The sequence below is a fragment of the Stenotrophomonas sp. YJH_SMC_43 genome (genome assembly GCF_059372535.1).
The window spans coordinates 224,152-279,970 of sequence record NZ_JCAFVQ010000002.1 but is presented as its reverse complement, the minus strand read 5'-3'; the positions used below and the strand labels follow the sequence as shown (position 1 = coordinate 279,970).

The 55,819-nt window shown below is 66.4% G+C and carries 55 protein-coding genes (2 of these 55 running past the window's edge); 42 read left to right on the top strand and 13 right to left on the bottom strand.

The window, feature by feature from the left end; genetic code table 11:
- The 4 genes from sufB to AC5QAH_RS07650 form a co-directional block, all read left to right on the top strand.
- Positions 1-1,349 carry the 3' portion of a Fe-S cluster assembly protein SufB gene (gene sufB / locus AC5QAH_RS07665; RefSeq protein WP_043396952.1) on the top strand. The gene continues 127 nt to the left of window position 1, outside the view, so the window shows 1,349 of its 1,476 coding nt (coding positions 128-1,476); its start codon lies off the left edge, out of view; it ends in the stop codon at positions 1,347-1,349.
- Positions 1,350-1,423: 74 nt separating this feature from the next.
- Positions 1,424-2,188 (top strand): Fe-S cluster assembly ATPase SufC, encoded by a 765-nt coding sequence (gene sufC / locus AC5QAH_RS07660; RefSeq protein ID WP_019659403.1) that lies wholly within the window; start codon positions 1,424-1,426, stop codon positions 2,186-2,188.
- Positions 2,188-3,450 (top strand): Fe-S cluster assembly protein SufD, encoded by a 1,263-nt coding sequence (sufD, locus tag AC5QAH_RS07655; RefSeq protein ID WP_495232231.1) that lies wholly within the window; start codon positions 2,188-2,190, stop codon positions 3,448-3,450. The genes sufC and sufD overlap by 1 nt, the downstream gene beginning before the upstream one ends.
- Entirely contained in the window at positions 3,447-4,703 is a 1,257-nt protein-coding gene (locus AC5QAH_RS07650) for a cysteine desulfurase (RefSeq protein WP_495232230.1), read from the top strand. The genes sufD and AC5QAH_RS07650 overlap by 4 nt, the downstream gene beginning before the upstream one ends.
- A 767-nt stretch (positions 4,704-5,470) precedes the next feature.
- Here the strand turns inward: AC5QAH_RS07650 and AC5QAH_RS07645 are convergent.
- The 3 genes from AC5QAH_RS07645 to AC5QAH_RS07635 form a co-directional block, all read right to left on the bottom strand.
- Positions 5,471-5,689 carry a hypothetical protein gene (locus AC5QAH_RS07645; RefSeq protein WP_239682793.1) on the bottom strand — a complete coding sequence of 73 codons (219 nt, stop codon included), beginning with the start codon at positions 5,687-5,689 and terminating at the stop codon, positions 5,471-5,473.
- A 1,120-nt stretch (positions 5,690-6,809) separates the two neighbouring features.
- Entirely contained in the window at positions 6,810-7,763 is a 954-nt protein-coding gene (locus AC5QAH_RS07640) for an RHS repeat-associated core domain-containing protein (RefSeq protein WP_053092152.1), read from the bottom strand.
- 3 nt (positions 7,764-7,766) lie between these two features.
- The gene (locus AC5QAH_RS07635; RefSeq protein WP_495232229.1) at positions 7,767-13,085 is read right to left on the bottom strand and encodes a wall-associated protein; all 5,319 of its coding nucleotides are present in this window, start codon (positions 13,083-13,085) and stop codon (positions 7,767-7,769) included.
- Between the two features lie 241 nt (positions 13,086-13,326).
- On the opposite strand from AC5QAH_RS07635, the gene AC5QAH_RS07630 reads away from it, so the two are divergent.
- From AC5QAH_RS07630 to AC5QAH_RS07570, 13 genes are all read left to right on the top strand, one after another.
- A complete protein-coding gene (locus AC5QAH_RS07630; RefSeq protein ID WP_071305626.1) occupies positions 13,327-13,866 on the top strand; it encodes a GNAT family N-acetyltransferase in 540 nt (179 codons plus the stop codon).
- Positions 13,863-14,195, top strand: a complete 333-nt coding sequence (locus AC5QAH_RS07625; RefSeq protein WP_049455557.1) for a non-heme iron oxygenase ferredoxin subunit — start codon at positions 13,863-13,865, stop codon at positions 14,193-14,195. The genes AC5QAH_RS07630 and AC5QAH_RS07625 overlap by 4 nt, the downstream gene beginning before the upstream one ends.
- Before the next feature lie 226 nt (positions 14,196-14,421).
- A complete protein-coding gene (locus tag AC5QAH_RS07620) occupies positions 14,422-14,826 on the top strand; it encodes a hypothetical protein (protein WP_329831604.1) in 405 nt (134 codons plus the stop codon).
- Between the two features lie 150 nt (positions 14,827-14,976).
- Positions 14,977-17,283, top strand: coding sequence for a TonB-dependent receptor (locus AC5QAH_RS07615; RefSeq protein WP_191850764.1), 2,307 nt, complete (start codon positions 14,977-14,979; stop codon positions 17,281-17,283).
- 68 nt (positions 17,284-17,351) lie between these two features.
- On the top strand, positions 17,352-18,071 hold the full coding sequence (locus AC5QAH_RS07610) for a tetratricopeptide repeat protein (protein ID WP_019336500.1): 720 nt from the start codon (positions 17,352-17,354) through the stop codon (positions 18,069-18,071).
- A 10-nt stretch (positions 18,072-18,081) separates the two neighbouring features.
- On the top strand, positions 18,082-18,759 hold the full coding sequence (locus AC5QAH_RS07605; protein WP_019336499.1) for a Fe2+-dependent dioxygenase: 678 nt from the start codon (positions 18,082-18,084) through the stop codon (positions 18,757-18,759).
- A gap of 164 nt (positions 18,760-18,923) precedes the next feature.
- Positions 18,924-19,334 carry a hypothetical protein gene (locus tag AC5QAH_RS07600; protein WP_049413405.1) on the top strand — a complete coding sequence of 137 codons (411 nt, stop codon included), beginning with the start codon at positions 18,924-18,926 and terminating at the stop codon, positions 19,332-19,334.
- Positions 19,335-19,480: 146 nt separating this feature from the next.
- A complete protein-coding gene (locus tag AC5QAH_RS07595) occupies positions 19,481-21,901 on the top strand; it encodes a TonB-dependent receptor domain-containing protein (RefSeq protein WP_191862958.1) in 2,421 nt (806 codons plus the stop codon).
- A 279-nt stretch (positions 21,902-22,180) separates the two neighbouring features.
- Positions 22,181-22,819 carry a PepSY-associated TM helix domain-containing protein gene (locus AC5QAH_RS07590; protein ID WP_010483588.1) on the top strand — a complete coding sequence of 213 codons (639 nt, stop codon included), beginning with the start codon at positions 22,181-22,183 and terminating at the stop codon, positions 22,817-22,819.
- Positions 22,820-22,845: 26 nt separating this feature from the next.
- A complete protein-coding gene (locus AC5QAH_RS07585) occupies positions 22,846-23,364 on the top strand; it encodes a DUF2271 domain-containing protein (protein ID WP_004147429.1) in 519 nt (172 codons plus the stop codon).
- 73 nt (positions 23,365-23,437) lie between these two features.
- Positions 23,438-24,241, top strand: a complete 804-nt coding sequence (locus tag AC5QAH_RS07580; protein ID WP_010483590.1) for a DUF4198 domain-containing protein — start codon at positions 23,438-23,440, stop codon at positions 24,239-24,241.
- 54 nt (positions 24,242-24,295) lie between these two features.
- Positions 24,296-25,267: an FAD:protein FMN transferase gene (locus AC5QAH_RS07575; RefSeq protein WP_049455555.1), complete on the top strand. Its 972-nt coding sequence runs from the start codon at positions 24,296-24,298 to the stop codon at positions 25,265-25,267.
- Positions 25,264-26,868 (top strand): flavodoxin domain-containing protein, encoded by a 1,605-nt coding sequence (locus tag AC5QAH_RS07570; protein WP_049455554.1) that lies wholly within the window; start codon positions 25,264-25,266, stop codon positions 26,866-26,868. The genes AC5QAH_RS07575 and AC5QAH_RS07570 overlap by 4 nt, the downstream gene beginning before the upstream one ends.
- An 84-nt stretch (positions 26,869-26,952) precedes the next feature.
- On the opposite strand, the gene AC5QAH_RS07565 is transcribed toward AC5QAH_RS07570, so the two are convergent.
- The 4 genes from AC5QAH_RS07565 to AC5QAH_RS07550 all read right to left on the bottom strand — a co-directional run bounded on the left by AC5QAH_RS07565 (position 26,953) and on the right by AC5QAH_RS07550 (position 30,085).
- Complete coding sequence (locus AC5QAH_RS07565) at positions 26,953-27,558, bottom strand: HutD/Ves family protein (RefSeq protein WP_262102694.1); 606 nt, start codon at positions 27,556-27,558, stop codon at positions 26,953-26,955.
- A gap of 34 nt (positions 27,559-27,592) precedes the next feature.
- Positions 27,593-28,318, bottom strand: a complete 726-nt coding sequence (locus tag AC5QAH_RS07560; protein ID WP_010483599.1) for a murein L,D-transpeptidase catalytic domain family protein — start codon at positions 28,316-28,318, stop codon at positions 27,593-27,595.
- A gap of 17 nt (positions 28,319-28,335) precedes the next feature.
- On the bottom strand, positions 28,336-29,421 hold the full coding sequence (locus tag AC5QAH_RS07555; protein WP_191850749.1) for a L,D-transpeptidase: 1,086 nt from the start codon (positions 29,419-29,421) through the stop codon (positions 28,336-28,338).
- A 352-nt stretch (positions 29,422-29,773) separates the two neighbouring features.
- The gene (locus tag AC5QAH_RS07550; protein WP_224329378.1) at positions 29,774-30,085 is read right to left on the bottom strand and encodes a ComEA family DNA-binding protein; all 312 of its coding nucleotides are present in this window, start codon (positions 30,083-30,085) and stop codon (positions 29,774-29,776) included.
- Positions 30,086-30,301: 216 nt separating this feature from the next.
- Here AC5QAH_RS07550 and AC5QAH_RS07545 point away from each other — a divergent pair, with 216 nt between their 5' ends.
- The 4 genes from AC5QAH_RS07545 to murU all read left to right on the top strand — a co-directional run bounded on the left by AC5QAH_RS07545 (position 30,302) and on the right by murU (position 33,932).
- Complete coding sequence (locus AC5QAH_RS07545) at positions 30,302-31,795, top strand: M20 family metallopeptidase (RefSeq protein ID WP_010483606.1); 1,494 nt, start codon at positions 30,302-30,304, stop codon at positions 31,793-31,795.
- Positions 31,796-31,865: 70 nt separating this feature from the next.
- Positions 31,866-32,135 carry a GlsB/YeaQ/YmgE family stress response membrane protein gene (locus AC5QAH_RS07540; RefSeq protein ID WP_495232228.1) on the top strand — a complete coding sequence of 90 codons (270 nt, stop codon included), beginning with the start codon at positions 31,866-31,868 and terminating at the stop codon, positions 32,133-32,135.
- Between the two features lie 64 nt (positions 32,136-32,199).
- Entirely contained in the window at positions 32,200-33,225 is a 1,026-nt protein-coding gene (locus AC5QAH_RS07535) for an aminoglycoside phosphotransferase family protein (RefSeq protein WP_126561017.1), read from the top strand.
- Positions 33,222-33,932 carry an N-acetylmuramate alpha-1-phosphate uridylyltransferase MurU gene (murU, locus tag AC5QAH_RS07530; protein ID WP_126561016.1) on the top strand — a complete coding sequence of 237 codons (711 nt, stop codon included), beginning with the start codon at positions 33,222-33,224 and terminating at the stop codon, positions 33,930-33,932. The genes AC5QAH_RS07535 and murU overlap by 4 nt, the downstream gene beginning before the upstream one ends.
- Before the next feature lie 461 nt (positions 33,933-34,393).
- On the opposite strand, the gene hda is transcribed toward murU, so the two are convergent.
- Genes hda through AC5QAH_RS07515 form a run of 3 tightly spaced genes read right to left on the bottom strand, consistent with a single transcriptional unit; the run spans position 34,394 to position 37,406 of the window.
- Positions 34,394-35,101, bottom strand: a complete 708-nt coding sequence (hda, locus tag AC5QAH_RS07525) for a DnaA regulatory inactivator Hda (RefSeq protein ID WP_241882828.1) — start codon at positions 35,099-35,101, stop codon at positions 34,394-34,396.
- On the bottom strand, positions 35,101-36,270 hold the full coding sequence (locus AC5QAH_RS07520) for an AI-2E family transporter (protein WP_109814065.1): 1,170 nt from the start codon (positions 36,268-36,270) through the stop codon (positions 35,101-35,103). The genes hda and AC5QAH_RS07520 overlap by 1 nt, the downstream gene beginning before the upstream one ends.
- Positions 36,267-37,406: a DUF2066 domain-containing protein gene (locus AC5QAH_RS07515; protein ID WP_241882830.1), complete on the bottom strand. Its 1,140-nt coding sequence runs from the start codon at positions 37,404-37,406 to the stop codon at positions 36,267-36,269. Before AC5QAH_RS07515 ends, AC5QAH_RS07520 begins: the two co-directional genes overlap by 4 nt.
- Before the next feature lie 99 nt (positions 37,407-37,505).
- On the opposite strand from AC5QAH_RS07515, the gene purM reads away from it, so the two are divergent.
- From purM to AC5QAH_RS07480, 7 genes are all read left to right on the top strand, one after another.
- A complete protein-coding gene (gene purM, locus AC5QAH_RS07510) occupies positions 37,506-38,564 on the top strand; it encodes a phosphoribosylformylglycinamidine cyclo-ligase (protein ID WP_010483620.1) in 1,059 nt (352 codons plus the stop codon).
- 22 nt (positions 38,565-38,586) lie between these two features.
- Positions 38,587-39,075: a hypothetical protein gene (locus AC5QAH_RS07505; RefSeq protein WP_049480169.1), complete on the top strand. Its 489-nt coding sequence runs from the start codon at positions 38,587-38,589 to the stop codon at positions 39,073-39,075.
- Positions 39,072-39,494 carry a hypothetical protein gene (locus tag AC5QAH_RS07500; RefSeq protein WP_043398390.1) on the top strand — a complete coding sequence of 141 codons (423 nt, stop codon included), beginning with the start codon at positions 39,072-39,074 and terminating at the stop codon, positions 39,492-39,494. Before AC5QAH_RS07505 ends, AC5QAH_RS07500 begins: the two co-directional genes overlap by 4 nt.
- A gap of 40 nt (positions 39,495-39,534) precedes the next feature.
- Entirely contained in the window at positions 39,535-40,197 is a 663-nt protein-coding gene (locus AC5QAH_RS07495) for a DUF2238 domain-containing protein (protein WP_049410284.1), read from the top strand.
- Positions 40,194-40,853, top strand: a complete 660-nt coding sequence (purN, locus tag AC5QAH_RS07490) for a phosphoribosylglycinamide formyltransferase (protein WP_019336868.1) — start codon at positions 40,194-40,196, stop codon at positions 40,851-40,853. The genes AC5QAH_RS07495 and purN overlap by 4 nt, the downstream gene beginning before the upstream one ends.
- A 68-nt stretch (positions 40,854-40,921) precedes the next feature.
- Positions 40,922-41,746 (top strand): DUF3108 domain-containing protein, encoded by an 825-nt coding sequence (locus tag AC5QAH_RS07485; RefSeq protein WP_010483630.1) that lies wholly within the window; start codon positions 40,922-40,924, stop codon positions 41,744-41,746.
- Between the two features lie 2 nt (positions 41,747-41,748).
- On the top strand, positions 41,749-42,432 hold the full coding sequence (locus AC5QAH_RS07480; protein WP_010483632.1) for a DUF3108 domain-containing protein: 684 nt from the start codon (positions 41,749-41,751) through the stop codon (positions 42,430-42,432).
- A gap of 77 nt (positions 42,433-42,509) precedes the next feature.
- Here AC5QAH_RS07480 and AC5QAH_RS07475 read toward each other — a convergent pair whose 3' ends face one another.
- The 3 genes from AC5QAH_RS07475 to AC5QAH_RS07465 are packed head-to-tail and all read right to left on the bottom strand — an operon-like array spanning position 42,510 to position 44,356.
- Entirely contained in the window at positions 42,510-42,836 is a 327-nt protein-coding gene (locus AC5QAH_RS07475) for a hypothetical protein (protein ID WP_019336869.1), read from the bottom strand.
- Complete coding sequence (gene murA, locus AC5QAH_RS07470) at positions 42,833-44,104, bottom strand: UDP-N-acetylglucosamine 1-carboxyvinyltransferase (RefSeq protein ID WP_010483637.1); 1,272 nt, start codon at positions 44,102-44,104, stop codon at positions 42,833-42,835. The genes AC5QAH_RS07475 and murA overlap by 4 nt, the downstream gene beginning before the upstream one ends.
- A 21-nt stretch (positions 44,105-44,125) precedes the next feature.
- Complete coding sequence (locus tag AC5QAH_RS07465) at positions 44,126-44,356, bottom strand: BolA family protein (protein WP_005408396.1); 231 nt, start codon at positions 44,354-44,356, stop codon at positions 44,126-44,128.
- Between the two features lie 54 nt (positions 44,357-44,410).
- Between AC5QAH_RS07465 and AC5QAH_RS07460 the strand changes: the two genes are divergently transcribed.
- The 14 genes from AC5QAH_RS07460 to mgtE form a co-directional block, all read left to right on the top strand.
- A complete protein-coding gene (locus AC5QAH_RS07460) occupies positions 44,411-45,412 on the top strand; it encodes a KpsF/GutQ family sugar-phosphate isomerase (protein ID WP_049480171.1) in 1,002 nt (333 codons plus the stop codon).
- 66 nt (positions 45,413-45,478) lie between these two features.
- Positions 45,479-46,027 (top strand): KdsC family phosphatase, encoded by a 549-nt coding sequence (locus AC5QAH_RS07455; RefSeq protein WP_010483642.1) that lies wholly within the window; start codon positions 45,479-45,481, stop codon positions 46,025-46,027.
- The gene (lptC, locus tag AC5QAH_RS07450) at positions 46,024-46,599 is read left to right on the top strand and encodes an LPS export ABC transporter periplasmic protein LptC (RefSeq protein ID WP_049410270.1); all 576 of its coding nucleotides are present in this window, start codon (positions 46,024-46,026) and stop codon (positions 46,597-46,599) included. The genes AC5QAH_RS07455 and lptC overlap by 4 nt, the downstream gene beginning before the upstream one ends.
- Positions 46,600-46,703: 104 nt before the next feature.
- Positions 46,704-47,255, top strand: a complete 552-nt coding sequence (lptA, locus tag AC5QAH_RS07445; RefSeq protein ID WP_005408392.1) for a lipopolysaccharide transport periplasmic protein LptA — start codon at positions 46,704-46,706, stop codon at positions 47,253-47,255.
- Positions 47,255-47,974: an LPS export ABC transporter ATP-binding protein gene (gene lptB / locus AC5QAH_RS07440; protein ID WP_010483646.1), complete on the top strand. Its 720-nt coding sequence runs from the start codon at positions 47,255-47,257 to the stop codon at positions 47,972-47,974. The genes lptA and lptB overlap by 1 nt, the downstream gene beginning before the upstream one ends.
- Before the next feature lie 40 nt (positions 47,975-48,014).
- Positions 48,015-49,439 carry an RNA polymerase factor sigma-54 gene (locus AC5QAH_RS07435; protein WP_227199476.1) on the top strand — a complete coding sequence of 475 codons (1,425 nt, stop codon included), beginning with the start codon at positions 48,015-48,017 and terminating at the stop codon, positions 49,437-49,439.
- Positions 49,440-49,497: 58 nt separating this feature from the next.
- Positions 49,498-49,815, top strand: a complete 318-nt coding sequence (gene hpf / locus AC5QAH_RS07430; protein WP_004147311.1) for a ribosome hibernation-promoting factor, HPF/YfiA family — start codon at positions 49,498-49,500, stop codon at positions 49,813-49,815.
- A 21-nt stretch (positions 49,816-49,836) separates the two neighbouring features.
- Positions 49,837-50,289: a PTS sugar transporter subunit IIA gene (locus AC5QAH_RS07425; RefSeq protein WP_010483653.1), complete on the top strand. Its 453-nt coding sequence runs from the start codon at positions 49,837-49,839 to the stop codon at positions 50,287-50,289.
- Complete coding sequence (gene hprK / locus AC5QAH_RS07420) at positions 50,286-51,236, top strand: HPr(Ser) kinase/phosphatase (protein ID WP_005408388.1); 951 nt, start codon at positions 50,286-50,288, stop codon at positions 51,234-51,236. Before AC5QAH_RS07425 ends, hprK begins: the two co-directional genes overlap by 4 nt.
- A gap of 27 nt (positions 51,237-51,263) precedes the next feature.
- Positions 51,264-52,148, top strand: coding sequence for an RNase adapter RapZ (rapZ, locus tag AC5QAH_RS07415; RefSeq protein ID WP_010483655.1), 885 nt, complete (start codon positions 51,264-51,266; stop codon positions 52,146-52,148).
- Positions 52,149-52,565: 417 nt separating this feature from the next.
- Positions 52,566-52,958 (top strand): PTS sugar transporter subunit IIA, encoded by a 393-nt coding sequence (locus AC5QAH_RS07410; RefSeq protein WP_010483657.1) that lies wholly within the window; start codon positions 52,566-52,568, stop codon positions 52,956-52,958.
- Positions 52,951-53,220, top strand: a complete 270-nt coding sequence (locus AC5QAH_RS07405) for an HPr family phosphocarrier protein (RefSeq protein WP_005408385.1) — start codon at positions 52,951-52,953, stop codon at positions 53,218-53,220. The genes AC5QAH_RS07410 and AC5QAH_RS07405 overlap by 8 nt, the downstream gene beginning before the upstream one ends.
- A 2-nt stretch (positions 53,221-53,222) precedes the next feature.
- Entirely contained in the window at positions 53,223-54,992 is a 1,770-nt protein-coding gene (gene ptsP / locus AC5QAH_RS07400) for a phosphoenolpyruvate--protein phosphotransferase (RefSeq protein WP_010483659.1), read from the top strand.
- Positions 54,993-55,195: 203 nt separating this feature from the next.
- Positions 55,196-55,819, top strand: partial view of a magnesium transporter gene (gene mgtE, locus AC5QAH_RS07395; protein WP_010483662.1) — the beginning only. The gene runs 738 nt beyond the window's last position; 624 of the gene's 1,362 nt are visible here — the first part of the coding sequence; the start codon lies at positions 55,196-55,198; the stop codon falls past the right edge of the window.

Genomic DNA, 55,819 nt, shown 5'->3' with positions numbered 1-55,819 from the left:
GCCTGGACGAGGACACCATCCGTGCCCTGTCGGCCAAGAAGGAAGAGCCGGAGTGGATGACGCAGTGGCGCCTGGACGCCTACCGCCACTTCCTGACCATGCCGATGCCGGACTGGGCCAAGCTGGAGATCGCCCCGATCGACCTGCAGGCGCTCAGCTACTACTCCGCGCCGAAGGGCCCGAAGTACGCCTCGCTGGATGACGTGCCCAAGGAGCTTCTGGACACCTACGACAAGCTGGGCGTGCCGCTGCACGAGCGCGCCAAGCTGGCCGGCGTGGCGGTGGATGCGGTGTTCGACTCGGTGTCGGTCGGTACCACCTTCCGCAAGGAACTGGCCGAGAAGGGCATCATCTTCTGCTCGATGTCCGAGGCCATCAAGGAACACCCGGAGCTGGTGCGCCAGTACCTGGGCACCGTGGTGCCGGTCGGCGACAACTACTTCGCCGCGCTCAACTCGGCGGTGTTCTCCGATGGCAGCTTCGTGTTCATCCCCAAGGGCGTGCGCTGCCCGATGGAACTGAGCACCTACTTCCGCATCAACGCCGGCCACACCGGCCAGTTCGAGCGCACCCTGATCGTGTGCGAGGACAAGGCCTACGTGTCCTACCTGGAAGGCTGCACCGCGCCGATGCGCGACGAGAACCAGCTGCACGCCGCCGTGGTCGAGCTGGTCGCGCTGGAAGATGCGGAGATCAAGTATTCCACCGTGCAGAACTGGTACCCGGGCGACGAGAACGGCGTCGGCGGCATCTACAACTTCGTCACCAAGCGTGCCGAATGCCGTGGCGCGCGCAGCAAGGTCACCTGGACCCAGGTCGAAACCGGCTCGGCGATCACCTGGAAGTACCCGTCCTGCGTGCTGCTGGGCGACGACTCGGTGGGCGAGTTCCACTCGGTGGCGCTGACCCATCACCGCCAGCAGGCCGACACCGGCACCAAGATGATCCACGTTGGCAAGCGCACCAAGAGCAAGATCGTCAGCAAGGGCATCAGCGCCGGCCGCGGCCAGAACACCTACCGCGGCCTGGTGCGTGTGGACCGCAATGCCGATGGCGCGCGCAACTACACCCAGTGCGATTCGCTGCTGATCGGCAAGCAGTGCGGCGCGCACACCTTCCCCTACATCGAGGTGAAGAACCCGGGCGCCACCGTCGAGCACGAGGCCACCACCTCCAAGATCTCCGACGACCAGCTGTTCTATTGCCGCGCCCGTGGCATCAGCCAGGAAGACGCGGTGTCGATGATCGTCGACGGCTTCTGCAAGCAGGTGTTCCGCGAACTGCCGATGGAGTTCGCGGTGGAAGCCAAGAAGCTGCTGGAAGTCTCGCTGGAAGGTTCGGTGGGCTGACCGCCCGCCCCTGCCCCTCGCAAACGCATTCTCTTTACCGGCGGGCCGCGGCCCGCCCCACGGAAATCCCCACCATGCTGAAGATCGAAAACCTCCACGCCCGCATCGGCGACAAGGAAATCCTCAAGGGCCTGTCGCTGGACGTCCAGCCGGGCCAGGTGCACGCCATCATGGGCCCGAACGGCGCCGGCAAGTCCACCCTGGGCAATGTCCTGGCCGGCCGCGACGGCTACGAAGTGACCGAAGGCAGCGTGCAGTTCGACGGCGTCGACCTGCTCGACCAGGACCCGGAAGCGCGCGCCGCCGCCGGCCTGTTCCTGGCGTTCCAGTACCCGGTGGAAATCCCGGGCGTGAACAACACCTACTTCCTGCGCGCGGCACTGAACGCCCAGCGCAAGGCACGCGGTGAGGAGGAACTCGATTCCATGCAGTTCCTCAAGCTGGTGCGCCAGAAGCTGGCCGTGCTGCACCTGAAGGACGAACTGCTGCACCGTGGCGTCAACGAAGGCTTCTCCGGTGGCGAGAAGAAGCGCAACGAGATCTTCCAGCTGGCCGTGCTGGAACCGAAGCTGGCGATCCTGGACGAAACCGACTCGGGCCTGGACATCGATGCACTGAAGAGCGTGGCCGATGGTGTCAACGCACTGCGCGCTGCTGATCGCTCGTTCCTGGTCATCACCCACTACCAGCGCCTGCTGGACTACATCAAGCCGGACGTGGTGCACGTGCTGGCCGATGGCCGCATCGTCAAAAGTGGCGGCCCGGAGCTGGCACTGGAGCTGGAAGCGCACGGCTATGATTTCCTGAAGGACCGGGTCGTGCCCGAGGCGGCGGTCTGATGAGCGCCCTGCTTGATTCGATGGCCCAGGCCTTCTGCGGCAGCGATGCGCGCCGCGAAGTGCTGGATGCGGCCCTGCGCGACGGCCTGCCGGCCGCCCGCAACGAAGCCTGGAAGTACACCTCGCTGCGCCAGCTGGAACGCCGTGCGTTCGCGGCTGCACCGCTGTCCCCGCCAGCCCTGGATGCCGCGCTGCTTGAGGACATCCCGGCACCGCGCCTGGTGTTCGTCAACGGCCGCCTGGACGCCGCGCTGAGCGACGTGGAGGCATTGCCTGTGGGCGTGCAGCTGCAGCCGCTGTCGGCCGCACTGGCCGCTGGCGAAGACGCCGTGCGTTTCCTCGGCCGCCGCTACGAGCGCAGCGAAGAGATCTTCGCCCGCCTCAATGCCGCCCTGGCCGATGAAGGCGTAGTGCTGCGCGTGGACGAAGGCGTGCAGGTCGAGGCACCGCTGCAGCTGGTGTTCGCCAGCGTCGCCGGCGATACCGACCTGGCCTGGCATCATCGCCACCTGATCGAACTGCGTGCCGGCGCCAGCCTGGGCGTAGTCGAGCACCGCTTCAGCGTGGGCGACTCCACCCACCTGGACAACACCGTGCTGCATGCCCACGTCGCTCGCGATGCCGTGCTCAAGCACGCCCGCGTCCAGGCCGGCAGCGCGCGCCAGACCAGCTTCCTGCGCACCGACGCCGTGCTGGCCCGCGATGCGCAGTACCACCGCGTGGACCTGGAACTGGGCGCCGCGCTCAGCCGCCATGAACTGAACGTGCGCCTGGAAGGCGACAATGCCCAGCTGACCGCCAACGGCGTGCTGCTTGGCAATGGCCGCCGCCACGTCGAAACCCGCCTGGGTATCGACCACATCGCACGCGATACCGCCTGCGAACTGCTGTGGCGCGGCGTCGCCGCCAACCGCAGCCGCGTGGTGTTCCATGGTGGCATCCAGATCCGCGAAGGCGCCGATGGCACCGACGCGAACCTGTCCAACAAGAACCTGCTGTTGTCGGCCGATGCCGAGATCGACACCCAGCCAACGCTGGTGATCGACGCCGATGAAGTGAAGGCCGCGCATGGCGCGACCGTCGGCCAGCTCGATGCCAACGCGCTGTTCTACCTGCGCTCGCGCGGCCTGCCGCAGGCACAGGCGCAGGCACTGCTGAGCGCCGCGTTCTGCCACGAGCCGTTGAAGATCCTGCCGGACGCACTGCGTGCGCAGCTGGCACACCGTCTGGACAAGGCGCTGGCCGAGGCAGGTGTGGCATGAACCTGTCCACGCCGCGCCCGATCGAAGAACGCACCGGCGCCCCCGACTGGGACCGCGTCCGCCTCGACTTCCCGCTGCTGATGCGTGAAGTGCATGGCAAGCCGCTGGTCTATTTCGACAATGCCAACACCGGCCAGAAGCCGGTGCAGGTGATCGGCGCGGTGGACGAGTTCTACCGCCGCTACAACGCCAACGTCAGCCGCGCGGTGCATGCACTGGGCAGCGAAGCCACCGACGCCTACGAAGGCGCACGCAACACGCTGGCACGCTTCCTCAACGTGCGCCCCAGCGACCTGGTGCTGTGCAGCGGCACCACCTTCGCCATCAACCTGGTGGCCTACTCGTGGGCGCTGCCGCGGCTGAAGGCCGGTGACGTGATCCTGATCACGCGCATGGAGCACCACGCCAACATTGTGCCGTGGCAGCTGGTCGCGCAGCGTACCGGCGCCACCATCCGCGTGGCCGAGATCACGCCTGACGGCGCACTCGATCTGGATGCGCTGCGCGCGGCGATGACCCCGGAGGTCAAGCTGCTGGCCGTCACCCATGTCTCCAACGTGCTAGGCACGGTCAATCCGGTGCGCGAAATCTGCCGTGAAGCGCGCAAGCGCGGCATCATCACCGTGGTCGATGGCTCGCAGGCCGTGCCGCACCGCAAGGTCGATGTCACCGCGATCGGCTGCGACTTCTACGCCATTACCGGCCACAAGATGTGCGGCCCGACCGGCACCGGCGCCTTGTGGGCGCGCCGCGAGCATCTGGATGCGATGCCGCCGTTCCTCGGTGGCGGCGAGATGATCAAGGAAGTCAGCTTCGACGGCACCGTGTTCAACGATGCCCCGCACAAGTTCGAAGCCGGCACCCCGAACATCGCCGGTTTCATCGGCCTGGGTGTGGCTGCCGACTACCTGCAGCAGCTTGGCCAGGAGAACGTGGAAGCCCGCGAAGCCGAACTGCTGGCGCACTTCACCGAAGAGCTGCGCCGCGTTGACGGCCTGCGCATCATCGGCGAAGCGCCGGAGAAGGCCGCCGTAGTCTCGTTCCTGATCGATGGTGCGCATGCGCACGATCTGGCCACCCTTCTGGATCTGGAAGGCGTGGCCGTGCGCTCGGGCCAGCACTGCGCACACCCGCTGCTGCAGTACTTCGGCGTCGCGGCTACCTGCCGCGCCTCGCTGGCGTTCTATAACACGCATGCCGAGATCGAGCGGTTCATGACCGCACTGACCAAGGTGCGGAAGCTGCTGGGCTGAGGATTCGCCAGAATCAGGGAAGTACGAGAACGCCGCAGGGAACTGCGGCGTTTTTTATTGCGCACTGGACGCAAGCAAGCAGAGGCGTGACCGGGAAGCACCGAGTGACACCAGGAACGGGCAATCTCACCGTAATGCCGATCCATCCGCCATCAACGGCCTTGAGGCACCGTCTCCTACATGCCAACAAGCATGGATACCCCGGAGGCAATCAAGAAGACGTACATCATCACGACGCCCCTCAACACCCACCGCTCCCCCTGATGGAGCGCCTGCCCTTTGGAAGTAAGGGCAAGCACTGCAATACCGCGCAAGCACCTAAGCCACCAATCAACCTTGATGATTCCGACTGCAGCAAGTACTTCCGGCCGTTCACGCTCGATTTTCAGCAACATCCTGTGAGCCGCAAATGCGTTTATCCACATGGCACCTAGGATGATGGAAGCCCAAATGGGGAAGCTCTCAACAAACCCTGGCACTCAGCTCCTCCTTTTGAAGCTACTCCATCACATAGCACCTGCACACCCAATCATCTACGCAGCAATCTGCTATGGAGTCGTTGCGTTCAAGGGCGCAAGAAGCCCCTTGACGTATCCACCGAGGCCAACAACGTCCTCAGCTGTACCAATCAGGTCCCGTCGCATCATCTTCTCGACATGCTCTACACCACCAAGTCGCGCGACAACATCCGCAAGGAAAGTGACATCCCCCGCAAATAACGTCACGTCCTGATCCAGCTTTACAACCCAGCGACCATCACGCGAAAACTAGAAATGATCACGCATGAAGTTCCCATCTTCCAGCCAGTAGGAGCGCAGGCCATCCAGACCTCGCTCAATTTCCACGGGGCTTCCCCTGTCGGAGCACTCTGAACATCGAACCGCGCACATCGCGATATCTGCAAAGTGCTCCGAAAGTGCGCTCAGCCACGCCACCCAAACATCGTTCGGAGCAAAATCCTCATACAGGTTGCGATCAAACGCCATCCCTGCCCAGTCCTCCCGGAGGAGAGGGAGATCCGGAGGGTTAGCATCCGAGAGGGATGCCGCAATGAAATCTGGCCAGCAACATGTAATGCTCATGGCTTCTCTGAGTGCACTCAAGCCCACTCATCAATACTCCGCCTAACGGCCAACACTTGTGCTTCGGCATAGCGGGGATCGCGAATACGGATATCAGCATCATCAAGATAGTGCCATATCACGTGAGGAACCCCGATTTCATACGAACTTGACCGAATCACGTTCTTGATAAATTGCGCCCTCTGGTACCAGCCAGACACCTGTTCCTCGGAAGCAGGCTCGGATTCCAACAGCCTCCACAGACAGGCTAAAACGAGATTCTCTTCATCGATAGCGCTCAATGCGATACCTCATATTATTCAACCAAGGGGAAATTCCCCCAAAGCCTATCGGCGTGATCGATCAGTTCGCAATGGAGGCCGTGGCGCTGTCTTTCCCGTGGTTGCCAATGCTGCCTCACTGCACGTCGACCGGCATCTGCAGAGGTATGCAGTGACCTGTCGGCACCCGCCTCGGATACCATCAGAAAAATCCCTGTTAGCACGAACCGCTTCATGGGAGCCGCGATTGATACTTGAAACTCACTTCAGATCTTCGAGATCAACGGACACGTCTCCGAAAGTCGCTCTTGGAATCGGACCTGGGACTCTCAACGACTGAACGTCAAGTGGGGCATGCATTTCGCCGAGAAGAAGATCATCCGTCGACCCGTCCGTCCTCCTAAGCCTGAACTCCCCAGTCACTGATACCCACGAATAAGCATACCGATTAAAAACGTCACGCTGGAGATCTATTGGGCCCCTGATGCGAACTTGGGTCTCATCAGTCACTCCAGCTTCGAACAGCTCCTTGCTGGAGTTCAATACAAAGAGCCCTCGACTAACTCCGAGATAGCCTTCCACGCGTATCGATTTCCCATCGAATAGACGGGGGGTCGCAGCCAGCGCCCGGAAGCTGACTCGGCAAACTGGATTCTGACCGATCCCACAATCCTTTGCGGGCGGCGTCTGCCGTCCTTCTTGATCACCGCAACCGACCACGGAAATCGCCAAGAAGAAGGTCACGAAAAGCTGATAATTTATTCTCATTTCACAACCTCCGACACACCATCCTTGTTCAGCCTATAGACCCCCGACGGATCCGAAACGTAATTGATCGAATTTGTTGTCTTGTACGTTTCAACATCCCAATATGAGAATGGCGAGTAGGCACGATTGTATCCGTCCAATGCTGGATGCGTGTGGATATTGATCCCCCCTACGAGAGGCCTACCGGCAGTCCCACCCAGCCAGTCCACGTCACGAACATGACTGGATATCCCAATATCGGAAAGGTGAAAGGCACCGCTATTCTTCATCACGATTTCCGCACTCACTTCCCATCCGAATCTAACAGAGTACTTCTGATAAACCTTTGAAAAAATCTTGGCAGCGTTGTCTGAATTCGCGTTCGGAATTGACTCCATCTTTTCCTTCGTAGCATCAACAACACCCTTCATAGCATCATATCGAGCCTGTGCATTTTCCTTTGTAAAGCCCGACGGGAGAGCCCCTCCGATTGCGGCCACTCTTACCCCGGCCGCAATGCCATTGTTTTTTATTTTGCTCCCAGTAATAGCCTGCCGAGCATCCTTGGGCTGCCTTCCATCCGGATCAAGGAACCGATACGGGTTCCCCAGCGCATACGCGTAGCGCCCAAAAGCAGCCACTGATGAAGCTATTGGATCGGCGGATAGAAATGCCCCAGTCTCCACATCATAGTACCGCTGCTGCATATAACTCAGCCCGGTCCCCGAGTCCGTCACATGTCCCGTATATCCCGGCCCATCCTTCAACGGCCGATTCACCACCGCCCCATACGGCTCATACACCGTACGCTCGATGACGTTTCCGCTGGCATCGGTGATCGCCACCGGTGAACCCAGTGCATCAGTGTGGATGTACTCGACGACTTCCTGTGCGACCGCCGGAGCCACACAGGCCGCCAGCACCACCAGCGTGAGCACCGCCCGAATCAACAGCGAACAGAGTCCATTCATGGCTTAGTCCCAATTCAATACGCCGCGGGTGACGGGGAAGTCTGCGGACCATGCCGAACAGCCACCGGCGTTGCAGGCCCTGACAATGTAGAGACTGGCGCAGTAGGTCCCGCCGCTCGACTGCACGTAGGTATTGGGGCCGGTGTACAGGCGCCGTCCAGCTCCGGAAGGCTCAAGCTGATACTCCGTTGCCCCCGGAACCGCGCGCCAGCCGACGCTGCATTGCACCTGATAAGGCGCCTTGCGCGTGCTGAGCCACTCGGCCACGTAGATCTGAGTGGCCGCGGGAGGAAGCACCACGGAGACATTGGCGATGCCCGAGTAGGGACTGCACCCCGCGAAATTGCATGCCCTCACGCGATAGGCGTAGCTGCCATTGCCACGGCTGGCACCAAAGCTGTTCCCGCCGCCGTTATGCACCACCGTCCAGCCACCACCGTTGGCACTCTCCTCCAGCACGAAGCTCTCGCTGTTGGCCGGCACCGACCAGCTCAGGCTGTACTGCGGCACGTTCACCAGGCTCGGCGCGCTAATCACCGGCTCGATCGTCGGCGGCCCGATCACCGCTACCGTCACCGTGGCCGACCACGGTCCGCAGCCTGCACCATTGCAGGCGGCAACCCGATAGCCATAGCTGCCCACACCGCGCGCAGCGGTGGCATAGGAACCCGCGTTGCCGTCGAACAGCGTGACCCATCCGCCACCATTGCTGCTTTCCTGCAGGGTGTAGCGCGTGGCACCAGCCACCCCGTTCCAGCCAATGCCGATACTGCCCGGCGCAGCGCGTGCCGGCGCAGAGAGACCTGGCGCAGTAGCAGGCGGATACACCACCGTCACTGCAGCCGTGGCGCTGTATCCCGTGCATCCCACCGGATTGCATGCGCGAACCCGGTAGTTGTAGCTTCCCGCTGCCTTGCCACTGAAGGCCTTGGATTGACTGATGGCGTTGTGCACCTGGGCCCAAGCGCCACCGTTGGCGCTTTCCTCCAACTCATAGCGCTCGGCACCGGAGGACGCAGACCAGCCCACGCTGTAGCTGCCATTGAAGGCCGTGGCAGGCACGTTCAAGGTCGGTACGGTGGATGGCGCCAGTGCCACGGCCACTGACGCGACATTGCTCCATCCGCCGCACACCGCCCGGCAGCCGCGCACCCGGAACTGATAGGTTCCCGTGACCAGGCCGGTGCTGGTGAACGATTGCGCCGCGCCATCAAAGACCGTGCTCCAGGTGCCTGCAAGGGCTCGCTGCAGCTCATAGCGGTTGGCACCACCGGCCGGGCTCCAGGTCAGGTTCACGCTGCCCTGGGTGATGTAGCCCGGCGCACTCAGCGCGGGAACGCTGGGTGCGGCTTCGCCATGCACCTGGGACACCAGGCTGCCTGACAGGTAGAGATAGTCGGTCTGCTTGCCGGTACGTTCGTTGCGCTGGAATCGCAGCACACCGCCGTTGTCGTAGAACGAATAGATCGCCCCTTTGCCACTGGCGCTGGCCTTCACCCGGCGCCCGTGAGCGTCGTACTCGTAGCTCTCTGCTGTACCCGCCGCACGCAGCCGGTTGCCGTAATCAAACGCGAAAGCCTGGCCATTGCGCACCGAAAGATTGCCCTGCACGTCATAGCCAAGACCGGTCACGGTTGCCCCTGTTCCGGTTTCGATCACGTTGACCAGCCGATTGGTCGGATCGAAATAGTGCGTACGATCGCGGCTGCCGACCTTGGCACGGCGCAGGTTGTCCAGCGCGTCATACTCATACAATGCGTTGCCGAAGCCCGGTGCAGTGACCGTCCGCAACCGGTCCAGGCCGTCATAGGTCATGTCCCGGTTGCCGGGCGCCCCGGGCAGACCATCGGAAATGGCCATCACGTTGCCGCCGGCATCGTAATCGTAGCTGTCATCCAGCACTGCGGCCGCTGCGGTGGCATCGCGGCTGCGGTCGGGCAACCCGCGGGCATTCTGGGTCAACGTGTGCACGATCCCGTTGCCATAGACGAAGCGGGCCAACGCGCCGTTGGCGAAGTAACTGGCCTCTTTCGCATAGCCGCCGACCGTCGTCGCCCGACCCAGTGCGTCCGGCGTATAGCTGACGACACGCCCACCCGGATAGGTATTGCTGGCCAGTGTGCCGTTGGCATCGTAGCCATAGGCCAGGCTCAGGCTTCCCAGATCCGGATGCTGCAGGGTTTCGCCGCTGAGCAGGCGGCGGCGGTTGTACTGGTAGCGGTTGACGACCATCGGCCGGGCCGGATCGTTCTGCGTACTGATCTCGGCAGGCAGACCATCAGGCGCGTAGGACCAGTTCTGATTTCCGCGCCCATCCGGGAAGATCAGGGTCGACAAGCGGTTGGCGGCATCGTAACTGCGCTTCACCGCACGTCCGCTGGCCAGGGCGTCACTGCGGTTGCAGTCGGTGGTGCTGGTCAAACCCGTGCCGGCCGCCGACCACAGCACGTTGCCTGCCGCGTCGTAGTCCTGCACGGTCGCACCGGTTTCCGGTTCGATGGTCTTGCACAGCTGCTGGTAGCCGTCATAGACGTAGCGGCGGGTGAGCGACTGGCTGCCGTCTGCACTGCGGCGGGTGATCGCCAGCGGCTTGCCCAGCGTATCTCGCTGGATCTCGGTCACCACGCCTTCCGGGTGCTGCAGCGTCAGCGGCATCTCGTAGCTGGGCTGGTCGTAGGCAAGATGGCGTGTCGTCGTCGCCTGGCCTCGCGGGTTGGTCACCTTCACCGACAGATTGCCCACGTACTCGGTGCGGGTAACCAGTGCCCCCAGCTCGGACGATTGACTGACCACGGTGGGGCGGCCCAACGCGTCGTACTGCGTCGTGGTGCCGGTCAGGGCGGCATTGATATCGGAGAGCTGCCGCGTGGGATACGAGGCAAACACGGTCTTGCCACTGGTGTCGTAGCGTGTCACCACGGCACTGTCGAGCACGTTGTTGGCGTTTTCGGTCACCAGCACCGGGCGGAACATCGCATCCAGGTAGGTATCCGTGCGCCGCCCGCCCTGCGTGCGGGAGTGCTTCCATGCTCCGGCGGGCACCCCCAGCTGCGCGCCACCCAACCGCTGCAGGTCCATGGTTACGCCATTCCAGTTCACGCTGTCGCCGCCAGGGAACTGCTGGCTGCGCAGCCTGCCCATGCTGTCGTAGCTGAAGCTGGTGATTGCGCCGGTTTCGTCGGTCAGCGAGGTGATCCAACCGTTGTCGTCGACGGCAACCGTGCGCACCGCGCCATTGGGCGCTTCGGGCGTGGCTGGCATGCGGAGCTGCTGCGGAACACCACGCTTCCATCCCGACAGATGGCTGGTATTGCCGCGGCCATCGGCCACCGATGCAACCGTGCCGTCGGCTGCATAGGTCACCTGCTGCGCCAGGCGCCCGAATGCGTATGCGCGCAGCGGCAGTGCTCTGCCCGTGTCGAATTCGGTGCGGGACTGTTCGATGCCATTGAGCACACTGCGCGCCGTCTGGCCGTTCACCCACAGCGCGGGATTGTCGTAGTAGCTGGTGCTGCTGGTGCGACTCTGGCCGGCGGAATTCGCTTCGACAACGGTGACTTCGCGCGCAAATGCATCAAAGGCCTGCACGGTGCGGGTGAACTGCACGCCATCCTGTTCCACAACGGTGGATTGGACGGGGCGGTTGTAATGGGCCTTGAGATCGTTGGCACCGTACTTGAAGTCCTTGCCGGCCTCCTTCGGGAAGGGCGCCGCATCCAGCTGGGCATCCGGATAGTAGTTGTTGCGGTCAATGCGCACGACCGCGCCGCCCGATCGCGTTGTCGTCGACAACAACAGGCCATCGTTGTAGGCAACTTCCTTGCCGAACTCATAGACGCGAACGACACCATCGGGCAGCGTTTCGGTGGTGATCTTCGGCTCTGCCTGGCCCACCGGGATTACTGGACCGCCCAGGTCCTGGGCGAAAGCACCGTTGAGATTGGTGTATTGATAAGTCCACTGTGCAGTGGGCATGCCCGGACCGCTGATGGTCTTGGTCACCAGCGACATTGCGTCACGGTAGACCGGCGTGTAGTTCCAGCCATCGGCAAACAGGTGATTGTCGCCAGAGGTCTGGCAATCCAGCTTTACATTCTTGCGCCCGTGGCGGAACGGGCGGAACAGGAACGTTCCCAGCGCACCCGACGGATGCTGGATGCTCAGGGTGATCTCGCTGGGCACGATCTTGTTGACGCGCGAGCATGTGGCCGGGTAGTCCATGTACTCCCAGATGCTCTGCCCGATGTAGTCGGCATACTTGTGGGTGACTGACAGCGGCGGCAGGTTGTAGACCCATTGGGTTCCGTCCGGCAGCGTCACTGTCCGCAGGATATCGGCCTCCGTGTACCCGTAAGTCCAGGTGCGCCCTGCAGCGGTTGCGGACGCGATCAGTCCTTTCGCGTTGTAGGCCAGGCTGATCTCGCGGCCATCGTTGGCAACCATGCGCAACAGCCGGTCGCCACTCCACTCGTAGCGCACCCAGTTGCCGAAGCGATCCACAACCTGCGATGGGTACAGGAACACACGCTTTCGATTCAGCAGTGCATTGCTTTCTGGCCCGTAGGGTTGCAGCGTTGCACCGTTGTGGGGCTTGGCGACCATCCAGTCGAAGTAGTACTTGGTACCGTCGGGCGCATGACCAAGGAAGCCTTGTCCCGGCTGTCCGCTCTTCAGGGCGGTCAGGCAACTGAACGTCCAGCCGCCCTTGGTATTCCAAGGCGCCGGTTCGCCAAACTGTGGCTGCGGCTGGCGCGCATCACCGCTGCCTCCCAGGACCGGCTCACCACCACCGCCTGGCAGGGAAAGGCGCACGCCATCCCAGAATGTAGTGGGACTGAAATTGACGGTCTGGGTTTGGCGACGGTTCCAGACCTCCAGCGCTGGGGGCGCCGCCACCGTACTGCAGCGCGCAGCAGGCGCCCAGTAGCCGACAGCAGCGGTCTCCGGCAGATCACCATAGACGCCGGACATGGACGGAATATCCAGATCCCAATCCGAGAATGGGCTCTCACTACTACCATCGCCATCGCGGTAGCTGCGGCCCAAGGTCATCGCCAGGCTGCCATTGCCCGGAATCGAAACATCCGTGGCCTTGAAGCTGATCGAACCGTCATAGAGGTTGACCTGCTCGCCGAAGATCTCGCCCTTCAGCGGCTCGACAAGGTCCCCGTACTTCAGTCGCTTGTCGTACTCCTGCCGCCAGGTGGGAACGATCTGGGCGGAAACGCCGACCGGTGCCAGCACGCACAGGGCAACGACACCGAGAAGCAGACCCTTGGCAGCCATTGCGGCGCGCGGATGAGAAATGAGGCCAGACTGCATGCAGATCCTCCCTGGATCGACGTCCCTGTGTGCCCCACCTGCGCCGAACGGCAGTTGGCCTTCGACCAGGCGGCACCCACGCCGGCAGACAGCCACGCGTTGCTTCACGGTGGGCGGGTGCTGGTCACAGATATGAACGAATAATGAAGATGGCGTCAAGTCCACGCATTGGCCAAACTCGGCAAAGTCACGTCAACCAGCAGCCTCCCGCGCCCTTCCCCGCCCCACATAGAATGTCCCCATGAGCACCCTGACCTTCCGCGCCGCCACGCCGGCCGACATCCCCGCCCTTATTGCCCTCGTCACCTCGGCCTACCGCGGCGATGCCAGCCGCGTCGGCTGGACCACCGAAGCCGACCTGCTGGACGGCGCCCGCATCGACGCCGAAGGCATCCAGGCCGACCTGGACCGCCCGCGCTCCACCATTCTGCTGGCCGAGCGCGGGGATCAGCTGGTGGCCTGCGCCCATGTCGCCGATGTCGACGGCAAGGGCTACTTCGGCATGTTCTCGGTCGACCCGGCCCAGCAGGGTGGCGGTGTCGGCAAGCAGCTGATGGACGCTGCCGAAGCGCACGCCGCACGCGAATGGAACGTGCCGGTGATGCAGATGACGGTGATCGACGTGCGCGACGAGCTGATCGCCTTCTACGAGCGTCGCGGCTACAGCCGCACCGGCATCAAGAAGCCGTTCCCGTACGGCGACGAACGCTTCGGCATTCCCAAGCGCGACGACCTGCGTTTCGAGATCCTGGAAAAGCCGCTGGCCGGAGCCGTCGCGTGAGCGATACCTGGACCTTCGTCTGTGCCGGCAACGAGCTGTTGCCGGGCGAAATGAAGAGCGTGTTCGACGAGGTGACCGGCACGCCGATCGTGGTGTTCAACCTCGACGGCGAGCTGTACGCCCTTGAAGACCAGTGCACGCATGAAGAGTTCGAGCTGTCCTCGGGCGAGTTCAACACCACCGAGGGCAGTGTGGAGTGCGTACTGCACGGCGCGCGCTTCGACGTGCGTGACGGGCGCGCCCTGTGCGCCCCGGCCTACAGCCCGGTGCCCAAGTTCCCGGTGAAGCGGGAACATGACGCGGTCTGGACGCGCGACGACCGGGATTGAGTCCGCGCGACGACCGGGATTGAGTCTGCGCTCCGCCCGGAGAGATCCCCCAGAGGGCGCCCCGCGGGAGAGCATCCACCCATGGGGTGGATCTACCGGAAGGCCATGAGGGCCTCCCCAGGCCGTTCCGGGGCGGCCCCGGCGGCCCGCCACGCCCCGCATATGCGAATCATTATCGTTGATGTTATTCTACGTAACATCTTCGTAACGACTCCGCCCCCGCGCTATGGCTTCGCCCGCGCCCACCGCCACGCTGTGCCAGCTTGCCCGTCAAGGGTGGCCGCTGCTTGTGGTCGTGCTGCTGACGCTGCTGCTGGGCTGGTCGGCATTGCACGAAGGGCGCGGCAACAACCCGGCTGCCCACGGCTGGCAGGCACACGCTGATGATCTGCAGCAGGTCATGCCGATGCCGGCCCCGCCGGCGGACGCGTGCCCGCACCATGCCGCGCCAGCACCGGAGCCGCCGCTGGATGGCGAGGGCACCACGCCCTGTACCGGACTGGCTCCCCCGCGCGCCGCCCTGGTCGCGCATGTTCCGCTGTGGCGCTCCAACGCCCTGCGCTGGCACCTGCACGATCCCGCACTGCGGTTGAACCCCGGCCACGCACCGCCCGCACCGCACGCCAGCTGAGGCGCCCTGCGGCTGTTGCCGTGCGCCTGATTGCGTTTCCTGCCAGCCGAGCATCGGCTCGGCTCTACAGAAGAAGCCCTCTACGTGTCGTCGCGCTGCCTGCGCTTCGGCCCTCGCCCTTTCCCGATCCAAGCCACCGCCACCCAGACCATGACCCACATCACGTCCCGCAAGCACGCCCCGCGCGTTTCCCTGCTCGCTACCGCCACCCTGGCCGCCGGCTTCGCACCGCTGGTCGCACAGGCCGCCGACAGCGCCGATGCCAGCTCCCGCAACGCCACCGACCTGGACAAGGTGCAGGTGCGCGGCAGCTGGTTCAATCCGTCCTCGCCGAAGTTCACCGCCGAGCTGCTGGACACCCCGAAGTCGGTGTCGATCGTGTCGGAGAAGCTGATCGCCGAAACCGGTGCGACCAACCTGCAGGATGCGCTGCGCATGGTGCCGGGCATCACCTTCGGTGCCGGCGAAGGCGGCAACCCGACCGGTGACCGCCCCTTCATCCGTGGCTTCGATTCGCAGAGCAACGTGTTCGTCGACGGCCTGCGCGACGTCGGCTCGCAGACTCGCGAAATCTTCGACCTGGAGCAGGTGGAAGTGGTCAAGGGCCCGAGCTCGGCCTACGGCGGCCGTGACTCCGGTGGTGGCAGCCTGAACCTGGTGAGCAAGACGCCGAAGCTGAAGAACGAGACCAGCGCCAGCATGGGCATCGGTACCGACAGCTACGCACGCGGCACCGTGGACGCCAACTACGTGCTGGGCGATGGCATCGCCGCCCGCCTGAACCTGATGAAGCACGAATCGGACATCGCCGGCCGCGACGCCGCCAACGTCAGCCGCTGGGGCATCGCGCCGTCGATCGCGTTCGGCCTGAACGGCCCGGCGCAGCTGATCGCCAGCCACTACCACATGCAGAGCGATGACCTGCCGGACGCGGGTGGTTTCCCGTACAACAACCCGTTCACCAGCGGCCCGAACGTGGCCAAGAACGGCGACGGCCGCCCGATGGTGCCGGACCGCAACAACTACTACGGCCTGGTCGACCGTGATTTCCAGCGTACCCGCGCCGATATCAGCACCCTGGACGCCAGCTACGATTTCGGCGGCCACAAGCTGCGCAACATCGCGCGCCTGGGCAACACCAGCAACGACTACCTGTGGACCCAGCCCGACGACAGCAAGGGCAACCCGAACAACTACGGCACCCTGTGGCGCCGCACCAACAGCCGCGCCGTCGACGTCAAGAGCTTCGCGGACCAGCTGGGCCTGACCGGCGCCTTCCAGACCGGCGCGCTCAAGCACAGCTACAGCGCGGGGGTGGAGTACAGCGACGAGAAGATGACCCGTGGCAGCTACCTGATGTCGCCGGGCACCGCCAATCCCCTTGAAAACAGCGCCAACAGCACTCGCTGCCAGGTGTCTGGCGCGGCCACCGGCTACAACTGCACCGACTTCAACAATCCGAACCCGAACGATCCGTGGGCGGCCGGTCAGATCGTCTATCGCAGCGACAAGGCGCTGGACGTCGAGCAGCGCACCAAGACCACCTCGGCCTACGTGTTCGACACCATCGAGCTCAATGAGCAGTGGATGATCAACCTCGGCCTGCGCTACGACGACTTCCGTACCACCCTGACCACTCCGGTGGCGGGCAAGGCACCGACCCGCGTGCGCAACAGCAACGACTTCCTGAACTACCAGGCCGGCGTCGTGTTCAAGCCGGCCGCCAATGGCAGCATCTACCTGTCCTGGGGCACCTCCTCGACTCCGCCGGGCATGGACGGTGGTGACGGTTCGGACGGCCTGAGCGCGGCCGTTGCCGACCTCAAGCCGCAGGACACGAAGAACCTCGAACTGGGCACCAAGTGGGACCTGCTGGACAACCGCCTGAACCTGACTGCTGCGATCTTCCACACCGTGATGAACAACGCGCGCGTGACCGTCGACAACGGCACCAGCCAGAACGCCGGCAAGAAAGAGATCAACGGTTTCGAGCTGGGCTTCAACGGCCAGTTGACCGACGCCTGGAGCCTGTACGGCGGCTACACCTACCTCGATTCCGAGCTGAAGGACAATGGCTTTGTCTGTGGCGCACCGGTGGGCCGCACCTGCCCGTCCAACGTCTACGTGCCGTCGCCGAACAACGGCAACGTGTTCCCGAACACCGCCAAGCACAGCGCCAACCTGTGGACCACCTACCGCTTCCCGATCGGCCTGACCATCGGCGCTGGCGCGTTCTACTCGGACAAGCAGTACGGTGATGTGGCCAACACCAAGTGGATTGCCAGCTACACCCGCTTCGACGCGATGGCCAGCTACGCGATCCAGGACAACATCAGCCTGCAGCTCAACGTGCAGAACCTGACCGACAAGACCTACTTCACCAAGGCCTATGCCTCACACTACGCGAGCATCGCCCCGGGTCGCTCGGCCACCCTGGCACTGAACGTGAAGTTCTGATGTAACTTCGCTCCACCACGGCGGCAGGCTCTCCTGCCGCCGTTTTTGTTTCCGGCGATACTCACCCCATGGCGACCCTTACCCCCATCGACAGCGACGCCCTGGCCGAACTGCTGCAGCACGACCCGGCAGCCGCGTTCGCACGCGTGCGCGACGCTGCGCAGGCCGGCCAGGTCGAGGCACAACTGCTGCTCGCGCAGATGCACATGGAAGGCAAAGGCACCGCGCAGGACGCCTCGGCGGCACTGCTCTGGTACGAAACCGCCGCCAACAACGGCGCGCCGATGGCGATGAACATGCTTGGCCGCTGCCACGAACTGGGCCAGGGCACCACGGCCAATCCGGCACTGGCCGCAGTGTGGTACCGCCGCGCGGCCGACACCGGGCTGGACTGGGGCCTGTACAACCTGGCCAACCTGCTGGCCACCGGCCGCGGCGTGCCGCTGGACCGCGCGCAGGCGCTGGCTCTGTACACGCGCGCCGCGCACCTGGGCCACGCCAAATCGATGAACCTGCTGGCCCGCCACCTCGAAGACGGACTGGAGATCGAGCGCGATCCGCAGGCGGCGCTGGACTGGTACCAGCGCGCGGCCGAGGCCGGTGATTTCCGCGGCCAGGCCAACTACGCCTCGATCCTGCTGCAGGCCGGCCACGTCGAGCAGGCCGTGCACTGGCTGCGGCTTGCACTGGCCCACGGCAGCCCGGCGTTCATGGCGCACCTCGTGCCGGAACTGGCCGCATCGCCGCATCCACAGGTGCGCGCCCTGGTCGCACCGCCGTCCCTCTGAGGAGTCCCGCATGCTGCTGCACATCCCCGACATTCTCAGCGCCGACCAGGTGGCCGACTTCCGCCGCCGGCTGGATGCCGCCGACTGGACCGATGGCCGCGAGACCGTCGGCCATCTGGGCGCACAGGCCAAGCACAACCAGCAGCTGCCCGAGGCCTCACCGCTGCGCCGCGAACTGGGCGAGATCATCCTCGTCGCACTGGCCCGGCACCCGCTGTTCTTCAGCGCCGCGCTGCCACTGAAGTACCTGCCACCGCGCTTCAATCGCTACAGCGGCGGCGGCACCTATGGTTTCCATGTCGATGGCGCGGTGATGAACCTGGCCAACGGCGAACAGCTGCGTTCGGACATCTCCTGCACCCTGTTCCTCTCGGCGCCGGACGAGTACGAGGGCGGCGAACTGATCATCAGCGACACCTACGGCGAGCATGAAGTGAAGCTGCCGGCGGGCGACCTGATCGTCTACCCGTCCAGCAGCCTGCACCAGGTGCGGCCGGTGACCCGAGGTGCGCGCGTGGCCTCGTTCTTCTGGGTGCAGAGCATGGTCCGCGACGATGTGCAGCGCCGCCTGCTGTGGGAAATGGACGGTTCGATCGAGCGCCTGCGGCAGACCGGCGGCGACGCCGAAGCGGTGCTGCAGCTGACCGGCGTGTACCACAACCTGCTGCGGCGCTGGAGCGAAGTCTGAGCCCCATCCGACCAGTCTGCGACATTTTGGCAATCATTCTCATTTGCAACAGCTAACAGCTCTCATTACAATCACGCCCCGTTGATGCCGGCCACTGCCGGCAGACCCCTGGGGACCCCTGCTTGCTGCGCCCGCTTCGCCCTCGCCCACTCATCCATCGCAAGATGGGCACCGCCATGCGCGGCCAGCGTCCTGCGCTGGCCAGCCTGCTGGCGTGGGTGGCGATGCTGGTACTGCTGATGGGTACTCTGCCGCTGCTCCCAGAGGCCCACGCCGGCAACGCCGCGCAGGCAGTGCAGCCGCCGCTGGAAGAGCGTGGCGGCGAAGCCCCGCTGCAGGAAGAAGCCCCGGCCAAGCTGCGTCGCTGTGCTGCCGCGCCGGTGAAATCAGCCGAGAAGGCACACCCGCCGCTGCTGCTGGCCAGCCAGTGGCTGCGTACCGAACGTGAACTCGTACCCGCCACGCCGGCCATGCCCGGTGTGCGCCCGGACTGGCCGCTGGCCGCTCCGGACACGCCCTGGGCCGACGCGCCCGGGCGCCGCCAGCAACGCGGCCAGGCGCCGCCGCTCGCCTGATCCACGGCCCTGCGTGACCGCCCGCGCGGTCGCGTCAGCGCACCGCTGCCTGCTTCATCCCTGCCGCCCCTGACCGGGCCTCCCCGTGCATGCCGCGCCACTCGCGCCTGGCATTGCACCACCCTGCATCCTTCGAGGTTACTGCCATGGCCCAGCGCCATCGTGTCCGTTCGTCCCTGTCCCGTACCCTGCTGACCAGTGCCGTACTGGCGGCCATGACCGCCCCTGCCTTCGCCCACGGTGACGCTTCCGGCGCGCCGCAGACGCTGGACAAGGTGGTGGTCACCGCCTCCGGCTTCGAGCAGAAGGTGGTCGATGCACCGGCCAGCATCAGCGTGGTCAGTCGCGAAGAACTCAGCAAGCGCCCCTACACCAACCTGGTCGACGCGCTGCGCGACGTCGAAGGCATCGATGTCGGCCTGGAGGCCAGCGACAAGAACGGCCGCGCCACCATCTCCATGCGCGGCCTGCCGTCCGAGTACACCCTGGTGCTGATCGACGGCCGCCGCCAGAGCAATGTCGGCCAGCTGTATCCGAACAACTTCGGTGGCGGCCAGTTCGCCTACCTGCCGCCGCTGGACGCGATCGAACGCATCGAAGTGGTGCGCGGCCCGATGTCCACGCTGTATGGCTCGGACGCGATGGGTGGCGTCATCAACATCATCACCCGACGCAACCAGGACAGCTGGCACGGCGCCGTGACCCAGGGCTTCACCGTGCAGCAGGATGACCAGTTCGGTGATGCACGCACCACCGACCTGTACCTCAGCGGCCCGCTGCTGAAGGACCGCCTCAGCCTGGCGGTGCGCGGCAGCTACTACGACGCCAAGGCCTCCAATCCGGAGTGGGATGCACTGACCCTGCCCGACGGCAGCCTGTGGGAGCGCAGCATCGGCTTCGGCGGCGGTGGCAAGTCGGTGGCCAACACCAACTGGAACACTGGCGTACGCCTGGATTTCCGCGTCAACGACGATCACGAACTGTGGCTGGACTACGACGTGTCGCGGCAGAAGTACGACAACAGCGAAGGACAGACCGGCACGCTGGACAGCCTGGCCAGCCTCTGGCGCGTCGGCAACGCGGTCATCCCCAACCCGAACGGCAGCGGCACCGTCACCCGCCGCGTAGTGCAGCCGCGCGTCGGCTACACCGCCTACCAGCGCTACGAGCGCGATCAGTTGTCGTTGACCCACCAGGGCCGTTACAGCTTCGGCACCTGGCAGACCTCGCTGACCCACAGCAAGAGCAGCAACCTCGGCCGCTCGCTGCCGCTGACCCTGGACGAGCGCGCCAACCTGCAGACGCTGTGGAATGACGTCTGCCGCCGCACCGGTGCCGCCAACAACTGTGCGGCCGGCCGCGGCAATGCGCTGACCGCACTCAATCCCAGCGAGATGGCGCGCCTGCAGGCGTTCCTGCCGCGCCCGCTGCGCACCATGGAATTGGAAGGCTACGTGCTCGACACGATGCTCGACCTCGACTTCGGCGCGCACAAGCTGACCGTCGGCGGCCAGTACAACGACACCGACATGATCGATGGCGTGTTCGGCATGGATGGCGCCGGTTACCGCAGCAACACCAAGCAGAAGCACCGCATGTGGGCCCTGTTCGCCGAGGACAACTGGGCGTTGACCGATAGCCTCACCGCCACCTTCGGCCTGCGCTACGACGACCACAACGTGTTCGGCAGCCACGTCAGCCCGCGCGGCTACCTGGTGTGGAACGCCAGCGACGCGTGGACCTTCAAGGGCGGCGTCAGCACCGGCTACAAGACCCCGCGTCCGGACCAGCTGTTCCCGGGCATCACCGGCTTCGGTGGCCAGGGCGTGCTGCCGCTGGTGGGTTCGCCGAACCTGAAGCCTGAAACCAGCACCAACTACGAGTTGGCCGCCTACTACGAGGGCCAGCGCTGGGGCTTCAACGTGACCGGCTTCTTCAACAAATTCGAGGACAAGATCGCCAGCGGCGGCACCTTCCCCAACTGCGAAGTGGCCCGCGCCGGCAGCGGCTACTGCGTGGACATCGGCCCAGGCTGGGCAGCACTGGGCTACAGCACCTTCACCCAGAGCGTGAACATCGACAAGGCCGAGACCCGCGGTGCCGAGCTGGCCGGTCATGTCGACCTGCTCGACACCCTGCAGCTGCGCGGCAACTACACCTGGACGAAGAGTGAGCAGACCAGTGGCGCACAGAAGGGGCTGCCGATCAGCGGCACCATGCCGGCAAAACACATGGCCAACGCCAGCCTCAACTGGCAGATCAATGAAGCGGTCAGCCTGTCGCTGATCGGTGAGGGCCGCTACGACCGCTACCGCGACACGCTGCTGGATGCCAGCGGCGCCAGCCACACCCGCTACTACGAGGACTACACGATCTTCCATCTCGGTGGCAGCTGGAAGGCCACGCCCTGGCTGACGGTGAACGCACGGGTCAACAACCTGCTCGACAAGGATTTCGTCTCGCAGTCGTGCCTGTTGATCAGCCAGAGCGAATTCAACTGCGTGGACGACTATGCGACCAAGGACCAGCGCCGCAGCTACTGGATCTCGCTCAACGCGAAGTTCTGATCGCCGCGCACCGCCTTGGTGGGTGCCAACCTTGGTTGGCACCGCCCTGATCTGGTGAGGGCCGACCTGGGTCGGCACCGCCCTGCTCTGGTGGGTGCCAACCTTGGTCGGCACCGCTTCATCCACGCATGGCGTGGATCTACCGACCCGCGGTAGCGGTAGTGCCTGCCGCCGGCCGGCAGCCGGTAACACCCCCTCCGGGATACAGAACGACACGCAATTGCGAGCTATTCTCATCAATGATGTAATGGGCAGTCCCCGTCCGCCCCGAACCGTGCCGTGAGCCGTCCTGCCTCTTCCACCGTGCAGCAGCAACAGAACCGTGGCTTCTGGCTGCGGACGCTGCACCAGTGGCACTGGATCAGCTCGGCGGTGTGCCTGATCGGCATGCTGCTGTTCGCGGTGACCGGCCTGACCCTCAACCATGCCGCGAAGATCGAGGCCAAGCCCGAGGTGCAGAACCAGCATCTGGAGCTGCCGGCCGAACTGCTGGGCCAACTGGGCACCCGCGAAGACGGCAACGCGCCGATCCCGCGCCCGGCGCGGCAATGGCTGGATACGCAGCTGGGCATCGCCATTGGCGGCCGCCCGGCCGAATGGTCGGCCGAAGAGATCTACCTGTCGCTGCCGCGCCCCGGTGGCGATGCCTGGCTGAGCATCGATCGCCAGACCGGCGCGGTGGAATACGAATCAACCTCGCGCGGCGCGGTGTCCTACCTCAACGACCTGCACAAGGGCCGCAATGCCGGCCCGGCGTGGGGCTGGTTCCTGGACCTGTTCGCCGTGGCCTGCCTGGTGTTCTGCATCACCGGCCTGTTCCTGCTGCACCTGCATGCGCGGCAGCGGCGCATGACCTGGCCGCTGGTCGGCCTCGGCCTGATGATCCCGCTGCTGATCGCCCTGCTGCTGATCCACTGACTTTCCTTCGTTCCTGGAGCCGCCCCATGCGCGTCACCCTGACCATCGCCCTCAGCGGCCTGCTGGCCACTTCGCCGGCCTATGCCACCACGCTCGACATCAACGTCGAAGTGCCCAAGCTCAACGTCGCCGAGTACCACCGCCCGTACGTGGCGGTGTGGCTGGAAGGCGCCGACCAGAAGGTCGCGGCCAACCTGTCGGTCTGGTACCAGCAGACCAGCAACAGCGAAGGCCATGGCACCAAGTGGCTGCCCGACCTGCGCCAGTGGTGGCGCAAGAGCGGCCGCACCCTGCAGGTGCCGGTGGACGGCGTGACCGGCCCGACCCGCCCGGCCGGCAAGCACGCGCTGTCGTTCAACGACAAGCAGCCGGCACTGAAGCAGCTGGCCCCGGGCAACTACACCCTGGTGGTGGAAGCGGTGCGCGAAGTCGGCGGCCGTGAACTGCTGAAGATTCCCTTCACCTGGCCGGCCACCGCCGCACAGAACGGCAAGGCGCAGGGCGCCACCGAACTGGGCCAGGTCACCCTCGCCGTCAAACCCTGAGAGGGGACGGAGGGGATCAAGTCGTAGCCCCCTCTTCCTTGCCGCATCACCCGCATCCACTGGAGTCCTCCGCATGAAGCGCACGCTCGTCCTCGCCGCCGCCCTGGCCGCTGCCCTTCCCTTCTCCGCCCTGGCCCACAAGGCCTGGCTGCTGCCCTCGCAGACCGTGATCGCCGGCAACGCGCCGTGGATCACCGTCGACGGTGCGGTCTCCAACGACCTGTTCTATTTCAACCACGTGCCGCTGCGCCTGGAATCGCTGGTGATCACCGCGCCGGACGGCAGCACCGTGCAGCCGCAGAACGCCTCCACCGGCAAGTACCGCAGCGTGTTCGACATCGAACTGAAGCAGCCGGGCACCTACCGCATCGCGTCGGTCAATGACGGCCTGTTCGCCACCTACGAGCAGAACGGCGAGCGCAAGCGCTGGCGCGGCAGCGTCGCCACCTTCGGCGAACTGCCCAAGGACGCAAAGAAGCTGGAAGTGAGCCAGTCGGTCGGCCGCGTGGAGACCTTCGTCACCAACGGTGCGCCGAACGACACCGCGCTGAAGCCCACCAACCGTGGCATCGAGCTGGTCGCCGTCGGCCACCCGAACGACCTGTTCGCCGGCGAGGAAGCCACCTTCCGCGTGCTGGTCGACGGCAAGCCGGCCACCGGCCTGGAGTTCGAGATCGTGCGTGGCGCCACCCGCTACCGCAACGCGCAGGACGAACTGAAGGTCACCAGCGATGCCAAGGGCGAGATCAAGGTGACCTGGCCGGAAGCTGGCATGTACTGGCTTGAAACCGGCACCGAGGACAACAAGACCTCGGTGAAGCAGGCCGCCAAGCGCCGCCTGAGCTACGTGGCCACGCTGGAAGTGCTGCCGCAGTAATGACGTGGACCGCGATGCCGGGCAGCCCCGGCATCGCATCTGCAGCACACCACCATGACCGATCCCCAGCTCGACATCGCCCGCCTCGGTGGCATCACCATGGGCACCACCTGGAGCGTGTCGCTGGTCGCGCCGCGCCAGCGCGACCTGCACCCGCTGCATGCCGGCATCCAGGCGCGGCTGGACGAGGTGGTCGCGCAGATGAGCACCTGGGAGCCCGGCTCGGACCTGAGCCGCTACAACCGCGCCAACGCTGGCCAATGGTGCGCGCTGCCGGCTGAGACCCGCCAGGTGCTGGCCTGCGCACAGGCCATCGCCGCCGCCAGCGATGGTGCATTCGATCCCACCGTCGGCCCGTTGGTGGCACTGTGGGGTTTCGGTGCACATGCCGGCGAACGCCGCCAACCCGATGCCGCCACCGTGCGGGCCACGCGCGAGCGCTGCGGTTGGCAGCGCCTGCAATGGCGCAGCGATGCGCTGCTGCAACCGGGCGGACTGGAACTGGATCTGTCGGCGATCGCCAAGGGGTTCGGCGTCGATCACGTGGCCGCCTGGCTGCGCGATCAGGGCATCGCCGCTGCACTGATCGAGGTCGGTGGCGAACTGGCCGGCTACGGCCGAAAACCGGACGGCCAGCCGTGGCGCGTGCTGGTGGAGTCCGCACCGGAAGAAGACGCGCACACCGAAACACCACCGCGGGTGCTGGCACTGGAGGACAAGGCGGTGGCCACCTCCGGTGATCGCTGGCACCAGTACCAGGCCGATGGCCAGGCCTTCAGCCATAGTCTCGACCCGCGCACCGGTATGCCGGTACGCCAGGTCGCCGCAGCGGTCACCGTGGTGGCGGACGATGCCATGCACGCCGATGCCTGGGCCACCGCACTGACCGTGCTCGGCCACGAACAGGGCATGGCGCTGGCCGAACGCGAAGGCCTGGCTGCACGCTACCTGCAGCGTGCAGCAGACGGCCCCCGGGAATTTCTCAGCAGCGCCTTCCAGCGCCTGCTCGACGAGCAGGACGCATGAGCGCACGTCCATCGCGCGCGTGGCTCGGCAACGCACTGGCCCTGCTCCTGCTGGCGCTGATCGCCTGGGCGTTGCTGCGACTGCATCTCGGCGAAGCCTGGTGGCAGGGCGCGCCGCCGGCACGGCAAACGCAGATCGCGATCATCGCCACCGCGCTGTATGCGCTGGCCTGCGCCGCACTGTGGTGGCGTGGGCGACCGCGCGACGATGCTGCCTGTGGCGACGTCGCACCGATCCTGATGGTCTGGTCCAGCCAGACCGGTTTTGCCCGCGAACTGGCCGAACGCAGTGCCGAGGCATTGCGCGGTGCCGGCGTGCCGGTGCGTGTGCGCGGCCTGCATGAGGTCGACGCCACGCTGCTGGCCGACAGCCAGCGTGCATTGTTCATCGCCAGCACCACTGGCGAAGGCGACCCACCCGATCATGCGCTGCCGTTCCTGCGCGGCGTGATGACCTCACCGCCTGCGCTGCAGCACCTGCAGTACGGCGTGCTCGCACTGGGCGACCGCAGTTACGGCCACTTCTGCGGATTCGGCCACCAGCTCGACCAGTGGCTGCGCCAGCACGGTGCGCATCCGCTGTTCGATGCGATCGAGGTCGACAACGCCGATCCAGCCGCGCTGCGCCATTGGCAGCAGTTGTTGGGCCAGCTCGGCGGCGGCGCCAGCGAACTGCCCGACTGGAGCCCGGCCGAGTACCAGCCGTGGACGCTGCTGCAACGTGAGCATCTGAACCCGGGCAGCCCCGGCGGCCCCGTGTATTGGTTGCGCCTGCAGCCCCCGGCCGATGCAGATGCGCAGTGGCAGGCCGGTGACATCGCCGAGATCGGCCCGCAGCACGCACCGCACACCGTGCGTGCCTGGCTGGACGCACAACGCTTCGATGCGGATACCGTGCTGGATGACGGGCAGACGTTGCTGGCACGCGTCGCGCGCTCGCACCTGCCCTCATTGGTTCCCCCGGGTGATCTGCCCGCATTGCTGGCGACCCTGCAACCGCTGCCCCATCGCGAGTACTCGATTGCCTCGGTGATGGCCGACGGTTCGGTGGAACTGCTGCTGCGCCGACAGCTGCGCGCGGACGGCACGCCTGGCATCGGCAGCGGCTGGCTGTGCGACCACGCGGCCATCGGCGAACCGGTGCAGCTGCGCCTGCGCCGCAACGACAATTTCCATGGCGTCCCCTTCGATGTACCGCTGCTGCTGATCGGCAACGGCACCGGCATCGCCGGCCTGCGCGCACATCTGCACGAACGTGCCCAGCGTGGCGCACGCCGTACCTGGCTGCTGTTCGGTGAGCGCACCGCCGCCCACGACTTCCACTTCGGTGAAGAACTGCAGGCAATGCTGGCCGACGGCTCACTGGCACGGTTGGATGCCGTGTTCAGCCGCGACGGCGGCGCGCATCGCTATGTGCAGGACCGGCTGCTGGCCGAAGCGGCAACGCTGCGGCAGTGGGTGGATGAAGGCGCCACGATCCTGGTCTGCGGCAGCCTGCAGGGCATGGCCCCGGCGGTGGATGCGGTGATCGAACAGGTGCTGGGTGTTGCGGGCAAGGAAGCGCTGTTGCTGGCCGGTCGCTACCGGCGCGATGTGTATTGAGGTTGCCGCATCCACGCATGGCGTGGATCTACTGTAGAGCCGAGCCATGCTCGGCTGGCCGTGCCCACCGGCGCCAACGAATCATCACCCTGCCGCACTCACCCGTATCGCCAACAACTCGCCACCGCCCTGCAACGCGTGCCGCTGACGTTCGCCGGCCGCCAACCACGCGGTATCGCCGGCCCGTAGCGCGGGCAGGCCGCTGTCGGCACCGAACTCTGCCTGACCGGACAGCAGATGCAGCGCCCAGGCCACGCCCGGTTCGCAGAAGAAGAACATCGTGCCCACCAATGGCCGGTGCAGCAGTTGGGCCTGCAGCAGCTCGCGCTTCCACATCAGGTTGAAGTCGTGGGTGGTGCCATCGACCAGTTCACCGTGCAGGGTTTCCTCGCCGGCAAAGCGCACCCGTCCATGCGGCGGCAGCACCTCGGCAACGCGGCCATCGTCGAAGCGCAGGCGCAGGCCATTGCCCTGCAGCAGTACCAGTTCGCGCTCCACGCCGGGGAAGGCGGAGAACGCGGCGTCCTGCTCGATCTCGGCCACCGACAGACGCAGCGCCCAGTCATCCCCCTGCGCAGGCAGGCGCAGGATCTCGCGGGTCCAGCCAAGTCCATTCCGCCAGCGCTCGCGGCGATAGTCCAGGCTGGAAATGACCTGGCTCGGAGTGTGCAGCAGGGAGTCGATGTTCATCCGCGCATTGCATCATGCCGCGCGCCGTCGTGCATCACCGCGTGGCGAGCGTGCCCTGGCCACCGCACCCGCCGGCCAGCAGCTGCGAGTGCTTCAGCCAATCCTGGTCGGGGTAGTAAGCAAACACCATCGTGCCACCACGCAACGCATCGATCAGCGGCTTGGCCACCGACAGCCGCACCGCCGGGCAACCCAGGCTGCGTCCCAGCCGCCCCTGCAGCTGCGCGGTAGCCGGGTTCACGTACGGCGCACCATGGATGACGATCGCTCGGTCACGCGCGCGGTCATTGAAGCCCGGTTCCAGGCCGGCCAGGCGCAGCGAATATCCATTGCCGCCCATGTAGGTCTCCTGCGCGGTGAACGCGCCGAGACTGGACATGAAACTGCCGTCGCGGTTGGAGAAGTGCTCGGTGCGGTTCTCGCCGCTGTTGCGGCCATGCGCCACCCATTCCTCGAACAACAGGCGCTGATGGGCCAGGTCGAACACCCACAGCCGCGGCTCGGTGGACGGGCGCGAGTAATCGATCACGCTGAGGCGATCACCATTGATGCCCAGTTCCGGCCGCTGCAACGCACAGCGCATGGCGTGCGCCGCCAGCTGCAGCACGTGGCGGTCGGCCTTGGGCGCACTGCGCGACAGCAGGGCAGCCAGATCATCGGCAGAGGTGGCGAGGGCGGGCGTCTGTGCCAGCGCCGGGGCGCTGGCCGAGGTCGCCAGCAGGCCGAACGCGGCCAGCCGGCACAGGCGGGATGCAGTCATGGGCACAACGAGGGGACTCAGTTGCCCTTGAGGGTGGACCCTGGCGGCTCGGATTCCAAGACCGGCTGCATTCCGGATTCAGCCGGGCTTGGGCGGACCGCCGGCAGCGAGGTGACCAGCAGGGTCGTGCCCGGCACCAGCACCTGGTACAGCTGGCGAGCGAAATCGGTCGGCAGCGCCATCGGCAGCGAGGGCGTGGCCAGCAGGTCCGGCGTGGCCTGGGCACGGTCCTGGCCCAGCAACGGATAGGCCGTCCACTGGTGCAGCCGCTGGTTCACGTCCAGCGGGCTGGGGGTGTCGCTGTAACCCTGCCCCATCACGAACAGCGTGGTGCCCTGGAAGGCCGGCAAGGCGTCGGCCTTCAGCGGCGACTCGCCAATCATCACGCCGTCGCGCAGCACGTACAGGCGCTGGTCGTGCAGGCTGACCAGGATGCCGACCTGCCCGGCCGGCGCCGCGGCGTCGTTCCACCAGGCCTGTGCCGGGGCTCCGCCCTCGGTCTCCGGCAGGGCCTGGCCGCGCGCGTTCACCGGCGCCAGCACCGACGGATAGGCCAGGGTCATCGGCGAGCTCTTGGCATCGGCCACGACCACGGTATCGCCGCGCTGGGTTTCACTGAACAGCTTCTGCGCGAAGGCCTGCGGCAGGCGCACGCAGCCGTGCGAGGCCGGATGCCCGGGCAGGCTGCCGCCATGCAGGGCGATGCCGTCCCAGGTCAGCCGCTGCATGTACGGCATCGGCGCGCTGTTGTAGAGGTTGGACTTGTGGTCCTTGTCCTTCTGCAGGATGGTGAACACACCGGTCGGCGTCTCGTGCCCGGCCTTGCCCGAGCTGATCGTGGTCAGGCCGATGGCGATACCGTTGCGGTAGACATAGGCGCGCTGCTCATCAAGGCTGACCACCAGCACGATCGGGCCGGTCGGCGAGATTTCCGGATGCCACAGGTATTCGCCCGGCTTGAGGTCGGTCGGTCCGCGTACCTCGGCGGTGGCCGCAGCGGCAGCTGCAGGCTTGGCGGCCGGCGTAGGCGCAGCGGCATGGGCCAGCAGCGGCAGGGCCAGTGCAAGGGCGAGCATCAGGGTCGTGGGGCGGTGCGGAAGCATCCAGCGGGGGTCCTTTCCATGCGGAGCGGCCACCGTACACCATCGGCCCGTGGTGGCCGCGGCAAAACCAGGCGCCGGAAATGAAACTGCCCGGCGACACAGCCATGTGTCGTACCGGGCAATCGTTACGTCCTTGTCGGCCTGCTGCCGCCCCCTCGCATCCTGCGCTGTGGGGGTAGCGTTGCATCCTGCACGCGGCCGCGTCTGTCCTGTTTGTATCTCAGCCCCTTCCACAGGTCTGTGATGCCACCATCCTGGTGAGTGGTGCCGCGTCCTGCGGCGGTCGGTGGTCACGGCCTTCCTGTCCGTGACCGGTGAACCAGCCTCCTGCCGGTTCCGACGATTCCTGCTGTCAGCGCCTCGGTACGGTTCGCACCGGTACCGATCCGGGTACCGGATCCGCCGGCAACAACCTGTTGCCTACGGTGATCCGCTGTCGATTCCGTTCGACGATTGCTTTCCCTATCCCCTTCACCTGCGCCAAGTCCTCGACGCGATGAAACGGGCCGTGTCTGCGCCGGTGCTCGACGATCGCCTCGGCCTTGGCGGCTCCGACCATCGTCAATCCCTGCTGCAGCGCCTGGGCATCGGCGCGGTTGATGTCGATCGGTTCGGCGGCATGCGCCCCAGCGATCCACACGACCAGCACCAGTGCCCTCAACACGACACTCCAAGGCACGACGTGTATCTCCTTGTGGTTCTGACCGTCCCGACCGGCAATCCCGTCGGTAGGAACAGTGTCCGTCACCACATGCACACAGCCTATCGGTTTCCTGGATTTCTAAAAGCCAGCCAAATACCCGACGTGATGTAGGAAAAACCCTACCCACGGCACAGGCGTAGAATGTCGCGATCACAGCCCATGCAATCGGAGTTTCAGATGGACAGCGCCAAGCTCGGCCAATTCGTCAATGACAAGTGGGACAGCGAGATCGTCCCGCAGTTGGTCGACTACATCCGCATTCCCAACAAGTCGCCGATGTTCGACGCCAATTGGGTGCAGAACGGCTACATGGAACAGGCGGTCACGCTGATGGAGAACTGGGCCAAGGCCCAGCAGCTGCCCGGCCTGAAGGTTGAAGTGGTGCGCCTGGAAGGCCGTACCCCGCTGATCTTCCTGGAAATTCCGGCTACCGGCGCCGAAACCGGCGACGACACCATCCTGCTCTACGGCCACCTGGACAAGCAGCCGGAAATGACCGGCTGGGACGACGACCTCGGCCCGTGGACCCCGGTCCTGCGCGGCGACAAGCTGTATGGCCGCGGCGGCGCCGACGACGGTTACGCCATCTTCGGCTCGCTGGCCGCCGTACTGGCGCTGCAGGCCCAGGGCCTGCCGCACGCCCGCTGCGTGGTGCTGATCGAAGCCTGTGAAGAATCGGGCAGCTACGACCTGCCAGCCTACGTCGACCACCTGGCCGACCGCATCGGCAAGCCGTCGCTGGTGGTCTGCCTGGATTCGGGCTGCGCCAACTACGACCAGCTGTGGTGCACCACCTCGCTGCGCGGCCTGACCGGCGGCAACTTCACCGTGAAGGTGCTCAACGAAGGCGTGCATTCCGGCGATGCCTCCGGCGTGGTGCCGTCCAGCTTCCGCCTGCTGCGCCAGCTGCTGTCGCGCATCGAGGACCAGGACACCGGCCGCATCCTGATCGACGGCATGAACGTTGAAATTCCGGCCGAGCGCCAGGAACAGGCCAAGCGCGCCGCCGAAGTGGTCGATACCGAGATCTTCGAGAAGTTCCCGATGGTCGACGGCCTGCGTCCGATGAACGAGGACCTGACCGAGCTGGTGCTCAACCGCACCTGGCGCCCGGCGCTGTCGGTCACCGGCGTCGGTGGCATGCCGGCATTGGAATCGGCCGGCAACGTGCTGCGCCCGCAGACCTCGGTGAAGCTGTCGCTGCGCCTGCCGCCGACCGCCGATGGCAAGACCTGCGGTGAGCTGCTGAAGGAAGCGCTGCTGCGTGATCCGCCGAACGGCGCGCAGGTCACCCTGGATCTGGAAAAGGCCTCCACCGGCTGGAACGCCCCGGCCATGGCGCCGTGGCTGACCCAGGCCATCGACGACGCCAGCCAGGCCTTCTTCGGCAAGCCGGCGATGTACATGGGCGAAGGCGGCTCGATCCCGTTCATGGGCATGCTGGGTGAGAAGTTCCCGGGCGCCCAGTTCATGATCACCGGCGTGCTTGGCCCGCACTCCAACGCGCACGGCCCGAACGAGTTCCTGCACATCCCGATGGGCAAGAAGGTCACCGCCTGCGTGTCCAAGGTGATCAGCGAGCACTACGCTGCCAGCCTGCGCGGCGAGACCAGCGGTTCGCCGGTGGCTGCCGACAGCGGCACCCGCCACGGCGACCACGGCTGCTGCTGATTACGCCACACCGTGACGGACGCAGTCTGGCCTTGCTAGGCTGCGTCCACCCTTGCTGGAAATCGCGCGCATGAATGGTCTGTTCGGCAGCAGGAGCTGGCTCTACATCATCCTGGTCGGCTTCTTCGTCGGCCTGCTCGGGCGTTTCTTCATGCCCGGCAACAACCGCATGGGCTGCCTGCTGACCATCGTGCTGGGCATCCTCGGTGCGCTGCTGGCCGGCTGGTTTGGCCAGTACATGGGCTGGTACGCCCCCGGTGAGCCGGCCGGTTTCCTCGGTGCGGTGGTGGGCGCGGTGGCCGTGCTGGCCGTCCTGCGCCTGTTCAGCGGCCGCCGCTGAGCGCGCATCCCCTTCCCTTCCTGTTCCCGACGTTGGCGCGCCCGGCGCGCCCGGATATGCCTGCATGACCGAACCCGCCTCCGATCCCCAGCGCAGCGCGCAGCGTCTGCAGTGGGCCCGTACCCAGCTCGAAGATGCGAATGCAGTGGTCGAACGCGCCTCGGTCGATGCCGGCATGCGCAGCTACTGGCGCACCACCAGCACCGGTGGCAGCCACATCGTGATGGACGCCCCGCCGGGGCTGGAAGATCCGCGGCCGTGGCTGCGCATGCGCGGCCTGCTGCACGACAACGGCCTGCGCGTGCCCATGCTGCTGGCCCAGGATCTGGAGGCCGGCTTCCTGCTGCTGGAAGACCTCGGCGGCCCGACCTTGGCGAAGATCCTCGACGAGCGCAACGCTGACGAATGGTTCGGCCGTTCGATCGAACAGCTGCTGCGCCTGCAGGCGATTCCGGTGCCGGCCGACTTCGGCCAGTTCGGCGAAGCGCTGCTGCAGCGTGATGCCGGCCTGTTCGACGAATGGTTCCTGCAGCGCCACCTGAACCTGGAACTGGACTGCGGCGAGATTGAAGGGCTGCAGCTGGTGCATCGCCGGTTGATGGACAACGCGCTGGGCCAGGCCCAGCTGATGACCCACCGCGACTACATGCCACGCAACCTGATGCCGGTCGACGACGGCCCCGCAGTGCTGGATTTCCAGGACCTGGTGCGCGGCCCGATCGCCTACGACGCGGTGAGCCTGTTCAAGGACGCCTTCCTGAGCTGGCCGCTGCAGCGCGTGGACGAGTGGCTCGCGCAGTACCACGAGCGCGCGCGCGATGCCGGCCTGCCGGTGCCCGACCGCGCCACCTTCCTGCGCGACGCCGACTGGATGGGTGTCCAGCGCCACGTGAAGATCCTCGGCCTGTTCTGCCGCCTGCGCTACCGCGACAACAAGGGCCATTACCTGGACGATGCGCCGCGCTTCATCACCTATCTGGATGAAGTGCTGCCGCGCTATCGCGAACTGGCGCCGCTGCAGCGGTTGCTGGACGACCGCATCAAGCCGGCGCTTGCCGAACTGGCCGCACCGATGCGCGTGGCCCGATGAAGGCGCTGGTCTTTGCCGCCGGCCTCGGCGAGCGCATGCGCCCGCTGACCCTGCACACGCCCAAGCCGCTGCTGGAAGTAGCCGGCAAGCCACTGATCGTCTGGCACCTGGAGCGCCTGGCCGCGCTCGGTGTGCGCGAGGTAGTGGTCAACACCGCGTGGCTGGCCGAGCAGTTCCCGACGATGCTGGGCGATGGCAGCCAATGGGGCCTGCGCCTGCATTTCATGTACGAAGGGCAGACCCCGCTGGAAACCGGCGGTGGCATCCTCAACGCGCTGCCGGTGCTGGGCGACGCCCCGTTCCTGGTGGTGAACGGTGACATCTGGACTGACTTCGATTTCGCCACGCTGCCCCGCGAGCCACAGGGCCAGGCGCACCTGGTGCTGGTCGACAACCCGGCGCAACACCCCGAAGGTGACTACCGCCTCGATGCGCAGGGGCTGCTGCATCACGACCGCGAAGGACCGTGCCTGACCTATGCCGGCATCGGCGTGTATCGCCCCTCCATCGTGGCCGGCTGGCGCACGGTGATCGGCGATGCGCCGGGTAGCGAGCGTGTTCCGCCGAAGTTCTCGGTGGTGCCGCTGCAGAAGCATTTCATGGCGCAGGGGTTGATGACGGGGCAGCACCATCGCGGACGTTGGACCGATGTGGGTACCGTGGATCGCCTGCGCGCGCTGGATGTTGAGTTGGCGGCGAACGGCTGAGCCCCTCGTGGCTGGACTCATTGAAAGCAGAAGCCGTGCTTGGCCGGTCGGGGTGGGCTGCGCAGGGGACGCTGCAAGTACGTCCATGTAAGCTCGGTCGCCGCATCCATGCGGCTCACGCCCCTGCGCAGCCCACCCCGACCGGCCTCTGACAGTTTCCGTGCGCGTCCAGCCACGGAAGAAAGGAAAGAAAAGCAGAAGCGGGTCGCTTCGCTGCGCTTGCTCTGGTGTCGACCAAGGTCGGCATCCACCAACAGCCGCGGAAACCTGTCGAAGGCGGGGGGCTGTGGGTTTGCGGGGTGTGAGCCGCATGGATGCGGCGACCAAACCCCCATGGATGGGTTCACGGCGTCCCCGCAAACCCACAGCGCCCCGCCATCCCACGGATAGCCCGCTTTTGACGTTGACGTTGACGTTGCTTCTGCGGGTGCAGGGCGCAGCCCTGCAAACAAACCCCACCCTCAGTAACGAGGCCGGCCTTCTTCCAGCACCTGGCGCAGGAACGGCACGGTGATCCGCCGCTTCGCCGCCAGTGACTCGCGGTCCAGCCAGTCCAGCAGCGTGATCAATCCACCCAGCTCGCGCCCGGTGTGCGACAGCAGCCACTCGATGGCCGCCTCGTCGATCGCCAACCCACGCCGCAGTGCACGCTCACGCAGCACCGCCGCGCGACCTTCCTCATCCAACGGCTGCAGCAGCACGCGCACGCACTGGCCCAGGCGCGAACGCAGGTCGGGCAGTACCAGCCCCAGTTCTTCCGGCGCCTTCTGCGCCGTGTACAACACGGTGACGCCCGCAGCGCGCGCGCGGTTGTGGAAATCGAACAGCGCGATCTCGTCCTCGCGGCTGCCGGCAACCTCGTCCAGGCCATCCAGCGCCACCAGTTCGCGCACCTCCAGCCCATCCAGCGCCGCGCGCACGCGACCGGCGGCGCTGGCCAGCGGCACGTAGGTCGGCAGGCGGCCGGCCTGCTCCGCGCTGGAGCACATCGCCAGCGCCTGATGGGTCTTGCCGGTGCCCGCCGCCCCTTCCAGGTAGACCCAATCGTGGCTGGCGCCCACCGCGATCGCGCGCAGCTGCGCCAGCGCGCCATCCGGCGCGCCGATGAAGGTCTCCAGGCGCTGGTCCCGCGGGTAATGCAGGGCCAACGGCAGTTGCGGCACACCCATCACGTCAGGTCGGGGCCCTTGTCGTTCGGAATGATGATATGGGGGGCATCGACCACGCCATCAAGCACGATCGCCGGCTTCTCGCCCACGTACAGCTCGCTCTGGCGGTAGCGCTGGTGCGCGTAGCGCAGCAGCACGTTGGTCACCGCCGCCACCGGCAGCGCCAGCAGCATGCCGAGGAAGCCGAACAGCTGGCCGCCGGCCATCACCGCGAAGATCACCGCCACCGGGTGCAGGCCGATCTTGTCGCCGACGATGCGCGGGGTCAGCACGTAGCTTTCCAGCAGCTGGCCCACGGTGAACACCACGCCGACCAGGATCAGCAGCTTCAGGTCGAAGCCCTGCGCCTGCACCAGTGCGGCGATGATCGCCATCAGGATGCCGGTGGTCGCGCCCAGGTAAGGGATGAAGCTGATGAGGCCGGCAATCAGGCCGATCAGCAGGCCCAGCTTCAGGCCAACCAGCGACAGGCCACCGGCATAGATCACGCCCAGCGCCAGCATCACCAGGAACTGGCCGCGGATGAACGCGCCCAGCACCTCGTTGGATTCGCGCGCCAGCGCGCTGATGGTGCCGATCTGGTTGCGCGGAATCACCGACGCGACCCGCTCGACCAGCTTGTCCCAGTCACGCAGGAAGTAGAACGCCAGGATCGGCAGCAGCAGGATGTTGACCACCCAGGTCACCATCGCGAAGCCCGAGCGCGAGACGTAGCCCATGAACGTGGTGGCGAAGCCGCCGGCCTGCTGCCAGTGGCTGCGCACCCATTCGATCAGGCGGTCCGGGTCCAGCCACTGCATCACTTCCAGGCCGGTCTTCTGCTCGAACCAGGGAATGCCCTTTTCCATCAACCACGCCTGTGCCTGCGGCGCGACCGCGATCAGGGTGGTGATCTGGCGCTCGATCATCGGCACCAGCACCAGCAGCAGCGCCACGATCACCAGCACCATCGCGGCGAACACCAGCACCACGCCGGTCATGCGCGAGCGGCCGGTGGCCTCGATGCGGTCCACCAGTGGATCGCCCAGCCAGGCCAGCGCCAGCGCCAGCACGAAGGGAGTCAGGATCGGCGCCAGCAGCCACACCACCCAGCCGACCAGGCCGGCGAACAGGATGTACTTCAGGCGGCGCAGGAACTGCGCGATTTCCGCTTCCGGGGTCAGAGTCATCGCAGGCGGTACTCGTTGCTTACCGGCGGGGCCACCGGGGTACCGGTGGTGTCATCGATCGGCGTCGGCAGGGCCGGCAGCGGTGCGCTCGGCACCAGCACGCCGTTGTCGCCCAGCATGCGGTTGAAGCCAGCCAGGCCGGTGGTCATCTCCAGGCTCAGCTCCAGCTGGCCGGCCGAAGCGTGCAGCGGGGTGACGTTGCGCACCACCGGTACCTCGCGCAGGCCGGCAGCCAGGCGCAGGTAGTCGTCGGCGCTGTTGATGCCGGTGACCACCACCCGGTAGCTGCCGGCCTGGCCGACGGCGGCGCCGGCCTTGGCATAACGCTTGACCAGCGCATCGGCGGCACCATCGGCACCGGCGGCCATCGCACGCATGGCGTTGGCGTCCTTGCTGGTCCACTTGTTCAGCTCACGGCCGTTGTCGACGAACACCCAGTCCGCCTGCCAGCCACCGTTGGCGCGGTAGAGCTTGCCGATCAGCTGCATCGGCGGCGAGTAGCGCGAAGAGGCGCGGGCCACGGCGGCGCTGTCCTGACGCCAGATGGCACCGGCCAGTGCCTGTTCGGCGGCACCACCGCTGGGCAGGCCCAGCTTGTAGCCGCGCTCGATGGCGCGGTTCAGCAACGGGCGGGCGGCGTTGGCCTGCTGCACGCTGACCAGGCGCGGACCACTGCCGTCGTCGACGGCCAGCCACAGCACCGGCTTCGGGCGCGGCTGCGGCCACAGCGGCAGGCCCAGCGCAGACACCAGCGAATCGACATCGTCCTCGTGGAAGCGGGCCACCAGCAGGGTACGGAAGCTGGGGGCGCCACTGGCGCTCACGCTCTGGTCCTGCTTGTAGTCGTAGCTGGCCACGTAATCCTTGGCATTGCGCAGCGCCTGCGCCACGCCAGGGCGCGACATCACGCTGCGATCGCCGGACAATTTGCCCAGTACAACGCTCAAGGCGCGGGCCAGGGCGCCGTTGCGGTCGGCTTCGGCTTGGCTGTTGACGGGCACTTCGGCCTCGTACGCGCCAGTGGCGGTGGCAACATCACCCTCGGTGCGCAGGCCGCTCTGGGCCATCGTGGCCACCGGCAGGCTCAGCGCAAGGAGCAGGGTCAGAATCAGGCTGCGGCGCATCAGGACATCCATTGGCTCGACGTATCCGGGGGAATTGTTGCCCGAATACGGCCTTTGCGCCAATGCGGCCTGTTAAAATCGCCCGTTCAACCCCTGCCAGCGCCGACGCCCGTGACCAACACCCCGTCTTCCGCCCCCTCCCCCCTCACCTACCGTGACGCGGGTGTCGACATCGACGCCGGCAATGAGCTGGTCGAGCGGATCAAGCCCCTGGTCAAGCGCAGCTTCCGCCCGGAAGTGATGGGTGGCCTGGGTGGCTTCGGCGCCCTGTTCGACCTGTCCAACAAGTACCGCGAGCCGGTGCTGGTGTCCGGTACCGACGGCGTGGGCACCAAGCTGAAGCTGGCCCACCAGCTGAACCGCCACGATACGATCGGCATCGACCTGGTCGCCATGTGCGTGAACGACGTGCTGGTGCAGGGTGCCGAACCGCTGTTCTTCCTGGACTACTTCGCTACCGGCAAGCTGGACATCGACACCGCCGCGGCGGTCGTGGGCGGCATCGCCAACGGCTGCACCGAGGCCGGCTGCGCGCTGATCGGCGGCGAAACCGCTGAAATGCCCGACATGTATGCCCCGGGCGAGTACGACCTGGCCGGCTTCACGGTCGCTGCGGTCGAGAAGAGCGAGCTGAAGGACGGCGCCAGCGTGGCCGCCGGCGACGTGCTGATCGGCATCGCCTCGTCCGGCCCGCACTCCAACGGTTACTCACTGGTGCGCCGCATCTACGACCGCGCCGGTCGCCCGGCCGATCTGGAGCTGGAAGGCGGCGTGAAGCTGGTCGATGCGCTGATGGCGCCGACCCGCCTGTACGTCAAGCCGATCCTGTCGCTGCTGAAGTCGCACGGCGAGGCCATCCACGGCATGGCCCACATCACCGGTGGCGGCCTGACCGAGAACATCATCCGTGTGGTGCCCGAAGGCCTGGGCCTGGACATCCAGGCGTCGTCGTGGACCCTGCCGCCGGTGTTCCAGTGGCTGCAGAAGGAAGGCGCGGTGGCCGACAGTGAAATGTGGCGCACCTTCAACTGCGGCATCGGCTTCGTGCTGATCGTGGCGCCGGACCAGGTGGCTGCAGTGTCCGACGCGGTCAAGGCGCAGGGCCTGGAGCACTGGACCATCGGCCAGGTGGTCACCGCCGAAGGCGCCGAGCGCGTCCACATCGGCTGATCCCGGCAACCCAGGAGCCCGCATGGACGCAACGCCCCCCTTGTCGCCCGCCCCCGTGCCGCCGCCGCTGGCGACGGTACCGGTGTTCAGCGCGCAGGATGCCGATCACCTGCGCATGCTGGCCATCGCGCACTACGTGGTCGGCGCCCTGATCGCGCTGTTCTCGCTGATCTTCATCATCCACATCGTGCTGGGTATCACCGCGCTCACCGGCAACCTGCCGCTGAATTCCGGCGGCCAGCCGTCATCGCCGACCGAGGAGCGCCTGTTCGGCTGGATGTTCACCATCGTCGGCTGCGTCATCGTGTTCGGTGGCGTGACCCTGGGTGCGTTCGTGGCCTACGCCGGCCGCTGCCTGACCCGTCGCCGCCGCTACCTGCTGTGCCTGATCGTGGCCGGCTTGGCCTGCCTGTTCACGCCGATCGGCACCGCACTGGGGGTGTTCAGCCTGATCACTCTACTGCGCCCGCAGGTCAAGGCCGCCTTCGACCTTCCCGCCACGACCGCATGACTGCCTCCGGCAATCCGCCGCCGCTGCCGCATCAGACCCTGGCGCAGCTGCAGCTGACCAGCCATCTGCAGACACTGAGAGTGCTGTTCCATGCACTGGCCTGTTTCCACTGGGTCGCCGCAGTGGCGTTCCTTGGCCTCAGTGGATGGGTGGCCCACTCACGCGGGCTGGACGACGCCTGGATGCTGACCTCGATCTATGCCTCCATCGCCCTGCTGGCCACCGTGCTGGGCTTCGTGCAGCTGCGCACTGCCGGCCAGCTTTCACAGCGCACCGGCCTGGCCTGGTGCCAGCGCGCGGCCTGGCTGGGCGTGCTGGCCGGCCCGCTGGGCATGGCCCTGACCGCTTATGCCTGGGTGTTCCTGTCCAAGCCGGAGATGGCTGCGCTGTTCGACCGCGGCGACCATCTCAGTGTCTGAGCCCGTGGGCAGACAGCCGCCCTTCCCCGATCGATCCGACATGTCCTCGCCAGCCTTCTCAACGACCGCCTCACCCACCCGCTACCGCTTCTCGGGCCCCAAGAAGCTGGCCTTTGCCACCGTACTGGCGGTGTTCGCCATCAGCTGGGTCCACCCGCTGTGGCCTACCGAACAGGCCCTGCACAGCACCCTGACCGTGATCGGGCTGGCCGCGCTGCTGTGGGTCGACCGTCGCGGCGGCTGGCTGGGCAACGGCGCCTTCATCGCCATCTGTGGCTTCATCGCGCTGCACTGCGTGGCGGCGCGCTGGCTGTATTCCAACGTGCCCTACGACGCTTGGGCGCAGGCGCTGACCGGCTGGTCGCCGAATGCGGCCTTCGGCTGGCAGCGCAATCACTTCGACCGCCTCATCCACTTCCTGTTCGGCGTCTGCTTCACTCCCGCGCTGCTGCAGCTGGCGCGCCATGCGTGGCCCGCGCTGCGCCTGGGCCAGGCCTTCACCCTGGCGGTGATGACGGTGATGTGTGCCAGCCTGGTCTACGAATGGTTCGAGTGGGCCATCGCGCTGGCGCTGTCGCCGGATGCCGCCGAGGCCTACAACGGCCAGCAGGGTGACATGTGGGATGCGCATGCCGACATGCTGATGGCGACCGTCGGCAGCCTGCTGACGTGGCCACTGATCCGCCGGAGTTCCCTGCAATGACCGCCCCAACCCGCATCGCCGTGCTCGCCTCGGGCCGCGGCAGCAACCTGCAGGCCATCCTCGACGCGATCGGCAGCGGCCGCCTGCCGGCCGAGGTGGTCGGCGTGTTTTCCGACCGCCCCGCCGCGGAGGCCCTGCAGCGCGTCGCACCGAACCTGCGCTGGGCACACGCACCGAAGTCCTTCAGTGACCGCGCCAGCTACGAGCAGGCACTGGGCGATGCGCTTGCCGCAGTACAGCCGGACTGGATCGTCTGTGCAGGCTACATGCGCATCCTCGGCGCGGCCTTCGTACAGCGCTTCGATGGCCGGCTGGTCAATATCCATCCGTCGCTGCTACCGCTGCACAAGGGCCTGGACACCCATGCCCGGGCGCTGCAGGCCGGCGATGCCGAGCACGGCGCCAGCGTGCACCTGGTGGTGCCGGAGCTGGATGCCGGAGCCGTGCTGGCGCAGGTACGTGTACCGGTGCAGCCAGGTGATGACGCGCACAGCCTGGCCGAGCGCGTGCTGGCGGTGGAGCATCCGCTGCTGATCGCCACCCTGCAGCTGTTGTGCGAGGGCCGCCTGGCTGAACGGGAGGGTCAGCCCTGGCTGGACGGTCACCCCCTGTTTAGCCCCTTGGCCCTAGATTCCGCCGGAAACCTGAACCGGTAACGCCCTTGCACACGCCCTGCTGACTGCGGGGCTGGCATCCTGCCCCCCTCCTGCGGTCCCTGTCCTCCATGAAGACCACGACCCTGCTGTCCACTTCATTGCTGCTGTCGCTTGCCGTGTTCCCCGGCGTGGGCTGGGGACAGGCACCGGCGCCCGCAACCCCGCCGGCACCGGTGCCCGCAGCGCAGCCGCCTGCCGAGGCGCCGGTCGTACCGATGCCACCGGCACTGGCCTGGGAGCCACCGCCGCTGCAGCCGTTCAGCGCCACCTACCAGGCCTTCTACAAGGGCAAGGAAGCGGGCGATGCCAGCATGCAGGTCACCCACACCGGCGGCAGCCAGTGGCGGGTCGACATGCAGGTGGTCGGCCGCCGCGGCTTTGCCAGCGTGCTGGGCCTGAACATCGAACAGAGCACGGTGTTCGAGGAGCGCAGCGGCGTGTATGCGCCGCTCAGCCAGAGCACGGTGCGCAAGGGCCTGTTCCTGGGCAAGAAGGCGGTCGGTACCTACAACTGGCAGGCCGGCACCGCGCAATGGACCGGTGACGTCAAGAAGGAACGCGCGCAGCCGATCCCGCTGCAGGCGGGCGACCAGAGCGCGCTGCTGATCAATCTGGCGATCATGCGCGATGCACGCCCGGGCGCCGCCATGCACTACCGCTACGTGGACATGGGCAAGGTCCGCGAACACGACTACCAGGCCGCGCCGCAGACCGAGAACGTCGAGGTCGGCGACCTGTCCTACAACGCGCTGCGGGTCTACCGGACCAACGGCGGCAGAAACGAAACCATTCTCTGGATCGCCAACGGTGTCCCCACCCCGGTGCGCATCCTGCAACGCGAAGACGGCGAAGATCGCGTCGATCTGCGCCTGATCGAATACCAAGGAGTCTGAGCATGAACACCCTGACCCGCCCCCTCACCTGGATCGCAGCCGCCGCCCTGACCGTGGCCAGCCTGCCGGCCATGGCCCTGGAACCGTTCAAGGCGGATTACCTGGCCAGCTACATGGGCATGCAGGCCAACGGCACCATGACCCTGGCCAGCGAAGGCAGCAACAAGTGGCGCTACAGCCTGCAGGTGAAGAACCAGCTGGCCGACCTGAGCCAGAGCACGGTGTTCGAGGAAGTGCGTGGCCAGCTGCGCCCACTCAGCAGCCAGGACCGTTCGGCACTGCTGGTGAAGAAGCGCAACGTGCAGGCCAACTACAACTGGACCAGCAACCAGGCCACCTGGACCGGCGACATCAAGCCGGACCGTGCGGGCCCCATCGCGCTGAAGGCGGGCGACATGGACGCGCTGCTGATCAACCTGGCGATCGCCCGTGACCTGGCCGCCGGCAAGCCGCTGACCTATCGCATGGTCGACGAAGGCCGCATCAAGAACATGACGTACCGCGTGATCGGCAAGGAGTCGATCACCGTGGGCGGCAAGAGCTACGAGGCCACCAAGGTCTCGCGCGCCGACGGCAACAAGGAACTGATCGCCTGGATCGTGCCGGAGTTCCCGGTGCCGGCGCGCATGCTGCAGCGCGAGAGCGGCCGCGATGCGCTGGACCTGACCATCAAGGCGATGAACTGACCGGAGATCCACGTCATCCACGCATGGCGTGGATGGGTGTACCCCAAAAAGAAACGCCCGCTTTCGCGGGCGTTTTCTTATTTCTTCGCTTCGGCCGGTTTCTCTTCGGCCGCCTTGAACTCGGTGCGGCAGTCCACGCGGATCTGCTCGCCGGTGCTGCGCCAGACGAAGGTGCGGCAATGACGGTTGCCGTCCTGGCTGTCGTTCACTGCGACCGCATAGAACGACTCGATGATTTCATCACGCGTGACCGTGCCATCGCCATTCCAGTCCATGTCCTTCTGCTCGATGCCCCGGGTGATGGCGATGTTGGCGTACCAGGCATAGCCCAGCCACGCCAGCACGATCAGCACCAGGGCCAGCAGCGCCTTGCGACGCGGGCTGAACTTGCCGCGCAGGATCATGGCACGCGCCGGATGGTGGCGCCGAGCGAAGACAGCTTCTCTTCGATGTTCTCGTAGCCACGATCAAGGTGGTAGATGCGGTCGATGGTGGTGTCGCCGCTGGCCATCAGGCCGGCCAGGATCAGCGACGCCGACGCACGCAGGTCGGTGGCCATCACCGGTGCACCGCTCAGGTGCTCGCTGCCACGCACGATGGCGGTGTGGCCTTCGACCTGAATGTCCGCGCCCAGGCGCAGCAGTTCGTTGACGTGCATGAAACGGTTCTCGAAGATCGTTTCGTTGATCACGCCCACGCCGTCGGCCACGCAGTTGAGCGCCATGAACTGCGCCTGCATGTCGGTCGGGAATGCCGGGTACGGCGCGGTGGTCAGGTTGACCGCCTTCGGCCGCTTGCCCTGCATGTCCAGGGTGATGGTGTCGTCGGTGGTCTCGATCTTCGCACCGGCCTCGACCAGCTTGGACAGCACCGCGTCCATGGTGTTCGGGCGCGCACGGTTGACCGTGACCTTGCCACCGGTCATCGCTGCGGCGACCAGGAAGGTGCCGGTCTCGATGCGGTCGGGCAGCACTTCATGGCGGCCACCGGACAGGCGCTCGACGCCTTCGATCACCAGGCGGGCGGTGCCCAGGCCTTCGATCTTCGCGCCCAGCGCGATCAGGCAGTGCGCCAGATCGGTCACTTCCGGTTCCATCGCGCAGTTGTCGAGGATGGTGGTGCCTTCAGCCAGCACCGCACCCATCAGCACGTTCTCGGTGCCGGTGACGCTGACCATGTCGAAGGTGAAATGGCCGCCCTTCAGGCGCTTGGCGGTGGCCTTGATGAAGCCGTTCTCGACCACGATCTCGGCACCCAGCGCCTGCAGGCCCTTGATGTGCTGGTCGACCGGACGCGAACCGATCGCGCAGCCGCCGGGCAGCGACACTTCGGCCGCGCCGAAGCGGGCCAGCAGCGGGCCCAGCACCAGGATCGAAGCGCGCATGGTCTTGACCAGCTCGTAGGGTGCCACGTGCTGGTTGACCGAGCGCGGGTCGACCACGATCGCGCTGCCGCGCGACAGCGTGCCCTGGTCGATGGTGACCTTGGCGCCCAGTTCGCCCAGCAGCTTCACCGTGGTGACCACGTCGTGCAGGTGCGGCACGTTGGTGATCTCCACCGGCGCATCGGCCAGCAGGGTCGCGCAGAGAATGGGGAGGACGGCGTTCTTGGCGCCGGAGATGCTCACTTCACCGTGCAGCGCAGCGCCGCCGGTCACAACGATCTTGGCCATGTATTCGGGATCTTCTGCGGTTCAGCCGGCTTCGGCCGGGGTCACGGTTTTCAGCGCCAGCGCGTGGATCGCGCCGCCCATCAGGTCGCCCAGCGTGGCATACACCATGCGGTGGCGGGCCAGCGGCATCTTGCCGGCGAAGGCCTCGCAGACCACGGTCGCTTCGAAATGCACGCCATCGTCGCCCTGCACGTCGGCGCGGGCGCCAGGCAGGCCGGTTTCGATCAGATTGCGGATGGTGTCGGCGTCCAACGGGCTTTCCTAATAAAATGTGCGTCCATTCTACTTCCGCTGCGTGGCGTCCGCATGGCCGAATCCCTGTTGCCCCCCCGTTCCGTCGACCCTGCCGGCCTGGTCGCCAGCGGCCGCCGCGTCTTCGAGATCGAGCGGCAGGCGCTGGATGCCGTGGCCGACCGCCTTGGCGAGGCCTTCCAGCAGGCCTGCCAGGCGATCCTGGCCAGCCGCGGGCGGGTGGTCGCCACCGGCATGGGCAAATCCGGGCATATCGCCCGCAAGATCGCCGCCACCCTGGCCTCCACGGGTACGCCCGCGTTCTACGTGCACCCGGGCGAAGCCGGCCATGGCGACCTGGGCATGATCACCGAAGACGACGTGGTGCTGGCCCTGTCCTATTCGGGCGAGTCGGACGAGGTGCTGATGCTGCTGCCGGTACTCAAGCGCCAGGGCAACGTGCTGATTTCCATGACCGGCCGCCCGCAGTCCAGCCTCGCCACCGCCGCCGACATCCATCTGGATGTGAGTGTGCCGGCCGAGGCCTGCCCGCTGGCGCTGGCGCCGACCTCCAGTACCACCGCCTCGCTGGCGATGGGCGATGCGCTGGCTGTGGCCCTGCTCGACGCACGCGGCTTCACCGCCGATGACTTCGCCCGCTCGCACCCGGCCGGCAGCCTCGGCCGCCGCCTGTTGCTGCACATCACCGACGTGATGCACACCGGCGAGGACCTGCCCAGCGTGGGCGCCGACGCCAGCCTCAGCGAAGCGCTGATGGAAATGAGCCGCAAACGGTTGGGCATGACCGCCGTGGTCGATGCCGACGGCGTGCTGATCGGCCTGTTCACCGACGGTGACCTGCGCCGTGCGCTGGACAGCGCGCTGGACGTGCGCACCGCAAAGATCGCCGATGTGATGACCCGCAACCCGCGCACCATCGGTGCTGACCAGCTCGCGGTCGAGGCGGCCCGGCAGATGGAAACCCAGAAAATCAATGGCCTGATCGTGGTCGATGGCCAGGGCCGCGCGGTCGGCGCCCTGAACATTCATGACCTGTTGCGGGCCCGGGTGGTTTAACCGAGAGTCCATCAACCCCATTCAGTCTGTAACGCCGCACCTGCCCCCAACGAGCCTGCCGCCCTGATGCCCTGGTCCCCCCTGCCCGCCTTCCCCGCCCACCTGCATGCCGCCGCGGCCCGTATCCGCCTGGCCTGCTTCGACGTGGACGGCACCCTCACCGACGGTCGGCTGTACTACGACAAGGATGGCAACGAGAGCAAGGCGTACTTCGTGCAGGATGGCCTGGGCCTGAAACTGCTGCAGCAGCACGGTATCCACCCCGTGCTGATCACCGCGCGCAACAGCCAGTCCGCGCTCAAGCGCGGCGCCGACCTGGGCATCGACACCCAGATTGCCGTCGGCGACAAGCTGGCCAGCGTGCAGGCGCTGTGCGCGCAGCACGGCATCGGCCTGGAACAGGTGGCGTTCATGGGCGATGACCTGCCCGACCTGGCGCCACTGGGTGCGGTCGGCCTGGCGGTGGCCCCGGCCAACGCCCATCCGTGGATCGCCGAGCGCGTGCACTGGCAGACCCGTGCCGAGGGCGGGCTGGGCGCCGCACGTGAGCTGTGCGACATCCTGCTGGCCGCCCAGGGCCACGTGGACGCCGTGCTGGCGAGGTTCGGCGCATGAACCTGCCCACCCTGAACTGGCGCACCGTGCTCGGCATCGGCCTGCTGCTGGCCGCCCTGCTGAGCAGTTGGGCGGCGCTGCGCAACCGCGACAAGGGGCCAGCCAAGGGTGGCCAGGAAGTCGGCGTGGATTACATCCTGCATGACTTCCAGATCGTCGCCCTGGATGAGCACGGCAAGGAATCGACCACCCTGCGTGCGCCGCTGCTGGAGCGCCAGCGCGGTGACCAGACCATCAACATCGCCACGCCGCTGTTCGAGATGCCGGACAAGGATGGCAAGCACTGGACCCTGCGTGCCGAGACCGGCTGGCTCAGTGCCAAGGGCGACGAGATGAAGCTGCGCGGCAATGTCGCCGGCGACAGCCCGGCCGGCCCGGGCACGGTGCCGACCACCTTCCGCACCGATCATCTGGACGTGTTCCCGAAGGAAAACCGCGCCCGCACCGACGCCCTGGTGACCATGACCCGCCCGGGCATGGAACAGTCCGGCGTCGGCTTCGAAGTGGATTCGAAGAACAACACGTATCATTTCCTCAGCCAGTCCAAGGGCCGCTACACGCCCAAGCACTGATTCCGCCGCCAGCCTGCGACGTCTCCGGACAGGCGCAGGGCCGGCAGCCCCATCCGCCCGCCCCCGGCCCGCCCGGGAGGCCCTCACCGGTAGAACGGACCCCGATGAAGATTCCCTTTGCCGCCGTACTCGCGCTCGGTCTTCTTGTCCCCAGCGCCGCCTTCGCCAAGTCCACCGACCGCAACGAAGACATGCACATCGATTCCGGCGCCCAGTCGGGCATGCTCACCGGCGACGGCAAGACCGTGCTGTCGCAGGGCGTGATCATCACCCAGGGCACGCTGGACCTGCGCTCGTCCGAGGCCGAGATCTACCTCAAGGACGGCGAGGCCGTGCGCGTGGTGTTCACCGGCAAGCAGGCCAAGATGAAGCAGCAGCTCGATGACGGCACCTGGATGGACGCGCTGGCTGATCGCATCGATTACGACATCAAGACCGAGATCATCACCCTGACCGGCAACTACAAGGTCACCAGCGCCCGCGGCACCAATGCCGGCCAGCGCATGGTCTACAACACCCGTACCGGCGAAATGAACTCCGGTGGTGACGGCAGCCGCGTGCGCACCGTCATCCCGCCGAAGAACAAGACCCCGGCCGCGCCTGCGGCACAGCCCAAGGCCACCACGCCGGCGCAGCCGGCCGGGAGCAGGAAGTAATGCTCGTCGCCAAGGGCCTGCGCAAGAAGTACAAGCAGCGCGAAGTCGTCAAGGACTTCGGGTTGACCCTCGACGCCGGTGAAGTGGTCGGCCTGCTCGGCCCCAACGGCGCCGGCAAGACCACCTGCTTCTACATGATCGTCGGCCTGGTTGCGGCTGACGCTGGCAGCATCGTGCTCGATGGCAAAGACATCACCGGCGATCCGATGTATACCCGCGCCAAGCAGGGCGTGGGCTATCTGCCGCAGGAACCCTCGGTGTTCCGCAAGCTGACCGTGGCCGACAACATCCGCCTGGTGCTGGAACTGCGCGAGGACCTCGATTCGAAGGGCCGCGAGCGCGAATTGAACAGCCTGCTCGACGAACTGCAGCTGGGCCATGTCGCCGACCAGCTCGGCGCCAGCCTGTCCGGTGGCGAACGCCGCCGCTGCGAGATCGCCCGCGCCCTGGCCGCGCAGCCGCGCCTGATCCTGCTCGACGAACCGTTCGCCGGTGTCGACCCGATTTCGGTCGGCGAGATCCAGCGCATCGTCACCCATCTCAAGCAGCGTGGCATCGGCGTGTTGATCACCGACCACAACGTGCGCGAGACCTTGGGTATCTGCGACCGCGCGTATATCCTCGCTGAGGGCAGCGTGCTGGCCCAGGGTTCGCCGGAAGCGATCCTGGACAACGCCGATGTACGTCGCGTCTACCTCGGGGATTCCTTCAAGCTGTGAGTGCAGTCGCCGGGTCCCTTTCCTTCCTTTCGGCACAGGCATGAAGACTCGGCTGCAGACATCGTTGGGACAGCAACTGGTGCTCACGCCCCAGTTGCAGCAGGCGATCAAGCTGCTGCAGATGTCCACCACCGAGCTGGAGCTGGAAATCGCGCAGGCGGTGGAAAGCAATCCACTGCTGGACTGGGCCGACAGCAGTGACAGCAGCAGTACCGCCAACGAAGCCGGCGATGGCAACGACAGTGACGCCGCCGCAGAACGCACCGATGCCGGTGACGACTGGGCACCGGCCGAACTGGACTGGAGCGCGGCCGGCAGCGGTGGCAGCTTCGACGATGACGACGACAACGGCAGCGCTGCCGAGCGCGTAGCCGAAACCGAAACACTGGCCGACCATCTGCTGTGGCAGCTGCATCTGTCGCATCTGTCCTCGCGTGATCGCAGCATCGGCGCGGCACTGATCGATGCATTGGACGACGACGGGTACCTGCGCGAGCCGCTGGCCACCATCGCTGAAACCCTGTTGCCGGCGATCCACGCCGACGAGGACGAGATCCTCGCCGTGCTGCATCGCATCCAGCGCTTCGATCCGGTGGGTGTGGCTGCACGCACGCTGGGCGAATGCCTGCTGCTGCAGCTGGATGTGCTGGCCGGCGACACGCCCGCCCTGATCCTGGCGCGGCAGATTGCCGCAGGCCCCTTGGAACGGTTGCCGCGCAGCGGCGTCGCCGGGCTTGCCCATGAGTTGAAGCAGCCGCTGGACGAGGTCGAGGCTGCCGTGGCGCTGCTGCGCTCGCTGGACCCGCGCCCGGGCACGCAGATCGCACCGCTGTCGCAGGACACCTATGTGGTGCCGGACGTGGTGGTGTGGCGGCAGAACGGCGTGTGGCGCGCGGCGCTGGCCGCGCATGCCGGGCCGAAGGTGGTGATCCACCGCGGCTACGAACAGCTGATCCGACGCTGTGGCGACGCCGATGCCGGCTACCTGCGTGCCCAGCTGCAGGAAGCGCGCTGGCTGCTGAAAGGGCTGCAGCAGCGTGGCGAAACCCTGCTGCGCGTCGTGCGCAGCCTGATCCTGCAGCAGGCCGGCTTCCTTGAATTCGGTGAGCAGGCGCTGCGTCCACTGACCCTGCGCGAGATCGCCGCCGAGCTCGGCCTGCACGAATCCACGGTCTCGCGCGCGATCGCCCGCAAGCACGTGCGTACCCCGCGAGGCACCCTGCCGCTGCGCGCCTTCTTTGCCTCCGGCATTGATACCGAGGGCGGTGGCGAGGCGTCCAGCACCGCCATCCAGGCGATGATCCGGCGCCTGATCGACGACGAGAACCCGCGCAAGCCGCTTTCTGACGCCAAGCTGGCTGACCTGCTCAAATCATCGGGAATTCCAGTAGCGCGGCGCACCGTGGCGAAGTATCGTGAAGCCATGAACATTTCCGCCTCGCACGAAAGGGTCAGAATCGCTTGACGCGCCGCCGCGCCCGGCGGAGAGGTTCATTGGCACATCCGAACACAGGAGAAACCCGATGCGCATCGAAACGTTTGGCAAAGATGTCGAAGTCACCCCGGCCCTGCAGTCCTATGTAGAGGAGAAGCTGGCCCGGATCGGCAAACACTTCGACCAGCACTGCGAAGCGCGGGTGACCCTCAAGCTGCAGAAGACCGAACACCACGTCGACGCCAGCCTCAACATTCCCGGCCAGACCCTGCACGCCGAGGCCAATGCCCAGACCATGTATGCCGCGATCGACCTGCTTGCGGACAAGCTTGACCGCCTGGTGATCAAGCACAAGGAGAAAAAACAGCAGCACGCGCCGCTGCCGGTGGGCGACAATGGTGGCTGATCGCCACCGTTCCCCGCAGACATGCCCCTGACTGACCTCCTGGCGGCCGTGCAGACCCAGCTCTGCACGGCCACCGACCGCGACAGCGTCCTGCAGGCCGCCGCCGGGTTGCTGGCCTGCCGCCAGGCCAACGCCGAACAGATCTATCTGAACCTGTGCCAGCGCGAAGCGCTGGGCAGCACCGTGATCGGTCACGGCATCGCCATTCCCCACGGCCGCGCGCCAACCCTGGACCGCCCCCGCGGCGCCCTGCTGCGGTTGGCCACCCCGGTCGACTTCGGTGGCGACGAGCCGGTGGACCTGGTGTTCGCCATGGCCGTCCCCGCCCACTACACCCACCAGCACCTGATGCTGCTGTCCGAGCTGGCCGAGCTGTTCTCCGCGCCGGACATCCGCCAGGCCCTGCGCGAAGCGGGCGATGCCCGGGCCCTGCGCGAGGCGCTGGACATGACCCCACCTGCGAGCGCCGCATGAATACCAGCATCACCGCCCGTGAACTGTTCGAACAGCAGCGCGAGCGGCTGGGGCTGCGCTGGGCTGCCGGCAAGTCCGGCGAGAAGCGCGAGCTGGAGGCCGGCAACACGGTCTCGCGGCGCCCCTCGCTGGCCGGCTACCTCAACGCCATCTATCCCAACAAGGTGCAGATCCTGGGCACCGAGGAACTGTCCTGGCTGGATGCGCTGGAACCGCGCCAGCGCTGGGAGACCATCGAAAAGATCATGCAGTCGCACCCGCTGGCGCTGGTGCTGACCCGCAACCAGGCCTGCCCGGAAGACCTGCGCGCCGCCGCCGATGAATCCGGCACGCCGCTGTGGCTGTCGCCCAAGCGCGGCCACGAACTGCTCAACCACCTGTCCTACCACCTGGCGCGTACGCTGGCGCCGCGGGTGATCCTGCATGGCGTGTTCATGGAGATCTACTCGATCGGCGTGCTGATCACCGGCGAGGCTGGATCGGGCAAGAGCGAGTTGGCGCTGGAACTGCTCAGCCGTGGCCATCGCTTGGTCGCAGACGATGCCCCCGAATTCACCCAGATCGCGCCCGACGTACTCGACGGCACCTGCCCCGAGCTGCTGCAGGACCTGCTGGAAGTGCGCGGCCTGGGCGTACTGAACGTGCGCGAGATGTTCGGCGACACAGCTGTAAAGAAGAACAAGTACCTTCGGCTGATCGTCCACCTGACCAAGCCGATGACCGAACCCACCCCGCATGGCTACGAGCGCCTGACCGGCGACTCGGGCACCCGCCATGTGCTGGACCTGGATGTTCCGCTGATCACCCTGCCGGTGATGCCTGGCCGTAACCTGGCCGTGCTGACCGAAGCCGCCACCCGCCTGCATATCCTGCGTACAAAGGGCATCGACCCGGCGGCGATGTTCATCGCCCGCCACAGCAACCTGCTGGAACGGCGAACGCCCTGACTTCCCTGCCCTTCGAAGAGCCTGTCCATGAGCACCGCAACCCCCTCCGCCCCGACCCTGATCATCGTCAGTGGCCTGTCCGGCTCGGGTAAATCCGTCGCCCTGAAGACCTTCGAGGACCAGGACTACTACTGCTCGGACAACCTGCCGATCCACCTGCTGCCCGACTTCGTGCGCAGCCTGCTGGCCAACCACGACGGCAGCGCGCCGCGCCGGCTGGCGGTGGGCATCGACGTGCGCGGCCAGGCCGACCTGAGCCAACTGGGTGACTGGCGGCAGCTGGCCACCGACGCCGGCGTGGAAGTGAAGGTGCTGTTCTTCGAGGCCAGCGATGAAACGGTGCTCAAGCGCTATGCCGACACCCGCCGTCGCCATCCGCTGAGCCAGCTGGGCCTGTCGCTGCCCGAAGCGATCGCCCGCGAGCGCGAGCTGACCGCACCGCTGCGCCGCGAGGCCGATGCGGTGATCGATACCAGCAACCTCAACGTGCATCAGCTGCGGCGGCGGATCATCACCGAGTTCACGATGGACCATGCCACCGGCCTGTCGCTGCTGTTCGAATCGTTTGCCTACAAGCGCGGCGTGCCGGCCGAGGCGGACTTCGTGTTCGACGCGCGGGTGCTGCCCAATCCACACTGGGACCCGGACCTGCGCGCGCTCAGCGGCCGTGAGCCTGGCGTGCGTGACTACCTGGAAGCGCAGCCGGACGTGCAGCGTTACCTGGCCCAGCTGATGGATTTCCTCGATACCTGGCTGCCGAAGCTGGGGGATGGCACCCGCAGCTACGTGACCGTGGCGTTCGGCTGCACCGGCGGCAAGCACCGGTCGGTGTTCCTGGCCGAGCGCCTGGCCCGGCATGCCCGCGAGATGGGCTGGGAAGACGTGGCGACGTACCACCGCGAACAGGATTGAGGGGGTCGGCCGGGCTGCGCCCGGCACCCGCCGGTAGTGCCGGCCGCTGGCCGGCAACAGCAAAAGCAAAAGCAAAAGCGGCATTCCGTGGGATGGCGGGGCGATGTGGGCAGGCAGGACACGCCGTGAAGCCCTCCCTGGGGGCTCGATGGCGCCATCCATGGCGCCAACGGTCCTGCCTGCCCACACCGCCCCGCCTCTGACAGATTCCGTGTGCTGTTGGTGGGTGTCGACTTTGGTCGACACGGTAGATCCACGCCATGCGTGGATGAGTCCCGGTCAGGCATCGAAAAACGCATGGGGTCGGATCCCTTTTCCAGGGGAAAAGGGCTCTGACCCTGGCAACACTGAATACGGGACACAGTGCCCCTCTCCTGCTGCTATCGCCAATTCACCTTGACCTGTTAACGTGCAGTAATGACCTGTGGCATTCTCCTCGTAACACATCCAGGGGTCGGGACCGCCCTGCTTGACGTGGCGACCCGGCTCCTGCGGCAGTTGCCGCTGAAAACCGAAGCTTTCGAAGTACCGTTCGACGCAGACCTGGATGCTCTTCTCCCGCTTGCCTCGGCCGCTCTGCGGCGGGTCGATGGCGGTGAAGGTGTGCTGATCCTGACCGACCTGTACGGCGCCAGCCCCGCCAACCTTGCCGGGCAGCTGGCCCGTCTGGGGACCCCGGTTCGCCGGGTGTCGGCGCTGAGCCTGCCGATGTTGCTGCGGGTGATGAATTATCCGGAACAGGGACTGGATCAACTGCCCGCCACAGCCGCGGCGGGTACCCGTAATGGAGCGATAGTCGACGATGCTTGAACGAGAACTCACCGTGAGCAACCGCCTGGGCCTGCATGCCCGGGCCACCGCCAAACTGGTGCAGACCCTGGCGCCGTTCCGCTGCAACGTGACCATGGCCGCCAAGGGCCGTGAGATCAACGCCAAGAGCATCATGGGCGTGATGCTGCTGGCCGCCGGCCAGGGCACCCCGGTCACGGTGCGCATCAACGGCGAGGACGAAGCCGCCGCGATGGAAGCGGTGGTCGGCCTGTTCGAACGCCGCTTCGACGAGGACAGCTGAGCGTGCCACGCGCGCGTGCCGCCCAGGTCCCTTCCAGCCAGCGGCCGGTACAGCTGCTGGCCGGGCACGGTGCCGCCCGTGGCGCGGCGATGGGCCGGGCACGGGTGCGCCTGCCGCATGCGCTGGAAGTGGCCGAGCAGCGCATCGCCGCCCATCAGATCGAGGCCGAACTGGCCCGCCTGCACCGGGCGGTGGATGCCGCGCGCACGGAAATGCACGAGCTGCGCCAGCGCCTGCATGGCGCCTTGAACCAGGAAGTGGGCGAGTTCCTCGACCTGCATGCCCTGCTGCTGGACGATCCCGAGCTGTTGTTCGGGCTGGACGAACTGATCCGCAGCGGCCCCTACAGCGCCGGCTATGCACTGCGCCTGCAGCGTGACCGCCTGGCCAAGGTCTTCGATGGCATGGACGATGCCTATCTGAAGAGCCGCATGGACGACCTGGACCATGTGATCGGCCGCATCCACGCCTTCCTGCAGCCCGAACGGCCGCCGGTGATGAAGGGCCTGGCCGGGGAGATCCTGGTCTGCGACAACATCGCCCCGTCCGAGCTGGCGCAACTGCAAGCGCAGGGCGTGGTCGGCATCGTCACCGCCGCCGGCAGCGCGCTGTCGCACAGCGCCATCCTGGCGCGCAGCCTGCACCTGCCCCTGATCGTCAACGTGCCGCAGCTGCTCAGCCGCATCGCCGATGGCGACGTGCTGATCATCGATGGCGCCGACGGCAGCATCACCGCCAACCCGCAGGCCGACAACCTGCGCGACTACCGCGCGCGCCTGAAAGAGCATGCGCGCGAGCAGCGCGAGCTCGGCCGCCTGCGCAGCAAGCCCAGCCGTACCCGCGACCAGGTCGACATCGCGCTGCTGGCCAATGCCGAATCGCTGGAGGACGTCACCCAGGCACATGCGCTGGGCGCGCAGGGACTGGGCCTGTACCGCACCGAATTCCTGTTCCTGCAGCGCAACGAGCTGCCGGACGAAGAAGAACAGTTCCAGACCTACCGCGATGCCGCATTGGGCATGAGCGGGCGACCGGTCACCATCCGCACGCTCGATCTGGGCGCGGACAAGGCCGACCGTACCGGCCTGACCCTGAGCAATGAAGAGAACCCGGCCTTGGGACTGCGCGGCGTGCGCCTGTCGCTGGCACGGCCGAAGGTGGCCGACACCCAGCTGCGCGCGATCCTGCGGGCCTCGGCCTACGGCAAGCTGCGCGTGCTGGTGCCGATGGTCAGCACCCGCGAGGAACTGCTGGCGGTGCGCCGGCGCATGCTCAAGCTGACCGAACAGCTGCGTGGCGAAGGTCACATGGTGTCCGACCATGTGCCACTGGGGGCGATGATCGAGGTGCCCGCTGCGGCGTTGGCACTGGAGAGCTTCATCGACCTGGTCGACTTCCTGTCGATCGGCACCAACGACCTGGTGCAGTACCTGCTGGCCGCCGACCGCAACAACGAGGCACTGGGCGAGCTGTATTCGCCACTGCATCCGGCCGTGCTGCGGCTGCTGCAGATGGTGATCGAGACCGGTGCGCGGCATCGCATCCCGGTGGCGGTCTGCGGTGAGATGGCCGGTGATGCGCGGATGACGCCGCTGCTGCTGGCGCTGGGCCTGAGCGAGTTCAGCCTGCACCCCGGCACACTGCTGGAGGTGCGCCGCGCGATCCGCGAGGCCGACCTGGCCACGCTGCGTGCGCGCGCACCGAAGCTGCTGGCCGCACGCGACCGCCGCGCCATCGAGCGCTGGCTGGCGCTGGTGGCCGAAACGGCCTGAGCGCCAAGGGCAGTGCCGGCCGCTGGCCGGCAATCGCCGCCATCGAGGTCCGTGAGGTTGCCGGCCAGCGGCCGGCACTACCATCGGCCGCCATGCGTGGCGGCTATGCGTTGAAACATCCCCTTGCGATAATGACGCGCTGAACACCCCTGTTGCCGCATCCTTGCCGGGATCGCGGCTTTTCTTATCCCGCGGGAGCTGCGATGGCTGAAGCTGTACGCCACGACAAGACTGCACGCCAACTGCGGATGCTGTCCGACGCACTGGACAGCGGTCGGCTGGGCCCGGTGCGCCGCCTGGTCAACACCCTGGCCCCGGCCGAGATCGGCAACCTGCTCGAATCGTTGCCGCCGGGCAAGCGCGAGGTGGTGTGGGGCCTGGTCGATCCGGAAGATGACGGCGAGGTGCTGGTCCACGTCGGCGACGACGTGCGCGAGAGCCTGCTCGCGGACATGGACCCGGACGAAATCATCGCCGCGGTCGAAGACCTGGACATCGACGACCTGGCCGACCTGGTCGAAGACCTGCCGGACACGGTCATCGACGAAGTCCTCAAGTCGATGGACCGCGAGAACCGCGAGCGCCTGGAGCAGGTGCTGTCCTACCCCGAGGACAGTGCCGGGCGCCTGATGAACCCGGACGTGGTGACCGTGCGCGCCGACGTCAACGTCGACGTGGTGCTGCGCTACCTGCGCCTGCGAGGCGAACTGCCCGACCACACCGACCACCTGTTCGTGGTCAGCCGGCGCCATCAATACCTCGGCCGGGTGTCGCTGGCGGCACTGGTGACCCACGAGGACACCACCCCGATCAACCGCCTGATCGAC

What these genes read in the sequence shown, in the direction of transcription:
- sufC (WP_019659403.1), top strand. Translation starts at nt 1,424, where the DNA reads ATGCTGAAGATCGAAAACCTCCACGCCCGCATCGGCGACAAGGAAATC.
- sufD (WP_495232231.1), top strand. Translation starts at nt 2,188, where the DNA reads ATGAGCGCCCTGCTTGATTCGATGGCCCAGGCCTTCTGCGGCAGCGAT.
- AC5QAH_RS07650 (WP_495232230.1), top strand. Translation starts at nt 3,447, where the DNA reads ATGAACCTGTCCACGCCGCGCCCGATCGAAGAACGCACCGGCGCCCCC.
- AC5QAH_RS07645 (WP_239682793.1), bottom strand. Translation starts at nt 5,689, where the DNA reads ATGGCGTTTGATCGCAACCTGTATGAGGATTTTGCTCCGAACGATGTT.
- AC5QAH_RS07640 (WP_053092152.1), bottom strand. Translation starts at nt 7,763, where the DNA reads ATGAATGGACTCTGTTCGCTGTTGATTCGGGCGGTGCTCACGCTGGTG.
- AC5QAH_RS07635 (WP_495232229.1), bottom strand. Translation starts at nt 13,085, where the DNA reads ATGCAGTCTGGCCTCATTTCTCATCCGCGCGCCGCAATGGCTGCCAAG.
- AC5QAH_RS07630 (WP_071305626.1), top strand. Translation starts at nt 13,327, where the DNA reads ATGAGCACCCTGACCTTCCGCGCCGCCACGCCGGCCGACATCCCCGCC.
- AC5QAH_RS07620 (WP_329831604.1), top strand. Translation starts at nt 14,422, where the DNA reads ATGGCTTCGCCCGCGCCCACCGCCACGCTGTGCCAGCTTGCCCGTCAA.
- AC5QAH_RS07615 (WP_191850764.1), top strand. Translation starts at nt 14,977, where the DNA reads ATGACCCACATCACGTCCCGCAAGCACGCCCCGCGCGTTTCCCTGCTC.
- AC5QAH_RS07610 (WP_019336500.1), top strand. Translation starts at nt 17,352, where the DNA reads ATGGCGACCCTTACCCCCATCGACAGCGACGCCCTGGCCGAACTGCTG.
- AC5QAH_RS07605 (WP_019336499.1), top strand. Translation starts at nt 18,082, where the DNA reads ATGCTGCTGCACATCCCCGACATTCTCAGCGCCGACCAGGTGGCCGAC.
- AC5QAH_RS07600 (WP_049413405.1), top strand. Translation starts at nt 18,924, where the DNA reads ATGGGCACCGCCATGCGCGGCCAGCGTCCTGCGCTGGCCAGCCTGCTG.
- AC5QAH_RS07595 (WP_191862958.1), top strand. Translation starts at nt 19,481, where the DNA reads ATGGCCCAGCGCCATCGTGTCCGTTCGTCCCTGTCCCGTACCCTGCTG.
- AC5QAH_RS07585 (WP_004147429.1), top strand. Translation starts at nt 22,846, where the DNA reads ATGCGCGTCACCCTGACCATCGCCCTCAGCGGCCTGCTGGCCACTTCG.
- AC5QAH_RS07580 (WP_010483590.1), top strand. Translation starts at nt 23,438, where the DNA reads ATGAAGCGCACGCTCGTCCTCGCCGCCGCCCTGGCCGCTGCCCTTCCC.
- AC5QAH_RS07575 (WP_049455555.1), top strand. Translation starts at nt 24,296, where the DNA reads ATGACCGATCCCCAGCTCGACATCGCCCGCCTCGGTGGCATCACCATG.
- AC5QAH_RS07570 (WP_049455554.1), top strand. Translation starts at nt 25,264, where the DNA reads ATGAGCGCACGTCCATCGCGCGCGTGGCTCGGCAACGCACTGGCCCTG.
- AC5QAH_RS07565 (WP_262102694.1), bottom strand. Translation starts at nt 27,558, where the DNA reads ATGAACATCGACTCCCTGCTGCACACTCCGAGCCAGGTCATTTCCAGC.
- AC5QAH_RS07560 (WP_010483599.1), bottom strand. Translation starts at nt 28,318, where the DNA reads ATGACTGCATCCCGCCTGTGCCGGCTGGCCGCGTTCGGCCTGCTGGCG.
- AC5QAH_RS07555 (WP_191850749.1), bottom strand. Translation starts at nt 29,421, where the DNA reads ATGCTTCCGCACCGCCCCACGACCCTGATGCTCGCCCTTGCACTGGCC.
- AC5QAH_RS07545 (WP_010483606.1), top strand. Translation starts at nt 30,302, where the DNA reads ATGGACAGCGCCAAGCTCGGCCAATTCGTCAATGACAAGTGGGACAGC.
- AC5QAH_RS07540 (WP_495232228.1), top strand. Translation starts at nt 31,866, where the DNA reads ATGAATGGTCTGTTCGGCAGCAGGAGCTGGCTCTACATCATCCTGGTC.
- AC5QAH_RS07535 (WP_126561017.1), top strand. Translation starts at nt 32,200, where the DNA reads ATGACCGAACCCGCCTCCGATCCCCAGCGCAGCGCGCAGCGTCTGCAG.
- murU (WP_126561016.1), top strand. Translation starts at nt 33,222, where the DNA reads ATGAAGGCGCTGGTCTTTGCCGCCGGCCTCGGCGAGCGCATGCGCCCG.
- hda (WP_241882828.1), bottom strand. Translation starts at nt 35,101, where the DNA reads ATGGGTGTGCCGCAACTGCCGTTGGCCCTGCATTACCCGCGGGACCAG.
- AC5QAH_RS07520 (WP_109814065.1), bottom strand. Translation starts at nt 36,270, where the DNA reads ATGACTCTGACCCCGGAAGCGGAAATCGCGCAGTTCCTGCGCCGCCTG.
- AC5QAH_RS07515 (WP_241882830.1), bottom strand. Translation starts at nt 37,406, where the DNA reads ATGGATGTCCTGATGCGCCGCAGCCTGATTCTGACCCTGCTCCTTGCG.
- AC5QAH_RS07505 (WP_049480169.1), top strand. Translation starts at nt 38,587, where the DNA reads ATGGACGCAACGCCCCCCTTGTCGCCCGCCCCCGTGCCGCCGCCGCTG.
- AC5QAH_RS07500 (WP_043398390.1), top strand. Translation starts at nt 39,072, where the DNA reads ATGACTGCCTCCGGCAATCCGCCGCCGCTGCCGCATCAGACCCTGGCG.
- AC5QAH_RS07495 (WP_049410284.1), top strand. Translation starts at nt 39,535, where the DNA reads ATGTCCTCGCCAGCCTTCTCAACGACCGCCTCACCCACCCGCTACCGC.
- purN (WP_019336868.1), top strand. Translation starts at nt 40,194, where the DNA reads ATGACCGCCCCAACCCGCATCGCCGTGCTCGCCTCGGGCCGCGGCAGC.
- AC5QAH_RS07485 (WP_010483630.1), top strand. Translation starts at nt 40,922, where the DNA reads ATGAAGACCACGACCCTGCTGTCCACTTCATTGCTGCTGTCGCTTGCC.
- AC5QAH_RS07480 (WP_010483632.1), top strand. Translation starts at nt 41,749, where the DNA reads ATGAACACCCTGACCCGCCCCCTCACCTGGATCGCAGCCGCCGCCCTG.
- AC5QAH_RS07475 (WP_019336869.1), bottom strand. Translation starts at nt 42,836, where the DNA reads ATGATCCTGCGCGGCAAGTTCAGCCCGCGTCGCAAGGCGCTGCTGGCC.
- murA (WP_010483637.1), bottom strand. Translation starts at nt 44,104, where the DNA reads ATGGCCAAGATCGTTGTGACCGGCGGCGCTGCGCTGCACGGTGAAGTG.
- AC5QAH_RS07460 (WP_049480171.1), top strand. Translation starts at nt 44,411, where the DNA reads ATGGCCGAATCCCTGTTGCCCCCCCGTTCCGTCGACCCTGCCGGCCTG.
- AC5QAH_RS07455 (WP_010483642.1), top strand. Translation starts at nt 45,479, where the DNA reads ATGCCCTGGTCCCCCCTGCCCGCCTTCCCCGCCCACCTGCATGCCGCC.
- lptC (WP_049410270.1), top strand. Translation starts at nt 46,024, where the DNA reads ATGAACCTGCCCACCCTGAACTGGCGCACCGTGCTCGGCATCGGCCTG.
- lptA (WP_005408392.1), top strand. Translation starts at nt 46,704, where the DNA reads ATGAAGATTCCCTTTGCCGCCGTACTCGCGCTCGGTCTTCTTGTCCCC.
- lptB (WP_010483646.1), top strand. Translation starts at nt 47,255, where the DNA reads ATGCTCGTCGCCAAGGGCCTGCGCAAGAAGTACAAGCAGCGCGAAGTC.
- AC5QAH_RS07435 (WP_227199476.1), top strand. Translation starts at nt 48,015, where the DNA reads ATGAAGACTCGGCTGCAGACATCGTTGGGACAGCAACTGGTGCTCACG.
- hpf (WP_004147311.1), top strand. Translation starts at nt 49,498, where the DNA reads ATGCGCATCGAAACGTTTGGCAAAGATGTCGAAGTCACCCCGGCCCTG.
- AC5QAH_RS07425 (WP_010483653.1), top strand. Translation starts at nt 49,837, where the DNA reads ATGCCCCTGACTGACCTCCTGGCGGCCGTGCAGACCCAGCTCTGCACG.
- hprK (WP_005408388.1), top strand. Translation starts at nt 50,286, where the DNA reads ATGAATACCAGCATCACCGCCCGTGAACTGTTCGAACAGCAGCGCGAG.
- rapZ (WP_010483655.1), top strand. Translation starts at nt 51,264, where the DNA reads ATGAGCACCGCAACCCCCTCCGCCCCGACCCTGATCATCGTCAGTGGC.
- AC5QAH_RS07410 (WP_010483657.1), top strand. Translation starts at nt 52,566, where the DNA reads ATGACCTGTGGCATTCTCCTCGTAACACATCCAGGGGTCGGGACCGCC.
- AC5QAH_RS07405 (WP_005408385.1), top strand. Translation starts at nt 52,951, where the DNA reads ATGCTTGAACGAGAACTCACCGTGAGCAACCGCCTGGGCCTGCATGCC.